At 63.9% G+C, this 56,855-nt stretch carries 53 protein-coding genes and 2 pseudogenes (2 of these 55 cut by a window edge); 31 read left to right on the top strand and 24 right to left on the bottom strand.

What is annotated here, in order from left to right:
* On the bottom strand, positions 1-2,197 hold the 5' portion of the coding sequence (smc, locus tag ABFA30_RS16900) for a chromosome segregation protein SMC (RefSeq protein ID WP_410045706.1). It extends 1,292 nt beyond the left edge of the window; only the first 2,197 of its 3,489 coding nucleotides appear in the window; it begins with the start codon at positions 2,195-2,197; the stop codon falls past the left edge of the window.
* Between the two features lie 3 nt (positions 2,198-2,200).
* Positions 2,201-2,860, bottom strand: coding sequence for a GntR family transcriptional regulator (locus ABFA30_RS16905; RefSeq protein ID WP_225789901.1), 660 nt, complete (start codon positions 2,858-2,860; stop codon positions 2,201-2,203).
* A 269-nt stretch (positions 2,861-3,129) separates the two neighbouring features.
* Between ABFA30_RS16905 and xdhA the strand changes: the two genes are divergently transcribed.
* The 4 genes from xdhA (at position 3,130) to guaD (ending at position 9,211) form a co-directional block, all read left to right on the top strand.
* Positions 3,130-4,584 carry a xanthine dehydrogenase small subunit gene (gene xdhA / locus ABFA30_RS16910; RefSeq protein WP_225789902.1) on the top strand — a complete coding sequence of 485 codons (1,455 nt, stop codon included), beginning with the start codon at positions 3,130-3,132 and terminating at the stop codon, positions 4,582-4,584.
* The gene (gene xdhB, locus ABFA30_RS16915) at positions 4,577-6,976 is read left to right on the top strand and encodes a xanthine dehydrogenase molybdopterin binding subunit (protein ID WP_225789903.1); all 2,400 of its coding nucleotides are present in this window, start codon (positions 4,577-4,579) and stop codon (positions 6,974-6,976) included. Before xdhA ends, xdhB begins: the two co-directional genes overlap by 8 nt.
* Before the next feature lie 74 nt (positions 6,977-7,050).
* Complete coding sequence (gene xdhC / locus ABFA30_RS16920; protein ID WP_225789904.1) at positions 7,051-7,896, top strand: xanthine dehydrogenase accessory protein XdhC; 846 nt, start codon at positions 7,051-7,053, stop codon at positions 7,894-7,896.
* Positions 7,897-7,906: 10 nt separating this feature from the next.
* The gene (gene guaD, locus ABFA30_RS16925) at positions 7,907-9,211 is read left to right on the top strand and encodes a guanine deaminase (RefSeq protein ID WP_225789905.1); all 1,305 of its coding nucleotides are present in this window, start codon (positions 7,907-7,909) and stop codon (positions 9,209-9,211) included.
* 51 nt (positions 9,212-9,262) lie between these two features.
* Here the strand turns inward: guaD and aqpZ are convergent, their stop codons facing one another.
* A complete protein-coding gene (gene aqpZ, locus ABFA30_RS16930; protein ID WP_225789906.1) occupies positions 9,263-9,967 on the bottom strand; it encodes an aquaporin Z in 705 nt (234 codons plus the stop codon).
* Between the two features lie 144 nt (positions 9,968-10,111).
* Positions 10,112-10,870, bottom strand: a complete 759-nt coding sequence (locus ABFA30_RS16935; protein WP_225789907.1) for a GntR family transcriptional regulator — start codon at positions 10,868-10,870, stop codon at positions 10,112-10,114.
* Between the two features lie 357 nt (positions 10,871-11,227).
* Between ABFA30_RS16935 and ABFA30_RS16940 the strand changes: the two genes are divergently transcribed.
* The gene (locus ABFA30_RS16940; RefSeq protein WP_410045707.1) at positions 11,228-12,577 is read left to right on the top strand and encodes an NCS2 family permease; all 1,350 of its coding nucleotides are present in this window, start codon (positions 11,228-11,230) and stop codon (positions 12,575-12,577) included.
* 470 nt (positions 12,578-13,047) lie between these two features.
* On the opposite strand, the gene uraH is transcribed toward ABFA30_RS16940, so the two are convergent.
* Complete coding sequence (uraH, locus tag ABFA30_RS16945; RefSeq protein WP_225789908.1) at positions 13,048-13,401, bottom strand: hydroxyisourate hydrolase; 354 nt, start codon at positions 13,399-13,401, stop codon at positions 13,048-13,050.
* Between the two features lie 391 nt (positions 13,402-13,792).
* On the opposite strand from uraH, the gene puuE reads away from it, so the two are divergent.
* The 7 genes from puuE (at position 13,793) to ABFA30_RS16980 (ending at position 20,778) form a co-directional block, all read left to right on the top strand.
* The gene (gene puuE, locus ABFA30_RS16950; RefSeq protein WP_225789909.1) at positions 13,793-14,719 is read left to right on the top strand and encodes an allantoinase PuuE; all 927 of its coding nucleotides are present in this window, start codon (positions 13,793-13,795) and stop codon (positions 14,717-14,719) included.
* The gene (gene uraD / locus ABFA30_RS16955; protein WP_225789910.1) at positions 14,719-15,234 is read left to right on the top strand and encodes a 2-oxo-4-hydroxy-4-carboxy-5-ureidoimidazoline decarboxylase; all 516 of its coding nucleotides are present in this window, start codon (positions 14,719-14,721) and stop codon (positions 15,232-15,234) included. The genes puuE and uraD overlap by 1 nt, the downstream gene beginning before the upstream one ends.
* Before the next feature lie 93 nt (positions 15,235-15,327).
* Entirely contained in the window at positions 15,328-15,831 is a 504-nt protein-coding gene (locus ABFA30_RS16960) for an ureidoglycolate lyase (RefSeq protein WP_133331566.1), read from the top strand.
* 45 nt (positions 15,832-15,876) lie between these two features.
* Entirely contained in the window at positions 15,877-17,193 is a 1,317-nt protein-coding gene (locus ABFA30_RS16965) for a urate hydroxylase PuuD (RefSeq protein ID WP_225789912.1), read from the top strand.
* Positions 17,194-17,358: 165 nt separating this feature from the next.
* Positions 17,359-18,714: a nucleobase:cation symporter-2 family protein gene (locus ABFA30_RS16970; protein ID WP_253081600.1), complete on the top strand. Its 1,356-nt coding sequence runs from the start codon at positions 17,359-17,361 to the stop codon at positions 18,712-18,714.
* Between the two features lie 142 nt (positions 18,715-18,856).
* Positions 18,857-19,642 carry an outer membrane protein OmpK gene (locus ABFA30_RS16975; RefSeq protein WP_253081601.1) on the top strand — a complete coding sequence of 262 codons (786 nt, stop codon included), beginning with the start codon at positions 18,857-18,859 and terminating at the stop codon, positions 19,640-19,642.
* Positions 19,643-19,995: 353 nt separating this feature from the next.
* Complete coding sequence (locus ABFA30_RS16980; RefSeq protein ID WP_225789915.1) at positions 19,996-20,778, top strand: outer membrane protein OmpK; 783 nt, start codon at positions 19,996-19,998, stop codon at positions 20,776-20,778.
* A gap of 210 nt (positions 20,779-20,988) precedes the next feature.
* On the opposite strand, the gene ABFA30_RS16985 is transcribed toward ABFA30_RS16980, so the two are convergent.
* Positions 20,989-21,903, bottom strand: a complete 915-nt coding sequence (locus ABFA30_RS16985; protein ID WP_410045708.1) for a DUF808 domain-containing protein — start codon at positions 21,901-21,903, stop codon at positions 20,989-20,991.
* 132 nt (positions 21,904-22,035) lie between these two features.
* Here ABFA30_RS16985 and ABFA30_RS16990 point away from each other — a divergent pair, with 132 nt between their 5' ends.
* Complete coding sequence (locus ABFA30_RS16990) at positions 22,036-22,647, top strand: TetR/AcrR family transcriptional regulator (RefSeq protein WP_225789917.1); 612 nt, start codon at positions 22,036-22,038, stop codon at positions 22,645-22,647.
* Positions 22,648-22,791: 144 nt separating this feature from the next.
* Here ABFA30_RS16990 and ABFA30_RS16995 read toward each other — a convergent pair whose 3' ends face one another.
* Positions 22,792-23,232, bottom strand: a complete 441-nt coding sequence (locus tag ABFA30_RS16995) for a GlcG/HbpS family heme-binding protein (RefSeq protein ID WP_410045709.1) — start codon at positions 23,230-23,232, stop codon at positions 22,792-22,794.
* Positions 23,233-23,488: 256 nt separating this feature from the next.
* Between ABFA30_RS16995 and ABFA30_RS17000 the strand changes: the two are divergent.
* Positions 23,489-23,746: pseudogene (locus ABFA30_RS17000) on the top strand (thiamine pyrophosphate-binding protein); the annotation flags it as partial.
* 2 nt (positions 23,747-23,748) lie between these two features.
* Here the strand turns inward: ABFA30_RS17000 and ABFA30_RS17005 are convergent.
* Both ABFA30_RS17005 and ABFA30_RS17010 read right to left on the bottom strand, forming a co-directional pair.
* Positions 23,749-24,357, bottom strand: a pseudogene (locus ABFA30_RS17005) (cache domain-containing protein); the annotation flags it as partial.
* Positions 24,358-24,417: 60 nt separating this feature from the next.
* Complete coding sequence (locus tag ABFA30_RS17010) at positions 24,418-24,555, bottom strand: hypothetical protein (RefSeq protein ID WP_225787454.1); 138 nt, start codon at positions 24,553-24,555, stop codon at positions 24,418-24,420.
* A 165-nt stretch (positions 24,556-24,720) separates the two neighbouring features.
* Between ABFA30_RS17010 and ABFA30_RS17015 the strand changes: the two genes are divergently transcribed.
* The 6 genes from ABFA30_RS17015 (at position 24,721) to ABFA30_RS17040 (ending at position 31,064) form a co-directional block, all read left to right on the top strand.
* Positions 24,721-26,082: an amino acid permease gene (locus tag ABFA30_RS17015; RefSeq protein ID WP_410045710.1), complete on the top strand. Its 1,362-nt coding sequence runs from the start codon at positions 24,721-24,723 to the stop codon at positions 26,080-26,082.
* 155 nt (positions 26,083-26,237) lie between these two features.
* Positions 26,238-26,774 carry a 2,4'-dihydroxyacetophenone dioxygenase family protein gene (locus ABFA30_RS17020; RefSeq protein ID WP_225787452.1) on the top strand — a complete coding sequence of 179 codons (537 nt, stop codon included), beginning with the start codon at positions 26,238-26,240 and terminating at the stop codon, positions 26,772-26,774.
* A 101-nt stretch (positions 26,775-26,875) separates the two neighbouring features.
* Complete coding sequence (locus tag ABFA30_RS17025) at positions 26,876-27,787, top strand: LysR family transcriptional regulator (RefSeq protein WP_225787451.1); 912 nt, start codon at positions 26,876-26,878, stop codon at positions 27,785-27,787.
* A 74-nt stretch (positions 27,788-27,861) separates the two neighbouring features.
* Entirely contained in the window at positions 27,862-29,112 is a 1,251-nt protein-coding gene (locus ABFA30_RS17030) for an aspartate aminotransferase family protein (protein WP_225787450.1), read from the top strand.
* Between the two features lie 382 nt (positions 29,113-29,494).
* Positions 29,495-30,397, top strand: a complete 903-nt coding sequence (locus ABFA30_RS17035; protein WP_225787449.1) for a DMT family transporter — start codon at positions 29,495-29,497, stop codon at positions 30,395-30,397.
* Between the two features lie 97 nt (positions 30,398-30,494).
* Positions 30,495-31,064: a GNAT family N-acetyltransferase gene (locus tag ABFA30_RS17040; RefSeq protein ID WP_253080934.1), complete on the top strand. Its 570-nt coding sequence runs from the start codon at positions 30,495-30,497 to the stop codon at positions 31,062-31,064.
* Between the two features lie 67 nt (positions 31,065-31,131).
* Here the strand turns inward: ABFA30_RS17040 and ABFA30_RS17045 are convergent, their stop codons facing one another.
* Entirely contained in the window at positions 31,132-32,505 is a 1,374-nt protein-coding gene (locus tag ABFA30_RS17045; protein WP_225787447.1) for an MBL fold metallo-hydrolase RNA specificity domain-containing protein, read from the bottom strand.
* 237 nt (positions 32,506-32,742) lie between these two features.
* Between ABFA30_RS17045 and ABFA30_RS17050 the strand changes: the two genes are divergently transcribed.
* Positions 32,743-33,291 (top strand): GNAT family N-acetyltransferase, encoded by a 549-nt coding sequence (locus ABFA30_RS17050; RefSeq protein WP_225787446.1) that lies wholly within the window; start codon positions 32,743-32,745, stop codon positions 33,289-33,291.
* Positions 33,292-33,468: 177 nt separating this feature from the next.
* Here the strand turns inward: ABFA30_RS17050 and ABFA30_RS17055 are convergent, their stop codons facing one another.
* Entirely contained in the window at positions 33,469-34,395 is a 927-nt protein-coding gene (locus tag ABFA30_RS17055) for a universal stress protein (protein WP_253080935.1), read from the bottom strand.
* Positions 34,396-34,617: 222 nt separating this feature from the next.
* Here ABFA30_RS17055 and ABFA30_RS17060 point away from each other — a divergent pair, with 222 nt between their 5' ends.
* The 3 genes from ABFA30_RS17060 (at position 34,618) to ABFA30_RS17070 (ending at position 36,845) form a co-directional block, all read left to right on the top strand.
* Entirely contained in the window at positions 34,618-35,691 is a 1,074-nt protein-coding gene (locus ABFA30_RS17060; RefSeq protein ID WP_410045711.1) for an NAD(P)-dependent alcohol dehydrogenase, read from the top strand.
* A gap of 112 nt (positions 35,692-35,803) precedes the next feature.
* Complete coding sequence (locus tag ABFA30_RS17065) at positions 35,804-36,025, top strand: hypothetical protein (protein ID WP_225787443.1); 222 nt, start codon at positions 35,804-35,806, stop codon at positions 36,023-36,025.
* Between the two features lies 1 nt (position 36,026).
* Positions 36,027-36,845: a helix-turn-helix domain-containing protein gene (locus ABFA30_RS17070; protein ID WP_225787442.1), complete on the top strand. Its 819-nt coding sequence runs from the start codon at positions 36,027-36,029 to the stop codon at positions 36,843-36,845.
* 72 nt (positions 36,846-36,917) lie between these two features.
* Here ABFA30_RS17070 and ABFA30_RS17075 read toward each other — a convergent pair whose 3' ends face one another.
* The 8 genes from ABFA30_RS17075 to ABFA30_RS17110 form a co-directional block, all read right to left on the bottom strand.
* Positions 36,918-38,045, bottom strand: a complete 1,128-nt coding sequence (locus ABFA30_RS17075) for a hypothetical protein (protein ID WP_225787441.1) — start codon at positions 38,043-38,045, stop codon at positions 36,918-36,920.
* A 624-nt stretch (positions 38,046-38,669) separates the two neighbouring features.
* Positions 38,670-38,978, bottom strand: coding sequence for an AzlD family protein (locus tag ABFA30_RS17080; protein ID WP_225787440.1), 309 nt, complete (start codon positions 38,976-38,978; stop codon positions 38,670-38,672).
* Complete coding sequence (locus ABFA30_RS17085; protein ID WP_368816502.1) at positions 38,975-39,682, bottom strand: AzlC family ABC transporter permease; 708 nt, start codon at positions 39,680-39,682, stop codon at positions 38,975-38,977. Before ABFA30_RS17085 ends, ABFA30_RS17080 begins: the two co-directional genes overlap by 4 nt.
* Before the next feature lie 146 nt (positions 39,683-39,828).
* Complete coding sequence (locus ABFA30_RS17090) at positions 39,829-41,244, bottom strand: aspartate ammonia-lyase (protein WP_410045712.1); 1,416 nt, start codon at positions 41,242-41,244, stop codon at positions 39,829-39,831.
* Positions 41,231-42,220 (bottom strand): LysR family transcriptional regulator, encoded by a 990-nt coding sequence (locus ABFA30_RS17095; protein ID WP_225787437.1) that lies wholly within the window; start codon positions 42,218-42,220, stop codon positions 41,231-41,233. The genes ABFA30_RS17090 and ABFA30_RS17095 overlap by 14 nt, the downstream gene beginning before the upstream one ends.
* Before the next feature lie 27 nt (positions 42,221-42,247).
* Positions 42,248-43,600 (bottom strand): MFS transporter, encoded by a 1,353-nt coding sequence (locus ABFA30_RS17100; RefSeq protein ID WP_225787436.1) that lies wholly within the window; start codon positions 43,598-43,600, stop codon positions 42,248-42,250.
* A gap of 248 nt (positions 43,601-43,848) precedes the next feature.
* The gene (locus ABFA30_RS17105) at positions 43,849-44,151 is read right to left on the bottom strand and encodes an antibiotic biosynthesis monooxygenase (RefSeq protein ID WP_225787435.1); all 303 of its coding nucleotides are present in this window, start codon (positions 44,149-44,151) and stop codon (positions 43,849-43,851) included.
* A gap of 19 nt (positions 44,152-44,170) precedes the next feature.
* Positions 44,171-44,557 (bottom strand): hypothetical protein, encoded by a 387-nt coding sequence (locus ABFA30_RS17110; RefSeq protein ID WP_225787434.1) that lies wholly within the window; start codon positions 44,555-44,557, stop codon positions 44,171-44,173.
* A gap of 152 nt (positions 44,558-44,709) precedes the next feature.
* On the opposite strand from ABFA30_RS17110, the gene ABFA30_RS17115 reads away from it, so the two are divergent.
* Together ABFA30_RS17115 and ABFA30_RS17120 are read left to right on the top strand one after the other, a co-directional pair.
* On the top strand, positions 44,710-45,576 hold the full coding sequence (locus ABFA30_RS17115; protein WP_410045713.1) for an AraC family transcriptional regulator: 867 nt from the start codon (positions 44,710-44,712) through the stop codon (positions 45,574-45,576).
* 79 nt (positions 45,577-45,655) lie between these two features.
* Positions 45,656-46,432 (top strand): response regulator transcription factor, encoded by a 777-nt coding sequence (locus tag ABFA30_RS17120; RefSeq protein WP_225787432.1) that lies wholly within the window; start codon positions 45,656-45,658, stop codon positions 46,430-46,432.
* Here ABFA30_RS17120 and ABFA30_RS17125 read toward each other — a convergent pair.
* On the bottom strand, positions 46,360-48,318 hold the full coding sequence (locus ABFA30_RS17125) for a hybrid sensor histidine kinase/response regulator (protein WP_253167793.1): 1,959 nt from the start codon (positions 48,316-48,318) through the stop codon (positions 46,360-46,362). The two genes, ABFA30_RS17120 and ABFA30_RS17125, sit on opposite strands and share 73 nt — an antisense overlap.
* 418 nt (positions 48,319-48,736) lie before the next feature.
* Between ABFA30_RS17125 and ABFA30_RS17130 the strand changes: the two genes are divergently transcribed.
* Positions 48,737-48,982 (top strand): hypothetical protein, encoded by a 246-nt coding sequence (locus tag ABFA30_RS17130; RefSeq protein ID WP_253080958.1) that lies wholly within the window; start codon positions 48,737-48,739, stop codon positions 48,980-48,982.
* 241 nt (positions 48,983-49,223) lie between these two features.
* Here ABFA30_RS17130 and ABFA30_RS17135 read toward each other — a convergent pair whose 3' ends face one another.
* The 4 genes from ABFA30_RS17135 to ABFA30_RS17150 all read right to left on the bottom strand — a co-directional run bounded on the left by ABFA30_RS17135 (position 49,224) and on the right by ABFA30_RS17150 (position 53,206).
* Positions 49,224-50,222, bottom strand: a complete 999-nt coding sequence (locus ABFA30_RS17135; protein WP_253102850.1) for a transketolase family protein — start codon at positions 50,220-50,222, stop codon at positions 49,224-49,226.
* Positions 50,219-51,067 carry a transketolase gene (locus tag ABFA30_RS17140; RefSeq protein ID WP_225787428.1) on the bottom strand — a complete coding sequence of 283 codons (849 nt, stop codon included), beginning with the start codon at positions 51,065-51,067 and terminating at the stop codon, positions 50,219-50,221. Before ABFA30_RS17140 ends, ABFA30_RS17135 begins: the two co-directional genes overlap by 4 nt.
* Positions 51,068-51,085: 18 nt before the next feature.
* On the bottom strand, positions 51,086-52,384 hold the full coding sequence (locus tag ABFA30_RS17145) for an MFS transporter (RefSeq protein WP_253102851.1): 1,299 nt from the start codon (positions 52,382-52,384) through the stop codon (positions 51,086-51,088).
* Between the two features lie 72 nt (positions 52,385-52,456).
* A complete protein-coding gene (locus ABFA30_RS17150; RefSeq protein ID WP_225787426.1) occupies positions 52,457-53,206 on the bottom strand; it encodes an SDR family NAD(P)-dependent oxidoreductase in 750 nt (249 codons plus the stop codon).
* 194 nt (positions 53,207-53,400) lie between these two features.
* Here ABFA30_RS17150 and ABFA30_RS17155 point away from each other — a divergent pair, with 194 nt between their 5' ends.
* The 4 genes from ABFA30_RS17155 to ABFA30_RS17170 form a co-directional block, all read left to right on the top strand.
* On the top strand, positions 53,401-54,321 hold the full coding sequence (locus ABFA30_RS17155) for a LysR substrate-binding domain-containing protein (RefSeq protein WP_253167796.1): 921 nt from the start codon (positions 53,401-53,403) through the stop codon (positions 54,319-54,321).
* A gap of 105 nt (positions 54,322-54,426) precedes the next feature.
* Positions 54,427-55,329 carry a LysR family transcriptional regulator gene (locus ABFA30_RS17160; RefSeq protein WP_225787424.1) on the top strand — a complete coding sequence of 301 codons (903 nt, stop codon included), beginning with the start codon at positions 54,427-54,429 and terminating at the stop codon, positions 55,327-55,329.
* 228 nt (positions 55,330-55,557) lie between these two features.
* Positions 55,558-56,451 carry a LysR family transcriptional regulator gene (locus tag ABFA30_RS17165; protein ID WP_225787423.1) on the top strand — a complete coding sequence of 298 codons (894 nt, stop codon included), beginning with the start codon at positions 55,558-55,560 and terminating at the stop codon, positions 56,449-56,451.
* A gap of 158 nt (positions 56,452-56,609) precedes the next feature.
* Positions 56,610-56,855, top strand: partial view of a (2Fe-2S)-binding protein gene (locus ABFA30_RS17170; protein ID WP_225787422.1) — the 5' portion only. Its footprint extends 210 nt past the window's final position; the window shows 246 of its 456 coding nt (coding positions 1-246); the start codon lies at positions 56,610-56,612; the stop codon falls past the right edge of the window.

Consider the following 56,855-nt stretch of genomic DNA (forward strand, 5'->3'; position numbering starts at 1 on the left):
ATTCTTCCTGGAGCCGACGACGGCGCAGTTCCAGTTGCTCGGCGCGGGCGCGGCCAGCCGACAGCCGTGCCTTGAGCTCACCCTGCCGGCGGTTTTCGTCCTGGCTGCGCTGGCGCAGTTGCTCACGCTGCGCCTCCAGGTCGCGCTGCTGCCCGCGCAGCGCCTGGAGTTGCTGCTCGTGCTGCTCCAACTGCGCGGCCAGTTCCAGTTGTTCCTGGCCCAGGCGCTCGATTTCCTGACCTCGGGCCAGGACGCCCCCCTCGGACTCGCCCCCCCGGCTCACCCGCAGGAAATGCCGGCCGACCCAGTAGCCGTCGCGGCTGACCAGGCTCTGGCCGTCGCTCAACTGCTCGCGCAGCGCCAAGGCCTGCTCCAGGCTGTCCACCGGCCTGACCTGGCCAAGCCAGGGCGCCAGGTCGGTGCGCCCCTCGACCTTGTCCAGCAGGCTGCCCGGCCACCGCGCGCCCTCTTCGCCCGCCAGCAGCAGGCGCAGCTCGCCTTGCTCCAGGGCGGTGAAATCGAGGCGGGAGAAATCCTCCACCAGCACCGCCTGCAGGTCGGCACCGAGCACGGTTTCCACCGCCAGTTCCCAACCCGGCTCGACCCGCAACCCCTCGGCCAGGCGTGGACGCTGCTCCAGGCCCTGCCCACGCAGCCAGTCGGCGGCGCCGGCAGCGGGCTCCAGGGCGGCCTGCTGCAGCGCCTCCAGGGAGGCCAGGCGCCCCCCCAGGCGTTGCAGCTCGCCCTGCTGTTGCTGGTGGGCCTCGCCGGCCTGCTGCAGCTGTTCGCGCACCGCTTCGAGACGCTCGAGCACCGCCTGTTCGGCAAGCTGCAGCTCCTCGAGCAGCAGGTCGCTGCTGGCCACCTGCTCCGCCAGCTCCAGCATGGCGGCATCCTGCGGGTCGGCGCCGAGCTGGTCACGCTCCTCGCCCAGCTTGCGCTGGCGCTCGGCCAGGCGCTCCAGGCTGGACTCGAGCTGCTGCAGGCGCGCCTGTTGCACCTCGGCCTGGCGCCGCGGCTCGGCCGAACGGGTGTTGAAGCCGTCCCACTGCTCCTGCCAGCCGTGCATGCCCAGCTCGGCTTCCTCCAGGGCCGCCGCGGCTTCCTCGGCGGCGGCCAGGGTCAGTTCCTGCTCGGGCTCGAGCATGGCCAGCTCCTCGCCCAGGGTGGCCAGCAAGGTTCGGTCATGGCCCAGATGCGACTCGGTCTCAAGACGCGTGCGCTCGGCTTCCTTGAGGTCGTCCTGCAACTGGCGCAGGCGCTGCTGACCATGCTGGATGCTCTGCTCGACCCGGGCGATGTCGCCAGCCACCGAGTAGAAGCGCCCTTGTACCTGGTTGAAGCGCTCGGACAGCTCATGGTGCCCGTCACGCAGGCGCTCGATTCTGGCATCGGCGTTGCGCTGTTCGGCCACCAGGGCCTCGAAGGCCACTTCCTGGTCGCCGATGATCGTCTCGCGCTGGCGCACGCGCTCGTCCAGGTCACGCCAGCGCAGGGCCGACAGGCGCGCCTTGAGCTGGCGCTCATGGGCCTTGTACTCGCGGTACTTCTCGGCCGCCTGGGCCTGGCGGTGCAGGCGCTCGAGCTGGCGCTCGAGTTCCTCGCGCAGGTCGGTCAGGCGCGCCAAGTTCTCCTGGGTACGGCGGATACGGTTCTCGGTCTCGCGGCGGCGCTCCTTGTACTTGGAGATGCCCGCCGCCTCCTCGATGAAGTTGCGCAGCTCCTCGGGCTTGGCCTCGATCAGCTTGGAGATCATGCCCTGCTCGATGATCGAGTAGCTGCGCGGGCCGAGGCCGGTACCGAGGAAGATGTCGGTGATGTCGCGGCGCCGGCACTTGGTGCCGTTGAGGTAATAGGTGTTCTGCCCGTCGCGGGTGACCTTGCGGCGGATGGAGATCTCGGCGTAGGCGGCGTATTCGCCGACCAGGGTGGTTTCGCTGTTGTCGAACACCAGTTCGATGCTGGCCTGGCTCACCGGCTTGCGGCTGGTGGAGCCGTTGAAGATGACATCGGTCATCGACTCGCCGCGCAGGTTCTTGGCCGAACTCTCGCCCATCACCCAGCGCACCGCGTCGATGATGTTGGACTTGCCGCAGCCGTTAGGCCCCACCACTGCGGCCATGTTGCTGGGGAAGTTGACCGTGGTCGGGTCGACGAACGACTTGAACCCGGCCAGGCGAATGCACTTCAGGCGCATCGGTCAGGTCCGCGCCAAGGCCGCCAGCACCAGTTCGCAACTGCGCTGGCAATAGGCGACGAGCACCTCGCGGATGCGCGGCAGGTCGCGGGCGACCACGGCTTCGAGCAGGCGGGCGAACAGTTCGAGGTAGTCGTCCATGTTGGCCTGGCGCTGGTCCAGGGCCAGGTAGTAGGCACGGCTCATGGCCGGTTGCAGGTTCTCCACGGTTTCCTGCAGGTAAGGGTTGTCGGCGAACGGATAGGCCGCGCGCATCACCGCGAAGCTGTCGGCGACGAAGGTCTTGATGTCCTGGTCGGCATGGGCCTGCTGCAGGCGTTGCTGGATCGCCAGGAAGGGCTGCAGGTCGGTTTCACTGCGCCAGTTCTGCGCCACCGCGTTGCCCAACAGGATGTAGAACTCGCCCATCAGGGTGCACAGGCTGCGCACGCTGCGCTCGTCCAGTTCGGTCACATGGGCGCCACGACGCGGCAGGATCGCGACCAGATGGCGACGTTCGAGGATCAGCAATGCCTCGCGCACCGAGCCGCGGCTGACGTTCAGTGCCTGGGTGACCTTCTGCTCCTGGATGCGCTCGCCCGGCGCGAGCTCACCGCGGATGATCCGTTCGGCCAGGTAGTGGGCAATCTGCTCGGAGAGGCTGTCCGGCGCCTTGAACGTCATGGTTTTCCTTCAAACTCTTTGAACTGGGCACAAGGGCGCGATTGTAGCGCACTTGCCCACCGCTCGCGCAGCGCAACGTGGCGCTTTATTCGACCTGCGCAGCGACCGGCAAGTCGGCGCGAACTATGCTTGCAAGAGAGGCAGTGTGTGCGGCCGGGCAAGGACACAGATAATTTCTTGACCTTTGAGTCAGAAAAATATTGACCAAGAGGTCAAGCGTTGCTTAGAGTCCGTCCGAACAACAATAAAACCATTGCGAGGCCTTCCCCGTGATCCAGTTTCTCGTCAACCAGGAGCTGCAGAGTGAGCACGCCCTGGACCCGAACATGACGGTGCTGCAGTACTTGCGTGAGCACCTGGGCAAACCCGGCACCAAGGAAGGCTGCGCCAGCGGCGACTGCGGCGCCTGTACCGTGGTGGTGGGCGAGCTGGCCCAGGACGACCAGGGCCGCGACACCCTGCGCTACCGCAGCCTCAACTCGTGCCTGACCTTCGTCTCGTCGCTGCACGGCAAGCAACTGATCAGCGTCGAAGGCCTCAAGCACAAGGGCGAGCTGCACAGCGTGCAGCAGGCCATGGCCGACTGCCATGGCTCCCAGTGCGGCTTCTGCACCCCCGGCTTCGTCATGTCGCTGTTCGCCCTGCAGAAGAACAGCGACGGCCACGACCTGCACCATGCCCAGGAAGCCCTGGCCGGCAACCTGTGCCGCTGCACCGGCTACCGGCCGATCCTCGCCGCCGCCGAACAGAGCTGCGCCCGCCCCTGCCGCGACCAGTTCGACGAACAGCAGGCCCAAACCATCGCCCGCCTCAAGGCCATCGCCCCAAGCGAGACCGGCGAGCTCAACAGCGGCGACAAGCGCTGCCTGGTGCCGCTGACCGTGGCCGACCTGGCCGAGCTGTACAGCTCCCATCCCGAGGCACGCCTGCTGGCTGGCGGTACCGACCTGGCCCTGGAGGTCACCCAGTTCCACAAGACCTTGCCGGTGATGATCTACGTCGGTGGCGTGGCCGAGCTCAAGCGTATCGACAAGACCGCGACCCACCTGGAAATCGGTGCCGCCACCCCGCTGACCGACTGCTACACCGCGCTCAACGAGGAATACCCCGACTTCGGTGCCCTGCTGCACCGCTTCGCCTCGCTGCAGATCCGCAACCAGGGCACCCTGGGCGGGAACATCGGCAACGCCTCGCCGATCGGCGACTCGCCACCCCTGCTGATCGCCCTGGATACGCAGATCGTCCTGCGCCAGGGCGAGAACCAGCGCGTGCTGGCGCTGGAGGACTACTTCATCGACTACCGCATCACCGCGCGCCAGGACAGCGAGTTCATCGAGAAGGTCATCGTGCCGCGCGCCAGCAGCGACTGGACGTTCCGCGCCTACAAAGTGTCCAAGCGCCTGGACGACGACATCTCGGCGGTGTGCGCGGCGTTCAACCTGCGCATCGAGGACGGCGTGGTCAGCGGTGCACGGATCGCCTTCGGCGGCATGGCGGCGATCCCCAAGCGCGCCCGTGCCTGCGAGGCCGCGCTGCTCGGCAAGCCGTGGAACCAGGCGAGCGTCGAGCGTGCCTGCCAGGCCCTGGCCGAAGACTTCACCCCGCTCACGGATTTTCGCGCCAGCAAGGAATACCGCCTGCTGACCGCGCAGAACCTGCTGCGCAAGTATTTCATCGAACTGCAAACGCCGTACATCGAGACCCGGGTGACCGCATATGTCTAACCATCACGCAGCCAAGAGCCAGGCCGAGATGGCCGAACTGTTCCGCCAGGGCCTGACCACCGGTGTCGGCCGTAGCGTCAAGCACGACAGCGCCGACAAGCATGTGTCCGGTGAAGCGGTGTACATCGATGACCGCCTGGAATTCCCCAACCAGTTGCACGTCTATGCGCGCACCTCCGACCGCGCCCATGCACGCATCCTGCGCATCGACACCACGCCCTGCTATGCCTTCGAGGGCGTGCGCATCGCCATCACCCACGAGGACATCCCGGGCCTGAAGGACATCGGCCCGGTGGTCGCCGGCGACCCGCTGCTGGCCATCGACAAGGTCGAGTTCTTCGGCCAACCGGTGCTCGCCGTGGCCGCCCGCGACCTCGACACCGCACGCCGCGCAGCGATGGCGGCGATCGTCGAGTACGAGGACCTGGAGCCTGTGCTGGACGTGGTCGAGGCGTTTCGCAAGCAGCACTTCGTGCTCGACAGCCACACCCACCGGCGCGGTGATTCGAGCACGGCGCTGGCCAGCGCCCCGCACCGCCTGCAAGGCACCCTGCACATCGGTGGCCAGGAGCACTTCTACCTGGAGACGCAGATCTCTTCGGTGATGCCCACCGAGGATGGCGGCATGATCGTCTACTGCTCGACCCAGAACCCCACCGAGGTGCAGAAGCTGGTCGCCGAGGTGCTGGACGTGCCGATGAACAAGATCGTCGTCGACATGCGCCGCATGGGCGGCGGCTTCGGTGGCAAGGAGACCCAAGCCGCCAGCCCCGCCTGCCTGTGCGCGGTGATCGCCCGCCTGACCGGCCAGCCGACCAAGATGCGCCTGCCGCGCATGGAAGACATGACCATGACCGGCAAGCGTCACCCGTTCTACGTCGAATACGACGTGGGCTTCGACGACCAGGGCCGCCTGCATGGCATCAACCTGGACCTGGCCGGCAACTGCGGTTATTCGCCGGACCTCTCCGGCTCGATCGTCGACCGCGCCATGTTCCATTCCGACAACGCCTACTACCTGGGCGACGCCACGGTGCACGGCCACCGCTGCAAGACCAACACCGCCTCCAACACCGCCTACCGCGGCTTCGGCGGCCCCCAGGGCATGGTCGCCATCGAGCAGGTGATGGACCACATCGCCCGCCACCTGGCCCTCGACCCGCTGGCAGTGCGCAAGGCCAACTACTACGGCAAGACCGAGCGCAACGTCACCCACTACTACCAGACCGTCGAACACAACATGCTCGAGGAAATGACCGCCGAACTCGAGGCCAGCGCCGACTATGCCGAGCGCCGCGAATCGATCCGGCGTTTCAACGAACACAGCCCGGTGCTCAAGAAGGGCCTGGCGCTGACCCCGGTCAAGTTCGGCATTTCGTTCACCGCTACCTTCCTCAACCAGGCCGGTGCGCTGATCCATATCTACACCGACGGCAGCATCCACCTGAACCACGGTGGCACCGAGATGGGCCAGGGCTTGAACACCAAGGTCGCCCAAGTGGTGGCGCAGGTGTTCCAGGTCGACTTCGGGCGCATCCAGATCACCGCCACCAACACCGACAAAGTGCCCAACACCTCGCCGACCGCGGCCTCCAGCGGCGCCGACCTCAACGGCAAGGCGGCGCAGAACGCCGCCGAGATTCTCAAGAAGCGCCTGACCGAATTCGCCGCCCGCCACTACAAGGTCACCGAGGAGGATGTGGAGTTCCGCAACGGCCATGTGCGCGTGCGCGACGAAATCATCAGCTTCGAGACCCTGGTGCAGCAGGCCTATTTCGCCCAGGTGTCGCTGTCGAGCACCGGCTTCTACCGCACGCCGAAGATCTACTATGACCGCGACCAGGCACGCGGCCGGCCGTTCTACTACTTCGCCTTCGGCGCCGCCTGCGTCGAGGTGATCGTCGACACCCTGACCGGCGAATACCGCATGCTGCGCGCCGACATCCTGCACGACGTCGGCGACTCGCTGAACCCGGCCATCGACATCGGCCAGGTGGAAGGTGGCTTCATCCAGGGCATGGGCTGGCTGACCACCGAGGAGCTGGTGTGGAACGCCAAGGGCAAGCTGATGACCAACGGCCCGGCCAGCTACAAGATCCCGGCCGTGGCCGACATGCCCCTGGACCTGCGGGTCAAGCTGGTGGAGAACCGCAAGAACCCCGAGGACACGGTGTTCCACTCCAAGGCCGTGGGCGAGCCGCCATTCATGCTCGGCATCGCCGCCTGGTGCGCGCTCAAGGATGCGGTGGCGAGCATCGCCGACTACCGCGTGCAACCGGACATCGATGCCCCGGCAACACCAGAGCGGGTGCTGTGGGGCTGCGAGCAGATGCGCAAGGCGGTGGCCCAGCGGCAATCTGTCGAACAGGAACTGGAAACCGTCACCCACTGACAGCGAAGAAACCCTGTGGGAGTGGGCAAGCCCGCTCCCACAGGGTCCGCGGCGCAACTTAGAGAGGTTGCATCATGCACCAATGGATCAACGCCCTCGCCGACCATCAAGCCCGCGGCGAACCCTGCGTCCTGGTGACCATCATCGAGGAGCGCGGCTCCACCCCGCGCAACGCCGGCTCGAAGATGGTGGTCAGTGCCACCGGCCTGTACGACACCATCGGCGGCGGCCACCTGGAGTACAAGGCCCTGCACATCGCCCGGCAGATGCTCCAGGAACAACGCGGCACGCCCCACCTGGAGCGCTTCAGCCTGGGCGCGAGCCTCGGCCAGTGCTGCGGCGGCGTCACCGTGCTGCTGTTCGAGCCCATGGCTGCGGTGCAGGCGCAGATCGCCGTGTTCGGCGCGGGCCATGTCGGCCGCGCTCTGGTACCCTTGCTCGCCGCGCTGCCCTGCCGGGTGCGCTGGATCGATTCGCGCGAGCAGGAATTCCCCGAGAGCATCCCCGCCGGGGTGACCAAGGTCGTCAGCGAGGAACCGGTCGACGAAGTCGCCGAGCTGCCCGCAGGCTGCTACTGCATCGTCATGACCCACAACCACCAGCTCGACCTGGAACTGACCGCGGCCATCCTCAAGCGCAACGACTTCACCTGGTTCGGCCTGATCGGCTCGAAGACCAAGCGGGTCAAGTTCGAGCACCGCCTGCGCGAGCGCGGCTACGACGACGCCGTGGTGGCGCGCATGCGCTGCCCGATGGGCCTGGCCGAGGTCAAGGGCAAGCTGCCGATCGAGATCGCCGTGTCCATCGCCGCGGAAATCATTGCCACCTACAACGCCTGCTTCGGCCAGCACGACGCTGCCGCCAATTCAGGCCCCATTGCCCAGTTGCTGCCGCCCTCCCGGCGCAGCCAAGCCATTTGACGAGACTGCCATGAGCGCAACCCGCAAAGCCTACCGAGCCGCCATCCTGCACAGCATCGACGACCCGGCCGAGGTGGGCCTCGACGCTTCCCACGAATATTTCGAAGACGGCCTGCTGGTGGTCGACGATGGCCGTATCAGTGCCATCGGCCATGCCAGCGAACTGCTGCCGACCCTGGAGGCCGGCATCGAGGTGGTGCACCACCGCGATGCCCTGATCACCCCGGGCTTCATCGACACCCACATCCACTTCCCGCAGACCGGCATGATCGGCTCCTACGGCGAGCAGTTGCTGGACTGGCTGAACACCTACACCTTCCCCTGCGAGAAGCAGTTCGCCGACAAGGATCACGCCGACAAGGTGGCGAAGATCTTCCTCAAGGAACTGCTGCGCAACGGCACCACCACCGCCCTGGTGTTCGGCAGCGTACACCCCGAGTCGGTCAATGCCTTGTTCGAGGAAGCCGAGCGCCTCGACCTGCGCATGATCGCCGGCAAGGTGATGATGGACCGCAATGCCCCCGACTACCTGACCGATACCGCCGAGTCGAGCTATACCCAGAGCAAGGCGCTGATCGAACGCTGGCACGGCAAGGGCCGCCTGCACTATGCGGTGACCCCGCGCTTCGCCCCGACCAGCACCCCGGAACAGTTGGCTCTGGCGGGCCAGTTGCTCAAGGAATACCCAGGCCTCTACCTGCACACCCACTTGTCCGAGAACCTCAAGGAGATCGACTGGGTCAAGGCGTTGTTCCCGGAGCAGAAGGGCTACCTGGACGTCTACGACCACTACCAACTGCTCGGCGAGCGCTCGGTGTTCGCCCATGGCGTGCACCTGTGCGACGAAGAGTGCCAGCGCCTGGCCGAGACCGGCTCGGCCGTGGCCTTCTGCCCGACCTCCAACCTGTTCCTCGGCAGCGGCCTGTTCAACCTGCCCCAGGCCGAGCGCTTCAAGGTCAACGTGGGCCTGGGCACCGACGTCGGCGCTGGCACCAGCTTCTCGTTGCTCAATACCCTGAACGAGGCGTACAAGGTCATGCAGCTGCAAGGCGCGCGCCTGCACCCGTACAAGTCCCTGTACCTGGCCACCCTCGGCGGCGCCCGCGCGCTGCGCCTGGACGATCGCATCGGCAGCCTGCGCCCGGGCCTGGATGCCGACTTCGTGGTGCTCGACTACAAGGCCACGCCGCTGCTGGACTACCGTATCCAGCAGTCCAGCAGCATCGAGGAAACCCTGTTCGTGCTCACCACCCTGGGCGACGACCGCACCGTGCGCCAGACCTACGCGGCAGGGCGCTGCGTGCACCAGCGCTAAGGGTCGCGTGCCCTTTGGGGGCGCTTCGCGCGCCCCTCTGCCGCTAGGCCCTCAACGATCAGGTGCTGGCGCAAGCCCTCGGTACAGGGCCCCACCGATCGCCGCGCCAATCAGCGGCGCCAGCCAGAACAACCACAGCTGCTGCAGCGCCCAGCCACCGACGAACAGCGCCGGCCCAGTGCTACGCGCCGGGTTCACCGAGGTATTGGTCACCGGGATGGAGATCAGGTGGATGAGGGTCAGGGCCAGGCCGATGGCAATCGGCGCGAAACCCGCCGGCGCCCGCGAATCGGTGGCCCCCATGATGATCACCAGGAACATCGCGGTCATCACCACCTCGCTGGTGAACCCCGCCGCCAGCGAGTAGCCGCCCGGCGAATGCTCGGCATAGCCATTGGAAGCAAGCCCCGACGACAGCTCGAAGCCGGCCTTGCCGCTGGCGATGAAATAGATCACCGCCGCCGCCAGGATCGCGCCGATCACCTGGGCGACGATGTATGGCAGCAGCTCCTTGGCCGGAAACCGCCCGCCCACCACCAGCCCCAGCGACACCGCGGGGTTGAGATGACAACCGGAGATATGGCCGATGGCGAAGGCCATGGTCAGGACCGTGAGGCCGAATGCCAAGGCGACACCGAGCACACCAATGCCGGTGGGAAAGCTGGCAGCCAGCACGGCACTGCCGCAGCCACCCAGGACCAGCCAGAAGGTGCCGACCAGCTCGGCACCCATGCGCTTACCCAGAGAAATAGTCATGGATCCTTCCTCAAGTAGTTGATGCGACACAGGCGCAAGCCCAACTGCTCGATGAAGGTTTGCAGAAATGAATCTAGCAGAGCCTTGGCCAAGGGCCAGTAGGTTGGCTATCAGCGGCCCCAATGCGCCAGCCCAGGCAAACGATCAACCCTTGGCCGACACCTTGGGCTTTTTCTGCAGCAGGTGCGAGAACACCGCATGCAGGTCGTCCGAGGCGCTCTCCTCGTCCAGGTTCAGCTTGCTGTCGATATGGTCCATGTGGTGCATCATCAGGCTCACCGCCTGGTCCAGGTCACGGGCCTCGATGGCGTCGATCAACTGCATGTGCTCGTCGTAGGAACAGTGCGAGCGGTTGCCGCTCTCGTACTGGGCGATGATCAGCGAGGTCTGCGACACCAGGCTGCGCTGGAAGCTGATCAGCGGCGCGTTGCCGGCCGCCTCGGCCAGCTTGAGGTGGAATTCGCCAGAGAGGCGAATCCCGGCACCCCGATCGCCACGGGAGAAACTGTCGCGCTCCTCGCGGACCATCTGGCGCAGTTCGTTCAATTGCTCGGCAGTGGCGTGCTGCACCGCCAGTTCGGTGATGGCGCGTTCGACCATGCGCCGGGAGAAGAACACCTGGCGCGCCTCCTCCACCGTCGGGCTGGCCACCACCGCGCCCCGGTTGGGTCGCAGCAGCACCACGCTTTCATGGGCCAGGCGCGACAAGGCGCGACGGATGATGGTGCGGCTGACGCCGAAGATCTCGCCCAACGCTTCCTCGCTCAACTTGGTGCCCGGCGCCAGACGCTGCTCGAGGATGGCATCGAAAACATGGGCGTAGACGATGTCGTCCTGGGTACCGCTGCGGCCGGCCTTGCCGTTGCGCGCAGGTTTCTTCAGAGGTTGCAGCTGTTCGTTCATGGGCACTCGAGCACGGGGATCCGCCAGTCGGACCTTGACTGTAATACCTGTCAGAGGGTGGCTGGCAAGTCCTGGAAAGAAAAATAAGAGATCAAGGTATCGGCCTATTGTACACAGGCATATCGATTTCTGCAGGTGGCCTTTGCCTATATAGCCACTGTGCGCCAGATCGTGCGAACAAAAGATAAAACATTATTTGCATTATTTGTACACAAAAGCATAATCCACCGAGCGACTTCTTGACCCGAGAGTCAACAAACCGGTCAGACGTCTGCCAATCCCCCTCGCGGAGCCGCCAAGTGCACGACGCAGGACCAAGGCTCCAGAACAACAAGAAAGACTTGAGGAGTACTCGCTGTGGAAAGCCGCAAATCCGACGCCCCTACGCTGGATCTCGCCCCACCGCTCGAAACGAGCTGGCTGGAGCGGATTTTCAAACTCAAGCAACATGGCAGCACCGTCAGGACCGAGCTGATCGCCGGGGTGACCACCTTCATCACCATGGCCTACATCATCTTCGTCAACCCCAACATCATGGCCGACGCCGGCATCGACCACGGTGCGGCATTCGTCGCCACCTGCATCTCCGCCGCCCTCGGTTGCCTGCTGATGGGCCTGTACGCCAACTGGCCGGTGGGCCTGGCACCGGGCATGGGGCTCAACGCCTTCTTCACCTATACCGTGGTCGCCACCATGGGCTACACCTGGGAGGCGGCGCTGGGTGCGGTATTCGTCTCCGGCGTGCTGTTCATGTTCCTGACCTTGTCGAGGGTGCGCGAGTGGCTGCTCAACAGCATCCCGGTGAGCCTGCGGCATGCGATGGGGGCCGGCGTCGGATTGTTTCTCGGACTGATCGGCCTCAAGACCGCGGGTATCATCGTCGACAGCCCGGCCACCCTGATCAAGCTCGGCTCGCTGCATGAGCCAGGCCCACTGCTGGCGGCGCTGTGCTTCCTGTCGATCGCCATCCTCAGCTACAAGCGCGTGTTCGGCGCGATCCTGATCAGCATCATCGGTGTCACCCTGGCCGGTTGGGGTCTGGGGCTGGTGAAGTTTGGCGGGGTCATGTCGATGCCGCCGAGCCTGGCGCCGACCTGGATGGCGATGGACGTGGCTGGCGTGTTCAACGTCAGCATGATCAGCGTGGTGCTGGCGTTCCTGTTCGTGCACATGTTCGATACCGCCGGCACCCTGATGGGCGTGGCGCAACGGGCAAACCTGGTGGCGCCGGACGGGCGTATCGAGAACCTGTCGCGGGCGTTGAAGGCAGACAGTTCCTCGAGCGTGTTCGGTGCCGTGGTAGGCGTACCGCCAGTGACCAGCTACGTCGAGAGTGCTGCGGGCGTCGCCGCCGGTGGTCGCACCGGCCTGACCGCCGTGGTGGTCGGCCTGCTGTTCGTCGCCGCCATGTTCTTCGCCCCGCTGGCCGGCATGATCCCGGCCTATGCCACCGCCGGTGCGCTGATCTACGTGGCCATGCTGATGATGGGCAGCATGGCGCACATCCACTGGGACGAAGCCACCGACAGCATTCCGGCGATCGTCACGGTAATCATGATGCCGCTGACCTTCTCGGTGGCCGACGGCATCGCCCTGGGCTTCATCAGCTACGTGGCGCTCAAGGCGGGGACCGGCAAGTACAAGGAAATCTCGGCCAGCCTGTGGGTGCTGTGCGCGATCTTCATTGCCAAGTTCGTGTTTCTTTGATTGCCAGGGGGTGGGCATTCGTTTACCCCTTTCTACCTGAAGTCGCCTGGGGCTGCATTTGCAGCCCTTTCGCGACACAAGGCCGCTCCCACAGGCATTGCGCTGAATGACCGAACAGCGCAATGCCTGTGGGAGCGGCCTTGCCGGGGCGCCGTACCGGTCGGAAAGGGGCGCGCAGCGGCCCCTGCATTCTTTGACCTATCCGCGGACAAGCTGCTCCCAGAAACCCTGCCAGCCGAACTGTTCATGGTGCGACAGTGCAGCCCAGGGGACCGAACAGGCTTGCAAGTCGATCGCAGGCGAGGTGGTTTGCAGGCTTATCAGCGCGCCGAATCGCCGCGAAGGCCAACCCTGGCAACACACGTGGAATGCCCCCGTCGAACAGGCTGCAAGCCCCAAATTCCAGACGAAAAAAAGCCCGCCAGTGTGAGAGCGGGCCAAGGACCTACGAAGATTCTTCTAGCGACCAACTAGCTTCCACGATAGGTCGAGTAACTGTAAGGCGAGATCAACAGCGGTACATGGTAGTGCTCCTGCTGCTCGTCGATGCCAAAGCGCAGCACCACGACATCCAGGAAGGCCGGCTCCGGCAGCTTCACACCGCGAGCACGGTAGTAATCGCCAGCGCTGAACTGCAGCTGGTACACGCCGGTACGGTAGTCGTCACCCTGCAACAGCGGCGCGTCGACGCGGCCATCGCTGTTGGTCAGGGCAGTGTTCACCAGCTCCAGTTGCTGGCCTTCGACACGGTACAGCTCGACCTTGATCGAGCTGCCCGGGCAGCCGTGAGCGGCATCCAGTACGTGTGTGGTCAAACGTCCCATTTGCTTGTCGCCTCTTGTTCAATCTGTGGGCAAAAAATACACGGCTAGCACCACGCCCAGGGGCCTGTGGTGTGCGGGAGTAACGCCATTAAGACATTTTCTCGATAAATTGTACACAATTTTCTATCACCCTCCTCCAGCGCGCGCCTTCCCTCCCCACAACAGAGCCCATCAGTCGCAAAGACAGGCTCTGTGCCGACGTCGGCGTCATTAGCTGACCGATCAGGCAGGTTTCTTGCAACGTATTTCCAACCGACAAATGGGAAGAAATGCGGAAAAACGGGCTTACAAAAGGATTCAGAAGTTGTATACAATCACCTCATCCGGTGAGTGCGACATCCCGACGCGGCCCGCCCACCACCCGCACTAACGTACAAGAAGGAAGACTGCAGTGAGCGCTGACTATCCTCGCGACCTGATCGGTTACGGCAACACTCCACCTCACCCGCGCTGGCCGGGGAATGCCCGCATCGCCCTGTCTTTCGTGCTCAACTATGAAGAAGGCGGCGAGCGCAACATCCTGCACGGCGACAAGGAATCCGAGGCCTTCCTTTCCGAGATGGTCGCCGCCCAGCCCCTGCAGGGCCAGCGCAACATGTGCATGGAGTCGCTCTACGAGTATGGCAGCCGTGCCGGCGTATGGCGCCTGCTCAAGCTGTTCAAGGACAGCGGCGTACCGCTCACCGTCTTCGCCGTGGCCATGGCCGCCCAGCGCCACCCCGACGTGATCCGCGCCATGGTCGAGGCCGGCCACGAGATCTGCAGCCACGGCTACCGCTGGATCGACTACCAGAACATGGACGAGGCCCAGGAGCGCGAGCACATGCTCGAAGCCATCCGTATCCTCACCGAACTGACCGGCGAGCGCCCGCTGGGCTGGTACACCGGCCGCACCGGCCCGAACACCCGTCGCCTGGTGATGGAGGAAGGCGGTTTTCTCTATGACAGCGACACCTACGACGACGACCTGCCCTACTGGGAGCCGAACAACCCGACTGGCAAGCCGCACCTGGTGATCCCCTACACCCTGGACACCAACGACATGCGTTTCACCCAGGTCCAGGGCTTCAACTGCGGCGAGCAGTTCTTCCAATACCTCAAGGACGCCTTCGACGTGCTCTACGAAGAAGGCGCCGAGGCGCCGAAGATGCTGTCGATCGGCCTGCATTGCCGCCTGGTCGGCCGCCCGGCACGCCTGGCCGCGCTCAAGCGCTTCATCGACTACGCCAAGAGCCACGACCAAGTCTGGTTCGCCCGTCGCGTGGACATCGCCCGCCACTGGCACGCCACCCACCCGTACAAGAAAGAGAACGCCTGATGACCGCCTTCAAGACCCTCAAGCCATCGACCCTGGAGCGTGACGCCTTCGTCAAGGCCTTCGCCGACATCTACGAGCACTCGCCGTGGGTCGCCGAAAAAGCCTACGACCTCGGCCAACTGGGCGAGCTGGACGAGATCGAGGCGCTGCACCAGCGCATGAGCGACATCCTGCTCAGTGCCAGCCACGACGAGCAACTGGCGCTGATCAATGCGCACCCGGACCTGGCAGGTAAAGCGGCCATCCAGGGCGAACTGACCGAATCGAGCACCAACGAACAGGCCGGCGCCGGCATCCACCAGTGCACGCCCGAGGAATTCGCCCGCTTCACCGAACTCAACGACGCCTACAAGGCCAAGTTCAAGTTCCCGTTCATCATGGCGGTCAAGGGCAGCAACCGGCACCAGATCCTCGCCGCCTTCGAGAAGCGTATCCACAACGACGTCGATACCGAGTTCAAGGAAGCGCTGGCGCAGATCAACCTGATCGCCCTGTTCCGCCTGCTGCAACTTTAAGAGACGGTGCCCGGCCGGCCCCGAGCGCGCGACGCGATCGCCCCGGGGCCGGCCTCTGACCCTGAATAGAACACAGAACAAAGAGATAACCGCATGCGCACACTCATGATCGAGCCCCTGACCAAAGAAGCCTTCGCCCCCTTCGGTGACGTGATCGAAACCGACGGCAGCGACCACTTCATGATCAACAACGGTTCGACCATGCGCTTCCACAAGCTCGCCACGGTCGAGACCGCCGAGCCCGAGGACAAGGCGATCATCAGCATCTTCCGCGCCGACGCCCTGGAGATGCCTTTGACCGTGCGCATGCTGGAACGCCATCCGCTGGGCAGCCAGGCTTTCATCCCGCTGCTCGGCAACCCCTTTCTGATCGTGGTCGCGCCCGTTGGCGATGCACCTGTATCAGGCTTGGTCCGAGCCTTCCGCAGTAATGGCAGGCAGGGCGTTAATTACCATCGCGGCGTCTGGCACCACCCGGTGCTGACGATCGAAAAGCGGGATGACTTCCTGGTGGTTGATCGCAGTGGTTCTGGCAACAACTGCGACGAGCATTACTTCACCGAGGAACAGATGCTGATCCTCAATCCCCACCAATAAGAAAAGGTCGGTCATCGCGTCGGTGACCGGCATGAGGTACATACTGTGGAAGCACACCTTCACGAATGGCTGAACCTGAGCATTCGCTGGGTTCACATGATCACCGGTATCGCCTGGATCGGTGCGTCGTTCTACTTCGTCTGGTTGGAGAACAACCTCAACCGCAGCAGCCCGCGCGAAGGGCTGTCGGGTGACCTCTGGGCCATCCACGGCGGCGGTATCTACCACCTGGAGAAGTACAAGCTCGCCCCGCCGAAGATGCCGGAGAACCTGCACTGGTTCAAATGGGAAGCCTACTTCACCTGGCTGTCCGGTATCGCCCTGCTGTGCGTGGTGTTCTACTGGAACCCGACCCTCTACCTGCTGGCACCCGGCAGCACCCTGAGCGGTGCCGAGGGCGTGGCCATCGGTATCGGCTCGCTGATCGCCGGCTGGTTCATCTACGACTTCCTCTGCGACTCGCCCCTGGGCAAGCGCCCCGCCCTGCTCGGCGGCGTGCTGTTCGTGCTGATCATCGCCGCCTGCTGGGGCTTCAGCCTGGTGTTCAGCGGCCGCGGTGCCTACCTGCACACCGGCGCGATCATCGGCACCATCATGGTCGGCAACGTGTTCCGCATCATCATGCCGGCCCAGCGCCAGCTGGTGGCGGCGATCGAGAAGAACGAAACCCCTGACCCGGTACTGCCGGCCAAGGGCCTGCTGCGTTCGCGCCACAACAACTACTTCACCCTGCCGGTGCTGTTCATCATGATCAGCAACCACTTCCCGAGCACTTACGGCAGCCAGTACAACTGGTTGATCCTGGCCGGGATCGCAGTGGCCGCGGTACTGATCCGTCACTACTTCAACACCCGCCACGACAGCAACAAGTACGCCTGGACCCTGCCCGTCGGCGCCCTGGCGATGATCTGCCTGGCCTATGTGACCGGTCCCAAGCCGATGTCGGTAGCCCCTGAGCAGGCCGCGATCGAGTACCAGCCGCTGCCAGCCACTGCCGTCGGTGGCAAGACCGCCGCCGAGCGGCGCGCCGAGGAAGCCGCCAAGGCCGCCGAGGCTCCAGCCGCTGCAGCCGAGGCCCCGGCCACCGCACAGGTCGCCCCGGGTGGTTTCGAGAAGATCCACACCGTCATCCAGGAACGCTGCACCGTGTGCCACTCGGCCAAGCCGACCAGCCCGCTGTTCAGCACCGCCCCTGGCGGCGTGGTGTTCGACACCCCGCAGCAGATCCAGGCCCAGGCCGCGCGCATCCAAGCGCAGGCTGTCGCCAGCCAGATCATGCCGCTGGGCAACATCACCCAGATGACCCAGGAAGAACGCAACCTGGTCGGTGCCTGGATCGCCAAAGGCGCTCCGGTCAACTGACCCAGGCAACAGCTGCGAGCCACAAGCTCCACGCTGCACGTAGTACGTAACAAGCAAGCATCGAGCGTCAGGCTTCAACGCGGGAACCCCAGGCTTTTTCTTGAAGCCTGCCGCCTGAAGCCTGGCGCTTGGATCCGAGAATAAAAACAAAACTCGAGGTGCTGCATGTCCGAGTCACGCAAGGCGTACATCCCCGTTGCGCCCCCACGACAACCCCTACCTCTGTTCCAACTGATTCTGGTGGGCCTGCAACATGTACTGCTGATGTATGGCGGCGCGATCGCCGTGCCCCTGATCATCGGCCAGGCCGCTGGGCTGTCTCGTGAAGAAGTCGCTTTCCTGATCAACGCCGACCTGCTGGTCGCCGGCGTCGCCACCATCGTCCAGTCGTTCGGCATCGGCCCGGTGGGTATCCGAATGCCAGTGATGATGGGTGCCAGCTTCGCCGCCGTCGGCAGCATGGTGGCCATGGCTGGCATGCCGGGCGTGGGCCTGCAGGGGATCTTCGGCGCGACCATCGCCGCCGGGTTCTTCGGCATGCTGATCGCGCCGTTCATGTCCAAGGTGGTGCGCTTCTTCCCACCGCTGGTCACCGGCACGGTGATCACCTCGATCGGCCTGTCGCTGTTCCCGGTCGCGGTCAACTGGGCCGGTGGTGGCCATGAGGCCGAGACCTTCGGCTCGCCCATCTACCTGCTGGTGGCCGGCCTGGTGCTGTCGGTGATCCTGCTGATCAACCGCTTCATGCGCGGCTTCTGGGTCAATGTCTCGGTGCTGGTAGGCATGGGCCTGGGCTACGTCCTGGCCGGCTCGATCGGCATGGTCGACCTCTCCGGCCTGTCCCAGGCGCCGTGGCTGCAGGTGGTCACCCCGCTGCACTTCGGCATGCCGACCTTCAGCCTGGCGCCGATCCTGTCCATGTGCCTGGTGGTGGTGATCATCTTCGTCGAGTCCACCGGCATGTTCCTCGCCCTGGGCAAGGTCACCGACCGCGAAGTCACCCCGGGCATGCTGCGTCGCGGCCTGATGTGCGACGCCGGCGCCTCGTTCGTCGCCGGTTTCTTCAACACCTTCACCCACTCCTCCTTCGCCCAGAACATCGGCCTGGTGCAGATGACCGGGGTGCGCTGCCGCTACGTCACCGTGGTCGCGGGCGCCTTGCTGATCCTGCTCAGCCTGCTGCCGAAGGCGGCCTTCCTGATCGCCTCGATCCCGCCCGCGGTCCTCGGTGGCGCGTCCATCGCCATGTTCGGCATGGTCACCGCCACGGGGATCAAGATCCTCCAGGAAGCGGACATCTCCGATCGGCGCAACCAGTTGCTGGTGGCGGTCAGCGTCGGCCTCGGCCTGATCCCCGTGGTCCGACCGGAGTTCTTCGCGCAGTTGCCCCAGTGGATGGAGCCCATCACCCACAGCGGCATCGCCATGGCCACGGTCAGTGCACTGGTGCTGAACCTGCTGTTCAACATCCTCGGTGGCGCTGACCGCGCGGCGCACAACGACGCCTGTCACCAGCACTGAGCCAGACGGGGTGGCGGTCTGCGCCGCCCCTTCGCTCCTCCCCGTCGTAACCGCTGGACCGTCGGCCCGCCGGAATGGGCCGTCCGGGGCGCCTGCGCGCCAAAAAAACGCCAACAAAAACAATAAGTCCGGGAATCACGACATGAAGCGCATCACCTCGTCCCTGCTGCTGGGCAGCAGCCTCTTGGTCACCCTCCCCGCGTTCGCGGGCGACCTGCTGGAGTGGCATGGCGAAAGCCTGACCTACCTATACGGCAAGGACTTCAAGATCAACCCCCGCATCCAGCAAACGCTGACGTTCGAGCACGCCAACCGCTGGAAGTATGGCGACACCTTCCTGTTCATCGACAAGATCTTCTACAACGGCCAGGCCGACCCGAACAAAGGCGTCACCACCTATTACGGCGAGTTCAGTCCGCGCCTGTCGTTCGGCAAGATCTTCGACCGCAAGCTCGAGTTCGGCCCGGTCAAGGACGTGCTGCTGGCCATGACCTACGAGAGCGGCGAAGGCGACAACGAGGCCTACCTGATCGGCCCCGGTTTCAGCCTGGCGATCCCCGGCTTCAACTACTTCAACCTGAACTTCTACTGGCGCAACACCGAAGGCAGCCGCCCGGGCGACAATGTCTGGCAGATCACCCCGAGCTGGTCCTACACCATCCCCGTGGGCAACTCCGACCTGCTCATCGACGGCTACATCGACTGGGTGGTGGACAACGACGAGACCCGCCGAGGCACCTACCACGCCAACCTGCAGTTCAACCCACAGGTCAAGTACGACCTGGGCAAGGCCCTGAACCTGGGCGCCAAGCAGCTCTACGTGGGTATCGAATACAGCTATTGGAAGGACAAGTACGGCATCGACAGCCGCGGCAACCTGGACAGCAACCAGAGCGTGACCAGTGCCTTGGTGAAGGTACACTTCTAAAAGTTGACTCATAAATCAGGTTTTATGCCATAGTGCGCCAGGACGGAGCACTTGAGGCAAGGCGCGCAAGTGAGTAATCTGCGCGCCCCCTCGATCGGGGCAGGACGGACCCTGCCCGCGTTTACTGACCGCTCAGTCAATGAATTCGGGCGGTTGGCCAACGTGTTGCCAGCCTGAAATACCCATTTTCATCCGTTCAGAACGAAGTCGAGCAGGATGGTTGTGACTAACCCGGAAAGGTTGGCGCAGCTCTTGCCAAACAGCTGTGGCCAATCGAAAAAAGCTGACCCAAAAGACAAAAATAGCGCCGCAGAGCGCTGACAACAGATCCAATCAAGGGAGCGACCCACGCAATGCGTACCCTCAACAGCCTGATCCTCGCCGGCGGCCTGCTGGCTTGCGGTACCAGTTTCGCCGGCGACCTGCTGCAATGGCAGAACAACAGCCTCACCTACCTGTGGGGCAAGAACTTCAAGGTGAACCCTGACATCCAGCAGACCTTCACCTTCGAGCACGCCGACGGCTGGAAGTACGGCGACAACTTCATCTTCATCGACAAGATCTTCTACCAAGGCAAGAAAGACGCCAACAACGGCCCGAACACCTACTACGGCGAGATCAGCCCGCGCCTGTCGTTCGGCAAGATCTTCGACCAGCAGCTGGCGTTCGGCCCGGTCAAGGACGTGCTCCTGGCGATGACCTACGAGTTCGGCGAAGGTGACACCGAGGCCTACCTGATCGGCCCCGGCTTCGACCTGGACATCCCAGGCTTCGACTACTTCCAGCTGAACTTCTACCAGCGCACCACCGATGGCAGCCGCCCGGGTGACAATGTCTGGCAGATCACCCCGGTGTGGTCGTACACCATTCCCGTGGGTTCGTCCGACCTGCTCATCGACGGCTTCATGGACTGGGTGGTGGACAACGACGAGAACCGCCGCGGCACCTACCAGGCCAACCTGCACTTCAACCCGCAGGTCAAGTACGACCTGGGCAAGGCGCTCAAGCTTGGCGAGAAGCAGTTGTACGTGGGTATCGAGTACGACTACTGGAAGAACAAGTACGGCATCAAGGACAGCGATGCGTTCACGACCGACCAGAACACCATGAGCTTCCTGCTCAAGGTGCACTTCTGACCTGAGCATGCGGGAGCGGGCTTGCCTGCGAATGCGCCTGTCCCGGTATCACCGGAGCATGGCAAGGGCGGCGCCCTTGTTCGCGGGCAAGCCCGCTCCCACAAGGCCCCTCCACACCGCGCCACTCGTGATCGGCTCGCAACCCTGGGAGCGAGCCTGCCAAGGCACCGAACCGCCGCGATCCGGGGCATCGCCCCAGCCATCCTCCGCTCAAGCCGCTGGCCGCAGCGCCCGCCACAGCTTGCCCACCACACTGACCACCGCCAGCACCGCGGCCCCGGCCACGACTCCAGCCACACCATTGAGCAACGCGCCGGTCAATGCCCCACCCCGCCCGTCGCTGAACGCCTCGATGGCATGGTGCAGCGGCGCGATGCCATGCACCAGGATCCCACCACCGACCAGGAACATCGCCGCAGTGCCGATCACCGACAGGCTCTTCATCATGTACGGCGCCGCGCGCAGGATGCCATTGCCCACCGCGCGGGCAATCGTCGAGGCTTTCTGGGTCATCCACAGCCCCAGGTCGTCGAGCTTGACGATCCCACCCACCAAGCCATAGACGCCGATGGTCATGACGATGGCGATACCCGACAGCACGATGATCTGCTGGCTCAGCGGCGCATCGGCCACGGTGCCCAGGGTGATGGCGATGATTTCCGCCGAGAGGATGAAGTCGGTGCGCACCGCTCCCTTGATCTTGGTTTTCTCGTAGGCCACCAGGTCGATCTCGGGGTCGGCCACCGCCTCCTTGCGCGCACTGTGCTCGGCCTCATCCTCGGCCTTGCTGTGCAGGAACCGGTGCGCCAGCTTCTCGAAGCCCTCGAAGCACAGGTAGGCACCGCCGAGCATCAACAGCGGCGTCACCGCCCAGGGGATGAAGGCACTGATCAGCAGCGCCGCCGGCACCAGGATCGCCTTGTTCACCAACGAGCCCTTGGCCACCGCCCAGACCACCGGGATCTCCCGCTCGGCCCGTACACCCGTGACCTGCTGGGCATTGAGTGCCAGGTCGTCGCCCAGCACGCCTGCGGTCTTCTTCGCCGCGACCTTGGTCATCACCGAGACATCGTCCAGTACCGTGGCGATGTCGTCGATCAACACCAGTAGACTGCTTCCTGCCATGTTCACCTGCTTCCGAGGGGTTGTGAGAAGCTCGAATTCTAGCCCAGGGATGCTGCCTTGAGCGCCCGGCGAAGCGGGTGCTACCATGCCGGACCCTCCTAGAGGTGGCCAGACAAAGGAAGATTCCCGACAATGAGCACCATTCGCGAGCGCAACAAGGAACTGATCCTGCGCGCAGCCAGCGAGGAATTCGCCGACAAGGGCTTCGCCGCCACCAAGACCAGCGACATCGCCGCCAAGGCCGGGCTGCCCAAGCCGAACGTCTACTACTACTTCAAGTCCAAGGAAAACCTCTACCGCGAAGTGCTGGAAAGCATCATCGCGCCGATCATGCAGGCCTCCACGCCGTTCAATGCCGACGGCGACCCCAGGGAAGTGCTGAGCGCGTATATCCGCTCGAAGATCCGCATTTCCCGCGACCTGCCCCATGCCTCCAAGGTGTTCGCCAGCGAAATCATGCATGGCGCCCCGCACCTGTCACCGAAGCAGGTGGAGCAGCTCAACGAACAGGCACGGCACAACATCGAGTGCATCCAGCGCTGGATCGAGCGCAAGCAGATCGCCCCGGTCGACCCTCACCACCTGATGTTCAGCATCTGGGCGGCGACCCAGACCTATGCCGACTTCGACTGGCAGATCGCGGTGGTGACCGGCAAGGCCAAGCTCGCCGACAGTGACTACGACGCGGCGGCGCAGACCATCATTCGCTTGGTGCTCAAGGGCTGCGAGCCCGAGGCCGCCTGAACCTCACTGGGGCCGCTTCGCGCCCCTCGCGGCACGAGGCCGCTCCCACGGGCCATGCGCTCTTCTCAAGCACAGCGCCGAACCTGTGGGAGCGGCCTCGTGCCGCGAATGGGCTGCCAAGCAGCCCCTTGCACCGTCAACGGATCACGCCACTACACCGGCATCCGCCGTCAACCCCACCTCCTCGATCGCACTGATCGCGCACTGCTCGTCAATATCCGAGGTATCGCCGCTGATCCCCACCGCTCCCAGCACCTTGCCGTCCTGATCGCGCATCAGCACACCACCCGGCGCCGGCACCACCGGGCGCTCGCCCAGGCCATTGAGCGCGGCGAAGAACGCCGGGCGCTGCTGGGCATCCAGCGCCAGCAGGCGCGACCCCTTGCCCACGGCGACAGCTCCCCAGGCCTTGCCTATCGCCACCTGCGGACGCAGCAGGCTGGCGCCATCCTCGCGTTGCAGCGCCAATAGATGCCCGCCGGCATCCAGCACCGCCACCGTCAACGGTGCGGCGTCGATCTTGCGGCCAGCGGCCAGCGCGGCGTTCACTAGGCTGACAGCGACTTTCAGGGTCAATGCGTTCATGGAAAGGTCCTCTTCTTGTTGTGAGAAGCCCTGAGGGCAGTTGAAAACCGATAGCTCAATAGAACACAACGCTCATACTTTTTGTATACAATATTTTTAAAATATCGTGCACGACACGGCGAAACCCAGTTTTCAAGGGCATTCCGACGAACGCCACTTCCCGGGATGAAAATGGATTGACCTAAGCCGCTGAGCGTGAATACACTCTACCGCAAAGCAAGTTGTATACAATTACAAAATCGATGAGGCACAAACCATGAGCAAAATGAGAGCAATCGATGCAGCCGTTCTGGTCATGCGCCGTGAAGGTGTAGATACCGCGTTCGGCATCCCGGGGGCTGCCATCAACCCGCTGTACTCGGCCCTGAAGAAAGTCGGTGGCATCGATCACGTCCTCGCTCGTCACGTCGAAGGCGCCTCGCACATGGCCGAGGGCTACACCCGCGCCAACCCCGGCAACATCGGCGTGTGCATCGGCACCTCCGGCCCTGCCGGCACCGACATGGTCACCGGCCCGATCACCTGGCCGTCGCGGTCGGCCAGGAAGGCATGGCCGATGCCGCCGAAGTCCACGGCGTTGATGATGTCCACCAGGGTGTCCAGGCTCAGGTCGCCGCCAGCCACGCCCAGCAGCTCGCCGCTGGCCTTGCTGCGCACCGGCGTCACGATGCTCATCATCAGGCCACCGACCGTGCCTTGGTAAGGTGGCGTCAGCACCGTGTGCCCCGCGCTCGCGGCGGCGCCGTACCAAGGGCGCTGGCGCGGGTCGAAGCCATCGGGCAGCTCGACGAACGGTCGCTGGGTGAACACCCCATCGGCCTGGCCGAGATAGGTGAACAGGAAGTTACGGGTATAGGAAGGCTGGTCGACCAACCCCGCCACATTGGCGTCGGTGCCCTGCAGGGCGATGTCCTGGGCCAGGTTCTCCAGCACCAGGATGCGCCCGCTCATCCAGTTCTCCACGCTGCTGGCGGTCAAGGCGCCAGCCTGTTGCACGGACGCCTCGATGTTCTGGCCGATGGTGTTGCGCTGCAGGTAGTCGTTGTAGAGGGTGAACAAGGCGAATGCCAGGACCACGACGGCGCAAGCGCTGAGCAGGATCTTGTGGCGGAATTTCAGGTTCATGTTTCAAGACCTTGGATTATTTTTTTGAATATCGCACGCGCATGATTCGATGGCGGCCTGTCACCCCTTGCTATCGGCCGTTGCCTGAACAATTTGATGGCGTTCGGTATTTTCCCAGGTCGTGAACGGAAACATCAGCGCGGTGAACAGCAGGCCGCGATCCTGTGACGACTCGTCACACCTGCTGTGAAATGCCATGGCCTAATCCACGCCTCGCCCAGCCCTTAAGGTAGTGCGCCAAGGCCGCCTCGCCGGTGGCCACTGACAACAATAAGCGTCCAACCGAGGTGCAAGCCGATGCGTGATGGTCAAGATAAGGTCAATGACAAGCTGGGGAACGGCTTGAAAGGCAGGCAGGTCACGATGATCTCGATTGGCGGCGTGATAGGCGCAGGCCTTTTCGTGGGGTCGAGCAACGCCATCGCGGCCGCCGGACCTGCGGTATTGGTGTCCTATGTGATCGCCGCGATGATCGTGGTGCTGGTGATGCAGATGCTCGGAGAGATGGCCACGGCCAGGCCGGACACCGGCTCGTTCTCCTCCTATGCCGACCAGGCCATCGGGCGCTGGGCCGGTTTTTCCATTGGCTGGCTGTACTGGTGGTTCTACGTGCTGGTCATCGCCATCGAAGCCATCGTGGCCGGCAACATCCTCGGCGACTGGCTGGGCCTTCCCCACTGGATCACGGCCTTTGCCATCACCTTCGTGCTGATCGTCTGCAACAGCCTCAGCGTGGGCTCGTTCGGCACGCTCGAGTACTGGTTGTCGCTGTTCAAGGTGGTGTCGATCGTCAGCTTCATCGTTCTGGGCGTACTGGCCATCTTCGACCTGGTGCCAGGTTCGTCCACCCATGGCATCGCCAACCTGTATGCCAACGGCGGCTTCGCCCCCAATGGCAACGTGGCGATAGTCGCTGCGCTGCTGACCGCCATGTTCAGCTTCCAGGGCAGCGAGGTGGTCACCATCGCCGCAGCCGAATCGAAGGACCCCAAGGCCAACATCAAGAAGGCGATTCGCGCAGTGGTGTGGCGCCTGGGCCTGTTCTACCTCGGCTCCATGTTCGTGGTCGTGTGCCTGGTCCCCTGGAATGCGCCAGGCCTGGCGCAGGGCTCCTACCAGGCGGTGCTCACTGCCATGAACATCCCTTGGGCACCTGCCATCATGAGCATCGTCGTCCTGGTGGCGGTGACCAGTTGCCTGAATTCGGCGATCTACACCGCCTCGCGCATGGCCTATTCGCTGGCCAAGCGGGGCGATGCGCCAAGGGCGGTGTCGCGTACCACGCCCAAGGGTGTGCCCCTGTTGGCGGTCGCGCTGACATCGCTGGCCGCGCTGGTCGCCCTGGCGGCCAACTACCTGTTGCCCAAGCAAGTGTTCCAGTTCCTGCTGGCCACCAGCGGAGCCCTGGCCCTGCTGATGTACCTGGTGATCGCCGTGACCCAGTTGTACATGCGTCGCAAGCTCGTGGCCCTGGGCAAGCGCCTGGAAGTGCGGATGTGGCTGTTCCCCTACCTGACCGTGCTGACCATCGCCTTCATCCTCGGGGTCTTCGCGATCATGGCAGCCTTCCCGGGGCAGCGCGCGGAGCTGTTTTCCACGCTCGGCCTGACCGCCGTGCTGGTGGGCATCGGCGCCTACCTGCAGAAGTCCCAGCCAGAGCTTTCGGCCCAGCGCAGTGCCATGGCACCGCTCGACGAGCACGCGCAGCGGCGGGCCCTGGCCTGAGTCTCCGCGCGGCGACTGCCAGCCCGCTGTGACCGAGCGTCATGGCGGGTGTGCCGACGAGGTCCTTTTTCCCCCTCTATCGCAACCTTAACCTGCATGAAGCCCCGGCCGACCGTATGGCCGGGGCCCCAGAGAACCAACCGTGGAAGCCTTTCATGAACGTAGCCCGCAAACCCGACGAACTGGCGATTCCCTATCAACTGCCCCAGGTGCCTTTCATGTCGCCCGACATGGTGCACCCCGGCGTGCTTGGCAAATGGCTCGACGACGACCAACTGTGGGTCCCGGTGACCGCGTCGGTGTCCTTCAAGCCCCTGCTGCTGAGCGTCTCTGGCGGCTACTACATCAACCTGCTGCGCGTGCGCCAGAGCGGTGTTCTGTCCCGCCACCGCCATACCGGTGGGGTCCATGCGCTGGTGCTCAAGGGGCGCTGGTACTACTTGGAGCATGACTGGATCGCCGAAGAAGGCTCGTTCGCCTTCGAGCCGCCGGGAGAGACCCACACCCTCTTCGTGCCGGAAGATGTGGAGGAGATGATCACCTGGTTCCATGTGCAAGGGGGCTACACCTACGTCGATCCCCAAGGTGTGGCAGTGGGGTACGAGGACGTCTTCACCAAACTGGAAGCCGCTCGTGCACACTACACGTCGTTGGGCCTGCCCGACGACTACATCGAACAGTTCATCCGCTGAGCAGGCTGCTGTCGGGGCTGCCGTGCAGCCCCGACGACATCACGCCCAGCTCGACCACCGCAGCACTGCCCGTCTGCTGATCGGCCACGGGAGACAGGAACATGGACAACTACTCACAATTGCTGGCATTCCTCTGGGCCACCGAGCACGGTAACTTCTCCGCGGCGGCACGGGCCCACGGGATGACCCCTTCGGCCATCAGCAAGCTGATCACCCGCCTGGAGAACCGCCTGCAGGTGCGCCTGTTCCAGCGTGGCACGCGCAGCCTGACGCTGACCGAGGAAGGCGCCGCCTACCTGGTCAGCGCCCGAGCGGTGAGCAATGCCATGGCCGAGGCGGACTCACTGGCCGAGGCGTTCCCGACCCGTGTCAGTGGCACGCTGCGCATCCATACCATGACCACCTTCGCCAAGCACCAGATTATCCCCTGGTTGCCGGAATTCCTCGCGGCCTACCCTGGCCTGGCCGTCGATATCCAGGTGGGTGCGCAGTTTCATGACCAGTTCGATCAAGGGCTGGACGTGGCCATCCACAGTGGCATCCTGCCCGATTCGACGCGCATCGCTCGCAAGATCGGCCAGAGCCGCTGGATCGTCTGCGCCTCGCCGGACTACCTGGCCCGCCATGGCGTACCCGAGCATCCACGGCAATTGCTCGATCACACCTGCTTCAACTTCGGCTTCGACAGCGTCTGGAACAACTGGAGTTTCCTCATCGATGGCGAGCCCACCACGGTGCCGGTGGTCCCCAAGGCCACGTTCGCCCAGGGCGACCTGCTGCGCGACCTGGCGCTCGGTGGCGCGGGCATCGTGCGCCTGGCGCAGTTCCATATCGGCCAGGACCTCCACGACGGGCGCCTGGTCCCGCTGCTGGAGCCCTACAGTAGCGACAGCAGCGAGCCGATCTACATGATCTACACCAACCGCAAGCACCTGAGCCCGAGGATCCGCGTGTTCCGCGACTTCCTCGAGCACAAGCTCGCCCACAACCCCTGGGACACACGCCGACAGTGAGCGTGGCCGAACCACACAGGCTTCGAGCCGATCCCGCCATCGGCTCTTCATCGAACGACAGAACAGAGGTCCCCATGCGTAACCTGGTTGGCGATGTTTCCAGCGCCGCTCGCATCCTGCCCGAACTCAACGGGCAAACCCTCTTCATCCGCAAGGGCAAGGGCGCCTACCTGTGGGATGACCAAGGCCGTCGCTACATCGACACCGCGCTCGGCTTCGGCGCCGTGTTGCTCGGGCATGCCAACGACCAGGTCACTGCCCAGGTCGCGGCGGCCCTGGCCGACTCGCCCTCGCCGTCGTGGGCGCATGTCCGCGAGCATGCCGCCGCCACTGCGCTCGCTGCGCACACCGGCGCGCTGAGCAAGGTCATCTTCACCAACTCCGGCAGCGAGGCGGTGCACCTGGCCTGCCGCGCCGCCCGCGCCTTCACCGGCCGCGGCAGGATCGCCAAGATGGCGGCCGGCTTCGATGGCTGGTTCGACGACGTCAGCTTCGGTAACGTCAGTTCGCGCGAAGCCGGCTTCGCCAACGGCCAGCGCCCCGCCACGGCACGTACCACGCTGCTGCGCTTCAACGACTTCGACGACGTGGAACGCCTGTTCGCCGAAGACCCCGACATCGCCGCGGTGATCCTCGAACCCATGCTCGCCAACGCCGGCTGCATCATGCCTGCCCCTGGCTACCTGGCGCACGTACAGGACGTGGCCCACCGCCACGGCGCCCTGGTCATCAGCGACGAAGTCCTGATGGGGTTTCGCCTGCACGCGGGGCTGGCGGCCTTGCACGCAGGCCTGGACCCGGACATCGCCAGCGTCGGCAAGGCCATCGGCAACGGCGTACCGGTCTCTGCCATCGTCGGCAAGCCACATATCCTGGCGGGCTTCGAGGAGGGGCGCGTGCTGCGTGGCGGCACCTTCAGCGGCAACCCGATGGCGTGCGCGGCGGTGATGAGCACACTGGCGCAACTGGACGATGCCGACTATCCGCACCTGCTCGAGCGTGGCGAAGGGCTGCGCCTTGCCGTGGAAGAGATCTTCGCCGCCCAGGGCATGGCCGTGAGCACCAGTGGCTACGGCAACGTGTTCGGTATCTGGCCTTCGCGTCAGGCGCCGGCAACCTACGCGCAGGCACTGGAGGTCGGCGACGCCGGGTTCAGCAAGGCTTTGCACCTGGCCCTGCGGGAAGCGGGCCTGCTGATGATGCCGTCGCAATATGGGCGGATCTACCTGTCATTCGATCACAGCGACGAGGTGGTGGACGACATGAAGGCTTGCTTCGAGGCCGCCGCCGCCAGCCTTGCCCCACGCTTCGCCCACGCAGGGTGAGACTTTGAGCTGTCGTTTGGGGCGCTTCGCGCCCCTTTCCGACCGGTCCGGCGCCCCGGACAGTCATTGGGCCACCACCCACGTCGCCATGACGCGCAACGACACAAGCAACGTCGCGATCTGACAAGTACATGTCGCAGGCGACCGTCTCGCCAAAGCCCCCTGATCGAATAATTCTCCCATCGGCTGAACCTTGCGCCAGAGGCCAGCCCCGCGACACCCGCGAGTATGCAGCCTCGCTTCACAATTCCAACGCTGCGGCGCCCCTTTGCACCGGACAACCGGTAGCACCCCATAACGATAAATTCTCCAAACCCGAAAACCCCGCGCGCATCGCCCTTGGGAAGTGCCTGCGCGCGCTTGTGAAGACCATTCGACTGCCATGATCGCAACCTCCGTTTCCACCGCCGGGACCTCGACCGGCCATCGCAACGCCCTGCTCGCCGCGCACATCGCCGCTGTGCTGTTCGGCCTGACCGGTATCCTCGGCGCACTGATCCAGGCCGATGCCAGCCTCATCACCTTCGGCCGGGCGACCTTCGCCTTCATCGCCCTGGGCTTCGTCGCCGGGCTCAAGGGCACGCGTCTGCTCGATGCGCTGAGCTGGCGCAACCTGCCGGTCATCGGCCTGACCGGCACCCTGCTCGCCGCCCACTGGGTGACTTTCTTCATCGCCATCAAGGTCGGCGGCGTGGCGGTGGCGACCCTGGGCTTCGCCAGCTTCCCGGCGTTCATCGCGCTGATCGACCTGCTGGTGTTCCGCGAGCGGACCGGCGCCACCGAGAGCCTGCTGCTGTTGCTGGTGACGGCGGGGCTGGTGCTGGTGGTGCCGTCCTTCGACCTGCTCGACCAAGGCACCATGGGCCTGCTCTGGGGGCTGGCCTCGGGCCTGGCGTTCGCCCTGCTGGCGGTCGCCAACCGCCGCCGCCCCAGCGGCATGGACGCGATGCAGGTGGCGTTCTGGCAGAACGTGGTGGTGGCGGCGCTGGTGGCACCGTTCGCCTTCAGCCACCTGGCCGGCACCAGCCTGCACGGCAACGACTGGGTCAATCTGGCGCTGCTGGGCGTGTTCTGCACCGGGCTGTCGCAGTTCCTCTTCGTCAAGAGCCTGGACGGCCTGCAGGCCCGCACCGCCGGCATGGTCATTGCGCTGGAGCCGGTGTATGCGATCGCCTGCGCCTGGTGGCTGTTCGGCGAACAGCCGTCGCTGCGGATGGCCGCCGGGGCGGCCCTGATCGTGCTGGCCACCCTCATGACGGCGTGGCGCAAGGCCGCAGCCCACTGAGGCGGCGACCACACTTGACAAAGATCAAGCGGCGCCCTGGGCAGGGCGCTAAAACAGCAGGGTGCATTCTCCTTTCCCGAACCTGCTGGAGGCTCCCATGGACCCTGCCCATCCCCATGCTGCACCCGCTGACCTGGCATTTCCCGAGACCGCTGGCGAACACTGGGTCCAAGCCCTGAACAACGGCAGCCATGTGCTCATCCGGCCGCTGCGCGCCGCGGATCGGGAGCGCGAGAAAGCGTTCATCCAGCGGCTGTCGCCGCAGTCGCGGCACTTTCGCTTCCTGTGCCAGATCAAGGAGCCCGGCGAGGCCATGCTTGACCAACTGATGAGCATCGACCACGACCGGCAGATGGCCTACGTGGCCTTGGCCCATGTCGACGGCGAGCTGCAGGAAGTGGGCATCAGCCGCTACGCGGCTGCGGCCGAGACCGGGCAGTGCGAATGCGCGGTAACGGTGCTCGATGCCTGGCAGAACCTTGGATTGGGATCGCTGCTGCTCGGCCACCTGATCGATGCCGCCCAGGCCCATGGCTTCACGCAGATGTACTCGATCGACGCGGCCGCGAACGTGGCGATGCGCGACCTGGCACAGGCCCATGGCTTCACCACCTCGCGGGACCCGGACGACCCCAGCCAGGTCGTTCACCGTCTGGCCTTGGTCTGAGCTGCCTGCAGGTGGGTCATCTGGGGCTGCGAAGCGGCCCCAGCATTTGCCAAGCCCAACGGTGTAATTAGTGCTCCTCCCCCTGCCCCACCGGCACCGTCTGCAAGTGCTCCGGCACACACACCGACCAACCGAGCTCGAGACTGATGCGCCGGCGCAAGGTATCGGCGGCGTGGGGCTCGCCATGCACCACGTAGGTCTGCCGGGGCGCGGTACGCAAACCCCGCAGCCACTGGATGATTTCGTCGGCATCGGCATGGGCGGAAAGATTCTCCATGGCGAACACCTGTGCGTTGATGGGGACGTCCATGCCATGCATGCGCACGCTCCTCGCCCCGGCGACGATGTCCGCCCCACGCGTGCCACCGGCCTGGAAGCCTGAGAACAGCAGGCTGTTGCGAGGGTTGGGCGCCAACGCCTTGAGGTGGTGCAGCACCCGCCCACCGGTCGCCATGCCACTGGCGGCGATGATCACCGCAGGCCCGCGCAACTGGTCCAGTTGGCGGGACTCGTCGACCGAGCGAACGATGCGCGTGCTCCGGTACATCGCCGCACACTCCTCGGCCGACAAACGGTGCTCGCTGTGAAAGCGCAGGTACAGCGCCGTGGCGTCGGTGGCCATGGGGCTATTGAGATAGACCGGGATATCGGGGATCAGCCCGTCCTTCTTCAGCTTGTAGAGGTAGTACATCAACAACTGGGCGCGCCCGACGGCGAACGAAGGCACCAGGGTGATGCCCTGGCGCAGCGAGGTCTGGTTGATGACATCCGCGATGTACTGCTCGGTCGAGCCGGCGGGGTGCTGGCGATCGCCATAGGTGGACTCCACCAGCAGGATGTCGGCCGCCTCGATGGGCTCGGGCGCATACATGACCGGGTCTTCCGGCCGCCCCAGGTCGCCGGAGAACACCAGCGTCTGGCCATCGACACTGAGCTCCACGCTGGCAGCGCCCAGGATGTGCCCGGCCGAACGCAGGTAGACGTGCACGCCAGGGGCGATCTGCACCCGCTGGTGCAACTCCAGCGGCCGTAACAGTTTCAAGGCACGCTGGGCGTCCTCTTCGGTATAGAGGGCACGGGCGGGATGATGCTTGGAATAGCCCCGCCGGTTGGCATAGTCGGCTTCCTCCTCCTGCAGCCGTCCGCTGTCGAGCAGCAGTATCCTGGCCAGCTCGCAGGTGGCGGGGGTGGCGTAGACCGGCCCGCGATAGCCTTCCCGGGCCAGCACGGGCAGGTAGCCGCTGTGGTCCAGGTGGGCATGGGTCAGCAGCACCGCGTCGAGTGAATGCAGCGGCATCGGCAAGGGTTGCCAGTTGCGCAGCCGCAGCTGCTTGTAGCCCTGGAACAGGCCGCAGTCGACGAGGATACGGGTGGCACCGCGTTCGAGCAGGAACTTGCTGCCGGTCACCGTGCCGGTGGCACCGAGGAAGGTAAGCTGCATGGCATCGACCTCTGGGATCAGTCAGGCGTGGGTTGACCGCCAGGGCGCTACAGGCCATCGGACATGCCCGCCAAAGCGGCTCGTCCACGGATTATCGAAGCGCCGCCGCCTGCCGGCTTGATCCAGGTCAGAAAGGCTCGCGCCACACCGGAAACTTGATGCAGGTCAGGTCGCCCGGAGTCAGGCGTTCTACAACAACCTTGTTGCCGGCTGGGATCGAGCGCTTGGGAGCAGGGTATGAACAGCAAGCATGACGATGACGACCTGGCCTGCCCACATTGGGTCGAGGCCCTGGATGACGGAACACCGGTGTTGATCCGCCCCCTGCGCGAGGAGGACCGGGAGCGGGGGCGGCGTTTCCTCGGGGCGATGGCCCACGACGTGCGCCACTTCCGCCGCCTGGCAGGGTTCGATGGCCGCGCGCCGTCGATGATCGACCGGCTGATGGACGTGGACCCTCACGGGTGCAGGGTGTTCGTCGCCCTGGTGCATGACACAGGCCAATTGTGCCAGATCGGCTTGAGCCGCTACGCGGCGATCCCCGGCAGCCAGGACTGCACCTGCGCGGTGGCGGTGAGCGAGCCCTGGCGGCGCAAGGGGCTGGGCAGGCTGCTGATGCGGCACCTGATCGATGCCGCCCGGAGCGATGGCTTGCACGGCATGGTGTCGCGCGACCTGGCGGGCAACTACGGGATGCACCGGCTTGCCAAGGCGCTTGGCTTTTCTGCCCGTTACCTGGACGGGGATGTCTCTGAGATCATCCATGAACTCGCACTGCGCGAGTGAGTGTCGATGCGGGACGGGCGTCAATGCCGGTCAGTCACGCGGCATGGGGCTGCCTTGCAGCCCATCGCCGGCAAGCCGGCTCCCACAAGGTACGAGTCGTACCCTAGATGGTGCGGTTTGTAGGGACTCTGTGGGAGCCGGCTTGCCGGCGATGGGGCGCGAAGCGGCCCCTGTCGCTCACACCACCGCCTGCTCCGGCGTGATCACCAGCACGCTGGTCGGCAACTTGTACAGCATCCGTTCGACCGTGCTGCCGATATACCTGGCGACGCCGCGATGGTGGGTCCGCCCCATCACCACCACATCGATATCGTGATGCCCGACGAACAACGTCAGTACCTTGGCCGGGTCGCCCATGATCATGTGGCAGCGCTCGGGAGGAATGCCATTGCGTTCGGCCAACTGATTGAACTCGTCACCCTGCGCCGCGTGCAAGGTCTCGGCGGCGTTGGCGTCGAACAGGAACGAACGCCGGGCAAGGGTCTCGGCCTCCTGGTACATGGTGCCCAGATCGTAGACGTAGAGAAGCTCCATCTGCGCATTGCATTGCAAGGCCAGCTTCAAGGCTTCGCTGATGATGCGGTCATTGAACCCTTCGTACTGGTCTTGCGGCCGCGACAGGTCCACAGCCGCCAGCACCCTGCGCGGGAGGGCATGCCGGGTGGCACAGACGAAGTGCAGCGGCACCCGGCACTCGCGCAGCAGCCGGACATCGAGCGTGGTGAACAGCGCCCGCTGCAGGCGCGACGCCTGCTCGATATCCTTGATGAGCATGGCGAACGGATACTCGCGCAGGTGGGCGAGGATTTCATCGAGCACATCCTGCACCCAGACGACCTCGGTGGTCACCGTGAGCCCGTTGCGGCGCAGCGGCACGGCCTGGGTCTCGAGCCATTGGCGGTGTCGCTCCAGGTAGCCCTGGCGCATCGCCGCCAGGGCCTGCTCATCCACCAGCCCGGCCGTGGCCAGCCCTTCGAGGTAGTCGAACGCCACGATGTGCAGGGCCATGCCCTTGGCCTTGGCCAGGGCCGCGGCCCGTTCGTGGGCGGGGGTATGCTGCATCAGCGGGGAGGCGATGAGCAGCAGTCGTTGTTGGTCGGCCATGGCGCACCTCATGCTCGGGAGTCGTGCTTCGATGCTGCGCCTCCGCCCTGCTGCCCGCTTGACCTGTATCAAGATCGCATCGGCACCTAGCGGGCCGACATACGGTCGCGCGCGACCGGCCAATCCCGAGCGAAACATTGACACCGGTCAATGGATGCCCAGGGTTTTGGCGCACGCTAGGTGAACATTTCGAATGCCGATCACGGATCAGGAGGCGTTGCCATGGCTCGCATGAAAGCTGCGATCTTCGTCGACAAGAACAGAATCGTGCTGGACGAGAAACCCATTCCCGACGTGGGCCCCCTCGATGCGCTGGTGCGGATCACCACCACCACGATCTGCGGCACCGACGTGCATATCCTGCGTGGCGAGTACCCCGTGGCCAAGGGCTTGACCGTCGGCCACGAACCGGTCGGGGTCATCGAGAAACTGGGCGCCCAGGTCCAGGGCTTCAGCGAAGGCCAGCGGGTCATCGCCGGGGCGATCACCCCCAGCGGCCACAGCAACGCCTGCCTGTGCGGCTGCGCCTCCCAGGATGGGCCGGGCACCCGGCATGGCTTCAAGGCCACCGGGGGCTGGAAGTTCGGCAACATCATCGACGGTTGCCAGGCCGAGTACGTGCTGGTGCCCGACGCCATGGTCAACCTCTCGCCCATTCCCGACGGGCTTTCCGACAAGCAGGTGCTGATGTGTCCGGACATCATGTCCACAGGCTTTTCCGGCGCCGAACGCGGTGGCGTGAAGATCGGTGACGCGGTCGTCGTGTTCGCCCTCGGCCCCATCGGCCTGTGCGCGGTCGCCGGGGCACGCCTGATGGGCGCCACGACCATCATCGGCATCGACTCGATCGCGCCACGCATGGCCGTGGCACGCCAGCTCGGCGCGACCCATGTGGTCGACTTCAAGCAGGGCGACGTGGTGGAACAGATCATGGCCCTCACCGACGGCCGTGGGGTCGACGTGGCGATCGAGGCCCTGGGCACCCAGGCGACCTTCGAGTCGGCCCTGCGCGTACTACGTCCAGGGGGCACGCTGTCGAGCCTCGGGGTCTACGCCAGCGACCTGCGCATTCCGCTGGACGGTTTCGCCGCCGGGCTCGGCGACTACAGCATCGTCACCACCCTCTGCCCGGGCGGCAAGGAGCGCATGCGCCGCCTGATGCAAGTGGTCGCCAGCGGCCACGTCGACCTGTCGCCGCTGGTGACGCACCGCTTCAAACTCGACGATATCGAGGCGGCCTATGAACTGTTCGCCCATCAGCGCGATGGGGTCATGAAGGTGGCGATCACGCCCTGAATCCTCCTGCCACGCTGGGCATGGACGCTGTCACGCTTCATCGAATGTGCATGTACAGGTACGTCTGAACCTCACAGGCCTTGGCCTGGCGCAACCACGCGGAGGATGGCCGATGAACGTCTATATCGAGAAGCACCCACGACAGGGCCGTTGGTGGGTGCACATGGACCTGTGGCGCGTGGCCTTCAACAGCCACGAGGAGGCTCGCCAGTTCGTGGAACGCTTGAACAGCCGCCTCAACGCCCCGCATTCCCTGGCGATGATCGCTCCTTGCCCGGTCCCCCCGGATCACCTGCCCCGCCCAAGTGCCCGCGCGCACCCGACGGAGGCCTGACATGTACGAGCGGATCAACGCCAGGCTCATCGAACAACCGCCCCAGGATGCCGCGGCCCCGCCGATCCACCTGCACCCGCTCGCCTCTGTCTGCAAGGGCTGCAGGGTCGGCTCGCTGTGCCTGCCCACCGGCCTGCCCGAGCAGGACAATGGCCGCTTCAGCGCGCTGATCGGCCAGCGCATCAGGGTCAGGAAAGGTTGCGGCCTGTACCACGCCAACGACCCGTTGCAGTACCTCTACGCGATACGCTTCGGCAGCTTCAAGACCAGCCTCACCAATGCCGAGGGGCAGGGTCTGGTCATCAACTTCTGGATGCCGGGCGATGTGATGGGGCTGGATGCGATCAGCACCAACCGCCATGTCTGCGATGCCATCGCCCTGGAAGACAGCGAGGTCTGCCCCATCCCCTACCAGCGCCTGGAAGCGTTGGCCCGTGAGTTCCCCTTCCTGCAACAAAGCCTGAACCGCCTGCTCAGCCGGGAAATCGTCCGCGAGCACGAGCGCGTGCTGATGATCTGCAACCTCACCGCCGAGGAACGCTTGGCGAGCTTTTTGGTGGGGCTGTCCAGGCGCTTCGTCAACCGGGGCTATTCGGCCCACGGTTTCGTCCTGCGCATGTCGCGGGAAGACATCGCCTCCTACCTGGGGCTGCGCCTGGAAACCGTCTGCCGGGGCATCGCGCACCTGCGGCAACTGGAAATCGTGCGCCTGCGTGGGCGCGTCGTGGAGATCCTCGACCTGCCGGCGCTGATGGCGTTGGAACATGGCTACGGCAAGTCACGGTCACGCTCGGCGTGCGCCCGGCCCGCTGAGGACTGAGTGAAAAAAAGACGACAGGTTCGCCCCCATGCCAGTCAGTAACGCTTAACTGACTGGCATGGGGGCGAACGTTCAGTTTTGCCCGATCACCTGGGGCGAACGCTTCAACACGCGCCGCTTGAAGTCGGTCACCAGCATCAGGAACAACAGGCAGAAGCCGATATAGCCATTGAGCACGTACACCACGTTGATCAACGCATCGAAGGGTACGTTCAAGCCCACGGCGGTGCCGACCACGCAGAGCACGCACAGCAGCCCACGGTGCCGGGCACTGAATTCATCCGGCGCGAAACGCTTCACCGGCGCCCACAGCAGCGAAGCCGCTGTGGTGTAGATGGCCGCGAAGATGACCAGCGTCACCAGGCCAGACAGACTGGGGCTCAGCTTTTCCACCAGGATCAGCGAAGGAATTTGCGCACTGGCCACATCCTCCAGGTGCGCCGCCAGGCCGAGCATCATGGCCAGGACCGCCAGGGAGAACAGCACCATGCCCAGGACGGCGCCGCCACCGGCCTCGGCGCGATTGTTGCTGGTGCTGCCCAGGTTGGTCATGAAGGCCGCCAGCCACATCATGCAGAAGCCGACATAGGACAGGCACGCCGTGAACCAGCTGCTGCCGGCCTGCAGGACGGTCTTGTCCTCCACCAGGGGCTTGAGCGTGGCCGGGTACTGCTCCAGGCCTTCAGGTGCCATGAGCACACCCGCCACGCCGATGACGATCGCCAGCACCGAGAGCAGCGGGCCGATGGAGCCCACCACGCTGATCAGGCGGTTGAAGCCGAAGAACAGCGTCACCAGGGTCAGCCCGCCCATGAGGACGCCGCCATACCAGTTGGGCCAGCCGAACTGCTGGTTCAGGGCCGCCCCCGCGCCAGCGATCATGACCCAGAACGACATGTACAGGAACAACACCGAGAAGTAGTCGAAGAACGTCCCGATAGGCTTGCCGCAGTAATACCTGAAGATGTCTTTGGGTGCGGAAAACTGTTGCTCGTAACCCGCCATGACAAAACTCAGTGCCACGTAGGTGAATAGCAGGAACATGAGCGCGATACTGGCCAGGCCGGCATATTCGTAGGCCACGAAGTACTGCATGATTTCCTGGCCTGTGGCGAAGCCGGAGCCGATCAGCAGGGCGATACAGGCGCCACCGATGACGAACATTCGGGAAATGCGGGCGGGGGAATGTTGCTTATCCATTTTGACTACGTCCTCGTGCTTCTTTTTCTTATTGCTAGAAGTCGCTGTATTCCAGGCGCAGCAGGGCAGCGCGCAGCGCCCGAAGAACACTGGGTATGAAAGGCTTTTTTCGACAGTTGTAACGTGATCGAGCGGGTGGAAGGGCTGGGAGTGGTGGTTCTTCTCTTTGTTATCCAGCGTGGATTCGACAAGCAATGTACGTGCTGGTTTTGCCCACCGAACCTTCCGCTAACGCCGTTTGCGTGTCTGTTCGCGACACTTGGGAAGCGTGTACCAGAACAGGGGTGGCCAGTGGACGAGCAAGGTCGAGAATACCCTACCGTGCTCGGCCTACCGGCTCTGCCACGACAACCAAGTGCATACCCGCAATATCACACGCGTGCCGTTGATCTGCCCTCGGCGAACTGGTGGATACCGGTCACTGGGCCGCTGCGCGCCCCTTTCGCGCCACAAGGCCGCTCCCCCTTCTGTCATTCATCACTGTGCTTATGAGGGATCACCCTGCCCTTCGGACTGAGCTGTCGCGCAGAGAACATACGGTTGAGGCAGGCCCCTGTAGGAGCGAGCTTGCTCGCGAACAAGGGCGCAGCCCTTGCCGTACACCGGTGGAGTCAGGGCCGTCCTTCAGAACTGCCTGGCGATTGCCGCCACGATGATGCCTGCGGCAATCGCCGGCAGCGGTTTTCTCAGCGACAGCATGACGACCGCGGTCGCCAGCAAGGCCAGACGCGCGCCCATGTCGCCCGTCACCGCCAGCGGGGCGATGACCGCCACCAGTACCGAACCCGACATGGCATTGATGAACTGCTGCACGCGGTAGTTGATCGGCACGAACGACATCACGAAAACGCCACCCCAGCGCGTGGCCAGGGTCACCACCGCCATGACCAGGATAATGACGAACGTGCCGAGGCCTGTGCTTTCGATACTCATTGCTTCTTCTCCATCCAGAGTGCTCCCAGCACACCACCGGCCAATGCCCCGACCACCACATGACTGTTTTCAGGCAGGTACGCGTACGCCAGGAGCGATGAGCACGCCGCAAGGCTCCAGATAACCAGCATGCGCAGGTTCTTTTGCCCACCGATCACCATTGCCAGCAGGAAGCATCCCATCACCATGTCGAGCCCCAGGCTGACCGGGTCCTGGATCGCGCTACCGAAGTACAGGCCCAGCCAACTGCCCAGCGCCCAGGCCGACCACAACGCGATGCCCCCACCCAACAAGAGCCCCAGGCCAGGCTTGCCGCGGTTGAAGGCCTGCATCGACATCGCCCAGTTGGCATCGGACACCACCAGCATCACCCCGTAGCGCCTGGCCCGGGGCAGGTCCTTCAACCAGGGATACAGGGTCGCGCCCATCAGCAGGTGCCGGGCGTTGATCGCGAACACCGTGATGACCAGCGGGACGATCGGTACATGCGTTCCCCACATATCGAGAACAGCGAACTGCGCCGCGCCGGCAAACACCAACGCACTCATCAGTAGCGTCGATACATCGTCCAGCCCAGTCTGGGCCGCAGCCAGGCCGAAGGCGACACCGAAGACAACGACGAACAGGGAAATGGGCAGAAGCTGCTTGAAGCCACCCCATACCTCGCCCGCGTCCAACCGCACGGGTCTATTTTCCACACTCAACGCAAACCTCTCCTCTTTTCTGTATGGGTGCTCAGGCATTGGGGCATATTTTGCTGGGCAGCCTTGATTCAGAAAAGCGAATAAGTGTTCGGCAGGCCAGGGGACACCCCCACTGGCCTGCTGTGATAGCGCTAATGCGCTATCGATCACCGCCCCTCGAACACCGGGCACGACGCCTTCTCGATGGCCGCTATCGCGTCGGCCTCAGTCATCACTCCCGACTCGGCCATGATCGCCAGCAGCGAGCGACCTTCGTTCACCGACTGGCGCGCCAGCTTGCTGACCTGGGCATAACCCAGGCGCGGCACCAGGGCAGTGGCCACGGCCATGGAGTCGGTGAGATGCGCCAGATTGCGTGCCTCATCCGCCTGGATACCAGCCACGCACTTGTCGCGGAAACGTTCGATGCCTTGAGTCAGCAAGGTGATGCTGTCGAACACCCGCGAGGCCACCACAGGCTCGAAGTGATTGATCTCAAGCTCGCCATACTGCACGGCCTGGGCCACGGCGACGTCGTTGCCGATCACTGCGAAACTCAGCTGGATCATCGCCATCGGCAGCACTGGGTTGACCTTGCCGGGCATGATCGACGAACCGGCCTGGGCTTCCGGCAGCTTCAGCTCGCCCAGGCCACCTACCGGGCCGGAAGACAATTTGGTCAGGTCAGCGGCGATCTTCGCCAGCGACGCCGAGCAGGTGCGCAACTCGCCGGAGACACGGGCGAACACGTCCATGTTCTGCATGGCATCGAACGGGTTGGCCGGGGCCAGGTACTCCACCTGGGTGATGCGTGCCAGGTGCTGGTACACCGCCGCACGGTAGTCGGCCGGGGCACCGAAGCCGGTACCGATGGCAGTGCCGCCCAGCGGCAGGGTACGCAGCTTGCCGCGCACGGCCACCAGCTCATCGGCCAGGCGGCGGGTCAGCGAGGCGTAGCCGGAGAACAGCTGGCCCAGGCGCATGGGCTGGGCATCCTGCAAGCAGGTGCGGCCCAGATGGAGGATGTCGGCGAACTGCACGGCCTTGGCCTCGAATACGGCCGCCAGCAATTGCACCTGCTCGATCAACCCACCGAGCATGGCATGGGTGGCGATCTTCAGTGCCGCCGGATACACATCGTTGGTCGACTGGGAGATGTTGACGTGGTCGTTGGGGTGCACCACGTCATAGCTGCCGGCGGCATGGCCGAGCAACTGCTGGGCGCGATTGGCGATGACCTCGTTGAAATTCATATTGGTCGAGGTTCCGCCCGAGCCCTCCATCAGGTCGACGATCAGCGAGTCGTCGCACTCACCAGCGATCAGCGACTGGCAGGCCTGCGCAATGGCCTCAGCCTGGGTGCCGCCGATCACACCGCAGTCGAGGTTAGCCAGGGCCGCGGCCCACTTGCACTGGGCGAAGGCATCGCGCAACGCCGGATAATGGGCGACGGTCAGCGGCGAGACGGTCAGGTTGTCGAACCCGCGTACGGAGTTCACGCCGTAGAGCTTGCTTGCCGGAATCTGCACATCGCCCACATAGTCCTGTTCGACGCGCACGTCGACACGGTCAAAAGTACTCACAGGTAGTTCCCTCATCGAATTTCACTAAAGCCTCGACCCCCTTGCCCAGCGCCTCGAGGCGCGGCAGGAAGGAGTCGAAGATGACGGTACGCGCCGACTCGCAGGCATCTGCGAAGAAGGCGCCGTATTCATTGCGTCTGGCCACCAGGTACAGCGAGCGCTCCAGGTTCAGCTCGGGTGCAAGGTGGGCGGTGACGTTATCCACCCAGGGCAAGGCCTGGAGAAAGCACATGGGGCTGGTCACCGCCCAACCGATACCCTCGGCGACCATGGCGGTCAGGGCGTCGGCGTTGTCCAGCTCCAGGCGGTTGGGTACGCGCACGTTGAGGCTGCGCAGGTGCCGCTCGATCTGCCGGCCCACCTGCGAGGTGCGGTTGAAACGCACCACCGGCAGCACATTGGCCAGCGCACGGACGTCATCGATGCTGTGCAGCTGTTTGCCCTGGGCCTTGGGCGTGATCACGAAGTAGCGTTCGGTGAACAGGCGGTAGCGGATCACGTCGTTGGCATCCATCAGTGGGTCGCTGGTGACGATCAGGTCCAGGTCACGGCGCAGCAGCGACTCGCCCTGCTGCGGGCTCAAGCCTGTGCGCACCGACAACTGCGTCACCTGGCCGAGCATCTGCCGGGTGAACATCGAGCCGCAGGTGGCGGCGAAGGAGTCGACCAGGCCGATGCGCAGGTCGGGCTTTACCCCGCGCCCGGCATCCAGCACCTGGGCCTTGAGGTTGGACAGCTCCTCGCTGAGCAGCGCACCACGGTTGCGCAGGGCCAGGCCGAAGGGGGTCAGGGTCAATGGCCGCGTGGTGCGATCGACCAGCACGACCCCCAACTCGTCCTCCAACTGGCGGACCATTTGCGACACCCCGGACTGGGAGATCCCCATGCGGCTGGCCGCGCCCGACATGCTGCCCTCCTCGGCCACGGCGATGAACACCTGTACTGCGTGCATGTCGATCAGTCGATTGGCTGGCATGGGATCTTCCTTTTTAGCGTTAGCGGATCAGTGCGCGTTGGCCGGCCGCTCATCGGCCGTGGCCGCAGCCTGGGCCTCGGGACTGACCGCTGCAAGCTGCTCCTGGCTGGTCTCGGGGGCGAACAGGTGACAGAACACCCCGCCGAACACCAGCACACCGACGCACACTCCCAGCGCCGTATGCACCCCCAGGTGCTGCACGGCGATCGGCAGCAAGAAGGTGGCGAAAGCCGAACCGAAGCGGCTGGCGGCCACCGCCATGCCGATACCCGAGGCCCGCAGGTGGGTGGGGAACAGCTCGCCGGGGTAGACGAACTCCAGGTTGACTGCTGCCGCCAGCACGCAGGCGAAGAAGCCGAAGGCGATGATGGTGCCCAGCGGCCCGAGGCCGGCCCAGGCCAGCGCGGCCAGGCCCACGGCACTGAGGTAGAAGGTGCCGACCAGGAATGCCCGGCGCGAGATGCGGTCGATGATCAGCAAACCGAGCAGCGCACCGATCATCAGCAGCACGTTGTACACCAGGCCGCCGACGAACTTGTCCTGTACGTTGAGCGCTTCCAGCACCCGGGGCGAGAACGTACCCAGGGCGAAGAACGGGATCACCTGGCAGGTGTAGAACACGCAGCCGACCAGGGTGTTCTTGCGCCAGCGCTTGCTCATCAGTTCGTTGAAACCGCCGCGCTTGCTTGGCGTGACGGGTGCTGTCGGCAGGCTCACGTTCGGGCCGAACTTGGCGCGCACGATGGCCAGCGCCTCCTCCCTACGGCCACGGGCCACCAGCCAGATCGGCGACTCTGGCACGCCCAGGCGCAGCGGCAGGATCAGCAACGCCGGCACACCGCTCAACGCCAGCATCACCCGCCAGGCGTCCGGGCCGATATCACGGATGGCGAAGCCCACCAGGTAGGCCGCCACGTACCCCGCCGCCCAGGCTGCCGCGAGCACGCTGAGCAGGCGACCACGGTAACGACGCGGGGCGAACTCGGTGACCAGCGACTTGCTCACCACATAGTCGAAGCCCAGCACCAGGCCCAGCAGCAGACGCAGCACCAGCAACTGCTCCGGTGAGGTGACGAAGAACTGCGAGGCCGAGATACCTGCGAACAACAGCATGTCCCAGGCAAAGATGGTGCGACGGCCGAACTTGTCGGCCAATGGCCCGGCAAACAGGCTGCCGAGGAACAGGCCCGCCAATGACGCCGCGCCGAGCAGCCCCATCCATAGCGCATTCAATTGCAACGGCCCCGCCGCCATGCTGACCGCGATGCCGATGATCCCTAGCACGAATCCGTCACTGAATTGACCGCCTGTGCCACTGAACACCGTCCGCAGGTGGAAGCGGCTCAGGGGGAGGTCTTCGAACGAAACTGGACTACTCATTCGTGTCTCCACTTGCTTCTTGTAGTAGTTGTGGGCCGGCCCGGGTGGCCGGTTGCGAATGAGTCTACGGCTGCACAATCAGCAAAACAGCAGGTGTGTTCGGAGTATCAGGATCCTTGATACTAGCGGCCACGAACACTGATGGAGGTGCCTTTTATCGGGCTCGCGGCGTTGCTCGGTAGCGTCAGGAGCTTCGTGGAGCGAGGCTATCTACACCTGGCCAGTGACAGGCGCAGGATGGCGTTCGCTCACGGAGAGGGGGCAAGCAGAAATGTTGTAAAGCACAACCTCGACAAACGCCGCTGCGCTGCCAGTTCGAACAGCGTGGCCAGGCAGGGCAGGTGGAAGTGCTCGGTCATGCGCTCGACCGAGTCCCAATGTCCGGTGATGATCCAGGCCTCGCTCGAGGACTCCCGGCGAGCCAAGGTATAAGCCACGCAGCCGGACGTGCGATTCAGCGCTTGCAGCAGTGTTTCCAGCCTCCCCCGAAGGTTCGCTGCCGCCCCATTGGCCGAGTCGATTTCCACTGTGTTGATTGCAACCAGGCCCATGGCGCTATCGCTCCGCCGTTCATTTCGCCAGTAGTTGATCCGCGACCTTGAAGGCTTCTTCCTCGGTGTTCACTACCAACAGCGGATAGCCCCAGAAGGCTTCGAACGTGCTGGCGAACGACCTGGCGGCTTTCTGTTTTTCAGCATCGGGCTCGACGAGCACCTGCCCTCTGACGAAAGCGCGCAAGGCGGCCTTGTGACGCTTCATCCAGAGCGACAATCGCTTGCGTTCTTCGTGGGAATGCTCATGCGCCTGCCGGTCTGCGTTTTCCGCATCCAGTAACACGAAAGGCTCCTCGCGGGCCAACAGCGCTTCGAACGCGGCAAAGCCCTCGTCGCCGGTATCGATGCCGGCACCGCCAATCTTCATCCAGACCAACGGGAAATAGGTGGAATTCAAAAGCATCGGGCTCGTCCTCTGGGTTGGCTCCTGAAAAAACAAGGCGTCGACGACGCCGTTGCACAATAACGACGCTCCCCGTGGACGTCATTGCATAATCTTGTCATTCTGTTTTTCATTTCGGCCAAAGGCATCCGCCTTCCACAGGAACAAGCATCGTGCAGCCGACTGCCACAGAGGACAGCCCGCATTCGTGGGACATCGATGGCATTGCCCGTCAGGTCATCGCCTTGAATGCCTCCTGGGTGGGCAGGGACTGGGAGCACGCACCTCACCGCCATCGCAAGGCGCAGTTGATCTACTCGGTGCGAGGCATCCTCAATTGCGAGGTAGAGACCGGGCTGTGGATCGTGCCACCGCAGTGCGCACTGTGGATCCCGGGCGACATGCTGCATTCGGTCCGGGGGTCGGGAGAAACCGAGTGCTATTGCCTGTTCGTCGAACCGCAGGCCATCGAAGGTTTACCTAGTGCCTGTTGCACCCTGGCCGTGTCGCCCTTGCTCCGCGAATTGCTGCTCAAGGCGACGGGGTTCGAAACGCTGTACGCCGAGCAGGGTCCGCAGGCGCGGTTGATCGCGACCTTGCTGGACGAGTTGTGCGAAGCTCCCGTCGAAGACCTGCATCTACCGACGCCGAGCGACCGCAGGCTGCGCCAGTTGACGCGAATGCTGCTGGCCGATCCGGCCAGCAAAACACCGAGTGGTGAATGGGCCAAGCGCATCGGCATGAGCGAACGCAGCATGAGCCGGCTGTTGCTGCAGCAAGTCGGCATGAGTTTCGGCCGCTGGCGGCGGCAGTTGCACGTGATCCTTTCGTTGCAACGCCTGGCCAGGGGCGAGAGCGTGCAGACGGTTGCGCTGGCGCTGGGCTATGAAAGCGCCAGTGGCTTCGTCACCATGTTCCGCAAGGCGATGGGCAAGCCGCCGGCACGCTATCTGCTCGAACGCGGCACCAGCGGTGAGGCAGGTGCTGCGCGCAGCATCGTGCTTGTGCCAGCGTGTTCACCCACGCCCAGCACGCCCTGACCCACTACAGCCGTAGTAGATACGGATCCCTCCGTCTCAGCGATACTGCATGCAAACCCGCCCCGCCCGGAGACGGCCGATGCGCATTCTGCTGATAGATGACCACGGCATCCTCAGGGCCGGGGTCAAAAGCCTTATCCAGGCCGTTCACCATGACGCCCAGGTCCTGGAAGCTTCATGCACGTCGCAAGCCTTGGCGCTGGTGCGCAGCCAAGCCTTCGACGTGATCTTCCTGGACCTCTGCATCCCCACCTCCCCCACCAGCAACGACCTCACGCCAGACAATGGCCTGAGCCTGTTGTCCCTGTTCAAATCCGGCCGGGAGGAGCCGTCTGACCCCGACCCCGCAAGGTGTGTGGTGGCCCCGGTGATCGTCATGTCGGCCGAATCCGAGCGGCGCTTCGTCGATGAGGTCATGCGTCGGGGAGCGTCGTCCTACGTGCCCAAGTCCAGTGCTCATGAGGCGATGCTGGAAGCCATCAACCGTGCGCTGAGCGGCGGGGTGTACCTGCCCAGCGAAGCGATCGGCAAAGGTGGCCAGGCACCGGCTCCTTCCCTTCCCCTCCAGGAGCGGCCCGTCACCCCGCTAGGCCCCAAGGACCTGGGGGTAACGCCTCGCGAATTCGACATTCTGCGCCTGGCGTTGCAAGGCAATGCGCCCTGGAAGATCGCGGCGATCCTGGAGATCAACCCGGTCAACGTGCGCCAGTACCTGAGCAAGCTCTACAGCAAGTTCGGGGTGATCGACCTCTACGGCTTGCAAGGCTTGTTCGCCAAGACCGGTCAGGTGCTGGGGGTGCTGTCTTCCCCCGCCTCGCCAGCGTTGGCCTGCCGGCCGCGGAACAAGAGCTGCTGAACGGCGGCCATCAATGTTGCCGCGCTTTCACCCTTGCTGACCGACCGGGAGAGGAAATCGTCATCCAGCGGCCGTGGCAACAGCTCCGCCGAGTAAAGGATCGCCGGCACCTGGGCCCAGTCGTAGAACGCCCTGACGTGCTCGATCAGCGCCACGCCAACCAGGCCGTCGTGCAATGTGTAATCGCAGATGAGCAGGTCCGGGTAGCGGTCAGGCGCCCGCTCCAGCGCCGCCTGCAGCGAGGCCCGATCCTCGGCCGTGACGACGATGGCGCCCTGCAAGGTCAGGGATTTCGACAGGCTGTCGAGGATGCGCTTGTCATCGTCGACCAGCAGCACATAGGCACCGGTGATATCCAGGTCTTTCCCGTTGACCTGCACAGCGGACGCACTGGCGCCCAACGGCGGCTCATCGCCCTGGTACAGCGGGCAATCGATTGAGAAACGGCTGCCGTGTCCGGGCCGGCTTGCGAAGGTCAGCCGATGCCCCGGGAGCCGGTCGATGAAGTTTTTCACGATCGAAAGTCCAAGCCCCAGGCCACGCTGGCTGTCATGGTTAGGATTATCGACTTGGAAGAACTCCTCGAAGATCTTGCGTTTGAAGGCGTCGGGGATGCCTATGCCAGTATCGACCACATCGATGCGCAAGGTCGTTCTGCCCGCCACACTGCCCACCAGGACGCCGCCACGCTCCGTGTACTTGATGGCATTCGAGATCAGGTTCCCCAAGATCCGCTTGAAGATCGCCCGATCAGAATTGAGAACGGCATCCCGCCGGCGCTGGGGCAATCGAAGACGCAGGCCCTTGGCCTGCGCCGAAGGCATGTACAGGCACCCGAGTTCCGTCATCAGTTCGTTCAAGGAAAAAGGCTCGATGGCCGGTTGCGACTCACCACTGGTGAACACTTCACGCAGGCCTGTGAACAGGGCGCTGATTTCCCGGCCAGAGGCCTCTATATCCCGGAAGACCTCACGCAGGCGATCATGCTGGCCCTGCTCGACAATGCGCTCCCCTGCGAACGCCAAGGAGGCGATCGAGGCCAAGGGCTGCATGGTGTCATGGTAGGCCGCGCGCACGAAGCGCGTGCTGGCTTCGGCCTTTTCGCGGATCTGCGCGGCTTTCCTCGCCTCCTGGTCGAACAAGGCCTTCAACGCATCGTCCGCTTTCTGCTTCTCGCGGCGGATCCGGCTATTGGCCTGCTCGAGGCTTTCATTCTTCCTGTTCAGGGCCAGGGTTTTGAGATACCCCTCCCGGGCAACCTTCTCGGCGCGCACACTGATCGTCCACCCCACCAAGGTAAATGCCAGCAAATAGAACATGGCGGGAAAGAAGTTGATCTGCAAAGCCCCGGTGGCGATTTCCTGCAGCAGGAACAACAGCACGCAATAACCCGTACTGAACAAAGAATAACGAGCCAGCAGTGCCAAGGTGCCATGCTGAAAGAAGATAACCAGTACGATGCCGACAAAATAATAGTTGTAGTTCAACGGCGCCGGCACGATTTGCACCATGGCCACCAGGCAGGTCTGGGTGAAACATACCGTGACCACCACACTTCTGTTCACCCAGCGCTCATCCTCGAAACGTGCGGTGAACGACACCACGGTCACTGCGGCTATCGCCAGCGTGCCGACCACCCGCCATACCAGGATCCCGTGAAAGTCCGTCCGGGACAGGACGTGTTCGTGGCTGATGTAGTGGTAATAATCCCAATAACCAAAACCTGCCCAAACAGCAATGGCGACGAACATGAACAAGCGTCGCCTTCTGAGGTTTTCAATGGCCTGGGTGTCGAGGAAGCCTTGCTCGTCCCGCGCGGAAGAAAAACGCTGTGGTAAACCGAAAAGTTCAACGGCAGCCATCTGGAGTTCACGCAGTCTTGTCATGTTGGCCACTCACGCTGCGGCTACTACAACTGTTGCACCACCGCCGTTGTATTTTTAAAACACGCCTTCGGTGAGAAGCTGAATCCGTCGAAAAACTCCAATTTCGAAACAGCCGGAGCAGGCTTCATGAACATCAATCAGATTAAAGCACTTGTCCGAAAACTCGCCATCGCGCCGCTGGCGAGCGGTCAAGGCCGCCCCTTGCCCACACAGAGCGAGCGGGGAGAGGTTGCGAAGACCAGGGTGGGCCTGGGGGGAACACAGACGGCGAACACCACGCCAAGGGTCAGTCGTTGTGCATCGGTCGAAATGACGCAATTGCAACTGTCGGCTCACCTTGTCGTCAGCTTCGCCTTTTCAAACTACCCGTTAGCGAAGGCCGCCATCCCGGCGAGCCTGGTAACGATGGAGAACAATCATGAAACTTGTAAAAACCCTCGCGGTTGGCAGCATGCTGCTTGGTCTTATGGGCACGGCTTATGCTGAAGACGGCTTTGAGCGAGCCAGGCAATTCAAGCAGAACTTTCTAGCGGAGCAAGCGCGCCTATGGGGTGATGGCGGTGTGGAGCAGAAGCAACAGCAGATCGCTCAGCGACAACAAGAACAACGGGACGTCAAGGACGACCCCAACAAACCATCAGCGGTAACGAAGGACTTTAAATGACGGTAGCAATTAACAAGAGAGCCAGGATAACGCCTGGCTCTCTTGCATCGCCCATGTATCGATCTTCACTGATTGCTCAGCTCGATCCCACACCTCGGGTTCGGTCATGCACCGGACCATCCCGAGTCTAGTATTACCTTAAATAGTATTCGTGTATAAAACCTGAGTCCTTAACAGACGTTCACAACCCGCTGCAATCGACAGCAGACAGGCCCAAAGGGAACAGCCCCTGCATTATTCGTTACAGCCAAGCCCTGATCTGTCGCGCTACCGCCTCCGTGGAAATACCATAGCGATCATGCAAAGTCGGCAACGCCCCCGCATCCAGGAATGCATCCGGCAGTGCGATCTGGCGGAAAGTCGGCGTGACGCCGTTGCGAAGCAGTACACCTGCAACCGCCTCGCCAAGGCCACCGATGATCGAATGGTTTTCTGCAGTCACGACCAAGCGGCCCGGCTTGCGTGCCTCGGCGAGCAGCGTCTCCTCGTCCAGCGGCTTGATGGTCGGGACGTGCAGCACCGAGACGTCCACCCCCTCTTTGTGCAACTGCTCCGCCGCCTCCAGCGCGCGCATGGTCATAAGCCCGCTGGCAATCAACAGGACATCTCGCCCACCACGCAAGACCTGCGCCTTGCCCAACTGGAACCTGTAGTCGTAGCGATCCAGCACCACGGGTACGTTACCGCGCAGCAGGCGCATGTACACCGGTCCCTTATGCGCGGCGATGGCAGGCACCGCCTGCTCGATTTCAAGCGCGTCGCAAGGGTCGACGATCATCAGGTTGGGCATCGCACGGAAGATCGCCAAATCATCGGTTGCCTGGTGGCTTGGGCCGTAGCCCGTGGTCAGGCCAGGCAAGCCGCAAACGATCTTGACGTTGAGGTTCTCCTCGGCAATGGCCATGCAAATGAAGTCGTAGGCCCGCCGTGAGGCAAATACCGCATAGGTGGTGGCGAAAGGTGTCAGGCCTTCGCGAGCCATGCCGGCAGCAGCGCTCATCAGCAGTTGCTCGGCCATACCCATTTGGTAGAAGCGGTCGGGGTGGGCCTTGGCGAAGATGTGCAGGTCGGTGTACTTGGACAGGTCGGCGCTCAGGCCGACAATGTCCTGGCGCTGTTCAGCCAGGGCCGCCAAGGCATGGCCGAACGGCGCCGACCGGGTAGGCTGGCCCTCGGCAGCGATGGAGGCGATCATCGCCGACGTGGTCAGGCGTTTCTTCGATACATTCGCAGTGTTCATGCTTGGCTCCCAGCGTCCAGCGCTTTCAAGGCAAGGTCCCATTCGTGTTCGTCGACGCGGATGAAGTGGGTTTTGTCGCGGTTTTCGAGGAAGGGCACGCCCTTGCCCATGCGGGTGTCGCAGATGATCACCCGCGGTTGCGCATCCGGGTGGGCACGGGCCTGATCGAAGGCCCGGACCAAGGCGTCGAGGTCGTTGCCATCTACCCGTTGTGCGTACCAGCCGAAAGCCTGCCAGCGGTCGACGATCGGCTCGAACGCCAGGATTTCGCTGGAATGGCCGTCGGCCTGCTGGTTGTTGACGTCGACGATGGCGATCAGGTTATCCAGCCGCCAATGGCTGGCTGACATCACCGCCTCCCAGGTGGAGCCCTCGTTCAGCTCACCGTCCGACAGCAGGTTGTAGACCCAGCTCGCCGAGCCCTTGCGCTTGAGCCCCAGACAGGCGCCGACGGCGATGCCCAGGCCATGGCCAAGCGAGCCGCCGGTGATCTCCATGCCGGGGGTGTAGGCAGCCATGCCGGACATGGGCAGGCGACTGTCATCGCTACCGTAGGTTTCCAGCTCCTGCTCCGGAATGACCCCGGCTTCGATCAGGGCAGCGTACAAGGCGATCGCGTAATGGCCGATGGACAGGTAGAAACGGTCGCGCGCCTCCCATCCAGGATTGCCTGGGTCCATGCGCAGGGCATGGAAATAGGACACGGCAAGCAGGTCCGCAGCACCCAGTGCCTGGCCGATATAGCCTTGGCCCTGGACCTGGCCCATACGCAGGGCATGACGTCGGATATTATGAGCGCGCACAGCCAGGGGCAGCGCCTCGTTGTGGGTAGGCACAGCAGTCATGAGTGACTCCTTGTTGAATCAACGATTGACCAGGTTTGCCGGTACGCGGAACACCAGGAGGGCACCACACATCAGCACGCCGGTGATCAGGTACATGCCGATGGCATTGCTACCCAGGGCCGTAGTGACCCACCCGATCAGGTAGGGGGAGCAAAAGCCGGCAAGGTTGGCGAAGCTGTTGATCGCAGCGATACCCGCCGCAGCCGATACACCGCCCAGCAATGTGGTAGGCAGCATCCAGAACAGCGACGACGCGGACAGGACCCCAGCCGCAGCGAGACAGAGGCCAAGGATCGACAGGGTGAGGTTGCTGCCCAGGGCTGCGGCAAGGCTCAGGCCCAGCGCGCCAAGCAACATGGGGATCGCGAGATGCCAACGCCGTTCGCGGTGGCGATCGCCGCTGCGTCCGGCCAGCAGCATCGCAACGATGGCGCACAGGTAGGGGATGCTGGTCAGCAAACCGATGTGCAAGGGTTCGCTCACCCCCGCATTGCGCACCAGTGTCGGCAGCCAGAAGGTGATCGCATACTGGCCCATCACGACGCAGAAGTAGATACCGGCCAGCAGCCACAGCCGACGGTCGCGGATGAAGTCGGCCACCGATCCATGCTCTACCTTGCACCGCTCGTCTTCAGCCAGCTCCTTGCGCACCAGGGCCTTTTCGTCGTCACTGAGCCAATGGGCCTGCTCGACGCCATCCTTCAAGTAGCTCAGTACCAGGATACCCACCAGGACGGTAGGGATGGCTTCCAGCACGAACATCCACTGCCAGCCGGCCCAGCCCTGCACGCCGGCGAAGCGTTCCATGATCCAGCCCGACAGAGGCCCGCCGACCATGCCCGAAAGCGGGATGGCGATGAACCACAGGGCGGTCATCTTCGCCCGTCGGTAAGAGGGGAACCAGTAGGTCAGGTACAACAGCAGGCCGGGGGCAAGCCCCGCCTCGGCGACGCCGAGCAAAAAGCGCAGGAGGTAGAACTGCCAGGCCGTTTCGACGAAAGCGAACATCGCCGAAATGATGCCCCAGGTGATCATGATACGGGCGATCCAACGTCGCGCGCCGACCTTGTGCAGAATGATGTTGCTCGGTACCTCGCACAGGAAATAGCCGATGAAGAACATCCCGGCACCCAACCCGTATACCGCCTCGGAAAGCGCCAGGTCATCCATCATCTGGAGCTTGGCGAAACCGACATTCACCCGGTCCAGGTAGGCACACAGGTAGCAGAGCATGAGAAAAGGCATCAATCGCCAGGCCGTCTTGCGGTAGGCACTGCTGCGCGCGGCCGAGGCCGCGTCGAGCGTCAATATGGTCATGTCGATCTGATCTCTTGTTGTTATTGATGGCCCGGAACAGGCCGGGCTCAGATACAGAACACGGCGGGACGGCTAGTGGATCAGCATCCCACCATTGACGTCCAAGGTGATGCCCGTCAGATAGCTCGACAAATCGCTGGCCAAGAACAATGCTGCATTGGCGACATCGCGCGCCTCACCGAGCCGGCCAAGCGCAATCCCCTCGATGATGGCGTGACGGCGTTCGTCTTGCATCAGTCCGCCGGTGATATCGGTATGGATCAGGCCAGGGGTGATCGAATTGACCCGTACGTTGTCCGGGCCAAGCTCGCGGGCCATCGCTTTGCCCAGGCCAAGCACGCCGGCTTTGGCTGCACTGTAGTGAGGACCACCGAAGATGCCGCCCCCGCGCTGGGCAGAGACGGAAGACATGCAAATGATGCTGCCGGAACCTTGGGCACGCATCGACGGGATGACCGCCTGTGACATCAACAACGTACCTCGCAGGTTCACATCGAGGATACGGTCATAGTCAGGACCGGTGATTTCCAGTGTCTTCACCGGCTGAGTGATGCCGGCATTGTTGACCAGTACATCGATCCGGCCGAAATGGGCCAGCACTTGCGCCACGGCGTCGCGTACCTGTGCTTCATCGGCGACGTTCACGGCAATTCCAATGTGGCCTTCCCCGAGTGTCGCGGCGGCGTCGGATGCCGCTTGCGCATCGATGTCCAGTATTGCGACCTTGGCACCTTGGTCCACAAACGCTTGGGCGGTCGCGCGGCCGATCCCGCGGGCAGAGGCGGCACCGGTGACGATTGCGAATTTTCCTTCGAGTAGCATGGGCAGTGCTCCGGATGATTATTGTCGTGAGCGGCGGTTCACACAGAACCGATGGCCACAGCTTCATGCAGGCGCGAGGGAGCAGCAACGCAGTGCACCTCATCCGATGCTGAAAAAAATTCAGCCCTGTCTTGTAGGCAGTTATCCGTGCAGAGTAAAAACCTCTGTCACAGCCGTTGCTTTCAGGAAAGATCATGAACCAGGATTCACTCAGAAAGCCGCCCCAGATCCCTGCGCTGAAAGCAATTCAGTCCTTCGAGCAAGTGGCACGCTTTGGAAACGTTGCCCGAGCGGCCGAGCAGTTGAACATCACCCCATCAGCCGTCAGTCACCAGATCGCGAACCTGGAAGCGCTGATCGGGCGCCCCTTGTTCATCCGAGAGGCCCGCGGCGTCTCCTTGACACCTGCCGGGAAACAATACCTGCGTGACGTTTCAGGCATTCTGCAGAGCTTGGCGAGCGCCACCGAGCGTGCCGGCAGCTCGGTCGGCTTCGATTGTCTGCGCCTTCACTCCGCGCCTAGCTTCGGCCTGCTCTGGCTCCTACCGCGCCTCGAACATTTTCGCACCTGCCATCCAGACATCCAGATCAACCTGTCCTGCTCGTACGAGTCGCTGCACTTCGGTCGCCACCAGCTTGACCTCGATATCCGCCATGGCTATCCCAATTGGCCCAGCCTGGAAGTGCGCACCATTCGACACGAGCGCGCGACGGTACTGGCCGCGCCGACACTGCTCGCGCGCACGCCAATCACGCAGCCCAGTGACCTGTTGGGGCAAAACCTGATCCTCTCGGAGGCGGCATTGGTCCAGTGGCCTCAATGGTTCGCCCAGCAAGGCGTAACGCTTCCCCAGGCGCCGTTTGCACTCAGCTTCGACCGTTCCTACATGAGCCTGGAGGCGGCGAGCCATGGCTACGGTTTCGCGTTGGAGAGTTCGCTTCTTGCCCAGGATTACATCGCTCGTGGCGAGTTGCTGCCCGTATTCGCAGAAGAGCTGGCGACCCCGGTTAGCGCGCATCATCTTGTCTTTCCGCGCGGGCATGCCGAGTCGTCGACGGTTCGACAGTTCCTCGATTGGGTACAGGGGCAGTTGGGCCATGACTTCAATTATTGATCCCGTGGGTTGGCGGGATAGCCGACACTGCCTCTGCCAGGGCTACAAAACTTCCCACCAATCACGTACGTTGCCCCCTGCCCCACGCCACTGAGGTCATCACTCATGGAGCACAAGTCTCTGCGCGACGCCTTCACCGGCTTGCCGATCTTTTTCGAAGTGGCCCGCGAGCGCAGCTTCACCAAGGCCGCAGCCCGCCTGGGCATGTCGCAGACTGCCGTCAGCCACGCGGTGCGCACCCTCGAAACGCGGCTGGGGGCCCGCCTGCTGGTGCGCAACTCACGGACCGTCACGCCCACCGAGGCTGGCGAACAACTGCTGCGCACGGTGGCGCCGGAGATGGCAATGATCGACGGCGAGCTCGAGGCCATGAACGACCTGCGCGACAGCCCCACCGGAACGATCCGCATCACCGCCTCGGACCATGCGGTGCGCACGGTACTGATGAGCAAGCTCAAGCAGTTCCTGCCCCAGTACCCCGGCATCAAGGTCGAGCTGTTCACCGACAACGGGTTCGTCGATATCGTCGCCGAGCGCTTCGATGCTGGCGTGCGCCTGGGTGAATCGTTGGCACAGGACATGATCGCGGTACGCATCGCCCCCGATGCACGATTCGCCGTGGTGGCCAGCAAGGCGTACCTGGCGCGCCATGGCGCACCGCAAGTGCCCGAGGACCTGCTGCAGCACAACTGCATCAATATCCGCCTGCCCACCCATGGCAACCTGTGGCCCTGGGAATTCAGCAAAGAAGGACGCTCGCTGAACCTCAAGGTCGAAGGCCAGCTGGTGTTCAACACCACCTTCGATATTCTCGACGCCGCCCTGGCCGGGTTGGGGGTCGCCTACCTGCCCGAGGAGCTGCTGGCCGCCCACCTGCAGGCCGGCGACCTGATCAGCCTGCTCGACGACTGGTGCCCGGTGTGGCCGGGCCTGCACCTGTACTACCCCAGCCGTCGACAGCCTTCCGGTGCCATGGCGTTGCTGATTGGCGCCTTGCGTCTCGACTGACTTATCAATCTGATACATAGCTACATGCGCTTTATGCGGGTTTTTATTGACCCCGCTGATACCTAGACTCTACGGCCTGTCGTATTTCCAGGCCGCGAAGCCAATGAACATCACCCAGCCCTCCCCCTGCGCTCCCCAGGGGCACCGACCGACGCCGCCAGCCCGCCCCTGAGGCAGGCCACGTCAGCGCCCATTACACTGGAACAGCCAACCCGAGGAGACCGGCCAATGGCCAAGGAGCCCTACAGCCAATTGCTGGCCCTGGTCGCCGTGGCGCGTGAACGCAGCTTCACCCGTGCCGCCGCGCAACTGGGCATGTCGCAGTCGATGCTCAGCCACACCATCCGCACCCTGGAGGCGCAGATGGGCGTGCGCCTGCTGACGCGCACCACCCGCAGCGTGTCGGTGACCGAGGCGGGCGAGCGTCTGCTCGCCTCGGTGGCGCCCAGGCTCGAAGCCATCGAAGCGCAGTTGCACGCCGTGGCCGAGTTCGGCGACACGGTCAGCGGCACCTTGCGTATCACGGCCAGCGACCATGCCATCGACACACTGCTATGGCCCAAGCTGGCACCAGTCCTGGCCCAGCATCCGCGGCTGCACCTGGAACTGCACGCCGACTATGCCTTCACCGATATCGTCCAGGGCCGCTTCGACTTTGGCGTACGGCTCGGCGACGGCTTGGCCAAGAACATCTGCGCGGTGCCCATCGGCCCGCCCTTCGGCATGGCCATCATCGGCACGCCCGCTTACTTCGCCACCCGCGAGCGCCCCCGAACCCCTGCTGACCTGATGACGCACGCGTGCATCAACCTACGCCTGCCCACCCACGGTAACCTCTATGCCTGGGAACTCAAGCACGGCGAGCAGGAGATGAACGTGCGCGTGCCGGGCCGCCTGGTGTTCAATGGCATCTACCAGGTGCTCAATGCGGCGCTCGATGGCCATGGCCTGGCCTATGTGCCCGAGGACCTGGCCCGACCGCACCTGGAGTCCGGGCGCGCCCTGCCGGTGCTGGAGCAGTGGTGGCGCAGCTTTCCGGGCTTTCACCTCTATTACGCCGCGCACCGGGAAACCTCGCGGGCCATGCAGGTGGTGATCGACGCCTTGCGGCTGGCGGATTGAAGCTGCGCAGGCGATTTATCAATCCCATCGCTAGGTCCTAGCGATGGCGGCTAGGCCTTGGCCCAGCGACGCTGTGCTAGCGTTTCGGGATTGGGCGTGCTTGGCCCTCCTCCCTAGAAGAAAAATCGACACATCAACCGACTGATTACGGGTGAGCCATGGAGCTGAAAATCAACCAACGGACCTATCAGGTCGATGCCGAGGCCGACACGCCCTTGTTGTGGGTGATTCGCGACGACCTGGGGCTGACCGGCACCAAGTATGGCTGTGGCCTCGCCCAGTGCGGCGCCTGCTCGGTGCTGGTCGATGGCAACGTCGTGCGTGCCTGTGTCACCCCGGCGGCCGCTGTGGTCGGGCGTGAGGTGACCACCATCGAAGCGATCGAAGCCGACGAGGTGGGCAAA

It is taken from the genome of Pseudomonas sp. HLMP, from assembly GCF_046365545.1.
Classification (GTDB): Bacteria; Pseudomonadota; Gammaproteobacteria; order Pseudomonadales; family Pseudomonadaceae; genus Aquipseudomonas; species Aquipseudomonas guariconensis_B.

Coding starts and splice junctions, on each gene's coding strand:
- ABFA30_RS17155 (WP_253167796.1), top strand. CDS start 53,401: ATGAACCAGGATTCACTCAGAAAGCCGCCCCAGATCCCTGCGCTGAAA.
- aqpZ (WP_225789906.1), bottom strand. CDS start 9,967: ATGACTATTTCTCTGGGTAAGCGCATGGGTGCCGAGCTGGTCGGCACC.
- ABFA30_RS16905 (WP_225789901.1), bottom strand. CDS start 2,860: ATGACGTTCAAGGCGCCGGACAGCCTCTCCGAGCAGATTGCCCACTAC.
- ABFA30_RS17030 (WP_225787450.1), top strand. CDS start 27,862: ATGCGTAACCTGGTTGGCGATGTTTCCAGCGCCGCTCGCATCCTGCCC.
- ABFA30_RS17020 (WP_225787452.1), top strand. CDS start 26,238: ATGAACGTAGCCCGCAAACCCGACGAACTGGCGATTCCCTATCAACTG.
- ABFA30_RS17105 (WP_225787435.1), bottom strand. CDS start 44,151: ATGGGCCTGGTTGCAATCAACACAGTGGAAATCGACTCGGCCAATGGG.
- ABFA30_RS17025 (WP_225787451.1), top strand. CDS start 26,876: ATGGACAACTACTCACAATTGCTGGCATTCCTCTGGGCCACCGAGCAC.
- ABFA30_RS16985 (WP_410045708.1), bottom strand. CDS start 21,903: ATGGCAGGAAGCAGTCTACTGGTGTTGATCGACGACATCGCCACGGTA.
- ABFA30_RS17110 (WP_225787434.1), bottom strand. CDS start 44,557: ATGCTTTTGAATTCCACCTATTTCCCGTTGGTCTGGATGAAGATTGGC.
- ABFA30_RS16995 (WP_410045709.1), bottom strand. CDS start 23,232: ATGAACGCATTGACCCTGAAAGTCGCTGTCAGCCTAGTGAACGCCGCG.
- ABFA30_RS16960 (WP_133331566.1), top strand. CDS start 15,328: ATGCGCACACTCATGATCGAGCCCCTGACCAAAGAAGCCTTCGCCCCC.
- ABFA30_RS16935 (WP_225789907.1), bottom strand. CDS start 10,870: ATGAACGAACAGCTGCAACCTCTGAAGAAACCTGCGCGCAACGGCAAG.
- xdhB (WP_225789903.1), top strand. CDS start 4,577: ATGTCTAACCATCACGCAGCCAAGAGCCAGGCCGAGATGGCCGAACTG.
- xdhC (WP_225789904.1), top strand. CDS start 7,051: ATGCACCAATGGATCAACGCCCTCGCCGACCATCAAGCCCGCGGCGAA.
- ABFA30_RS17145 (WP_253102851.1), bottom strand. CDS start 52,384: ATGACCATATTGACGCTCGACGCGGCCTCGGCCGCGCGCAGCAGTGCC.
- ABFA30_RS16975 (WP_253081601.1), top strand. CDS start 18,857: ATGAAGCGCATCACCTCGTCCCTGCTGCTGGGCAGCAGCCTCTTGGTC.
- ABFA30_RS17100 (WP_225787436.1), bottom strand. CDS start 43,600: ATGAGTAGTCCAGTTTCGTTCGAAGACCTCCCCCTGAGCCGCTTCCAC.
- uraH (WP_225789908.1), bottom strand. CDS start 13,401: ATGGGACGTTTGACCACACACGTACTGGATGCCGCTCACGGCTGCCCG.
- ABFA30_RS17135 (WP_253102850.1), bottom strand. CDS start 50,222: ATGAACACTGCGAATGTATCGAAGAAACGCCTGACCACGTCGGCGATG.
- ABFA30_RS17045 (WP_225787447.1), bottom strand. CDS start 32,505: ATGCAGCTTACCTTCCTCGGTGCCACCGGCACGGTGACCGGCAGCAAG.
- ABFA30_RS17010 (WP_225787454.1), bottom strand. CDS start 24,555: ATGGCATTTCACAGCAGGTGTGACGAGTCGTCACAGGATCGCGGCCTG.
- ABFA30_RS16990 (WP_225789917.1), top strand. CDS start 22,036: ATGAGCACCATTCGCGAGCGCAACAAGGAACTGATCCTGCGCGCAGCC.
- ABFA30_RS17120 (WP_225787432.1), top strand. CDS start 45,656: ATGCGCATTCTGCTGATAGATGACCACGGCATCCTCAGGGCCGGGGTC.
- ABFA30_RS16980 (WP_225789915.1), top strand. CDS start 19,996: ATGCGTACCCTCAACAGCCTGATCCTCGCCGGCGGCCTGCTGGCTTGC.
- ABFA30_RS17080 (WP_225787440.1), bottom strand. CDS start 38,978: ATGAGTATCGAAAGCACAGGCCTCGGCACGTTCGTCATTATCCTGGTC.
- ABFA30_RS17015 (WP_410045710.1), top strand. CDS start 24,721: ATGATCTCGATTGGCGGCGTGATAGGCGCAGGCCTTTTCGTGGGGTCG.
- ABFA30_RS17130 (WP_253080958.1), top strand. CDS start 48,737: ATGAAACTTGTAAAAACCCTCGCGGTTGGCAGCATGCTGCTTGGTCTT.
- ABFA30_RS17140 (WP_225787428.1), bottom strand. CDS start 51,067: ATGACTGCTGTGCCTACCCACAACGAGGCGCTGCCCCTGGCTGTGCGC.
- ABFA30_RS17060 (WP_410045711.1), top strand. CDS start 34,618: ATGGCTCGCATGAAAGCTGCGATCTTCGTCGACAAGAACAGAATCGTG.
- ABFA30_RS17055 (WP_253080935.1), bottom strand. CDS start 34,395: ATGGCCGACCAACAACGACTGCTGCTCATCGCCTCCCCGCTGATGCAG.
- uraD (WP_225789910.1), top strand. CDS start 14,719: ATGACCGCCTTCAAGACCCTCAAGCCATCGACCCTGGAGCGTGACGCC.
- ABFA30_RS17065 (WP_225787443.1), top strand. CDS start 35,804: ATGAACGTCTATATCGAGAAGCACCCACGACAGGGCCGTTGGTGGGTG.
- ABFA30_RS17125 (WP_253167793.1), bottom strand. CDS start 48,318: ATGACAAGACTGCGTGAACTCCAGATGGCTGCCGTTGAACTTTTCGGT.
- guaD (WP_225789905.1), top strand. CDS start 7,907: ATGAGCGCAACCCGCAAAGCCTACCGAGCCGCCATCCTGCACAGCATC.
- ABFA30_RS17160 (WP_225787424.1), top strand. CDS start 54,427: ATGGAGCACAAGTCTCTGCGCGACGCCTTCACCGGCTTGCCGATCTTT.
- ABFA30_RS17150 (WP_225787426.1), bottom strand. CDS start 53,206: ATGCTACTCGAAGGAAAATTCGCAATCGTCACCGGTGCCGCCTCTGCC.
- ABFA30_RS17070 (WP_225787442.1), top strand. CDS start 36,027: ATGTACGAGCGGATCAACGCCAGGCTCATCGAACAACCGCCCCAGGAT.
- ABFA30_RS17035 (WP_225787449.1), top strand. CDS start 29,495: ATGATCGCAACCTCCGTTTCCACCGCCGGGACCTCGACCGGCCATCGC.
- ABFA30_RS17075 (WP_225787441.1), bottom strand. CDS start 38,045: ATGGATAAGCAACATTCCCCCGCCCGCATTTCCCGAATGTTCGTCATC.
- ABFA30_RS17095 (WP_225787437.1), bottom strand. CDS start 42,220: ATGCCAGCCAATCGACTGATCGACATGCACGCAGTACAGGTGTTCATC.
- ABFA30_RS17040 (WP_253080934.1), top strand. CDS start 30,495: ATGGACCCTGCCCATCCCCATGCTGCACCCGCTGACCTGGCATTTCCC.
- ABFA30_RS17165 (WP_225787423.1), top strand. CDS start 55,558: ATGGCCAAGGAGCCCTACAGCCAATTGCTGGCCCTGGTCGCCGTGGCG.
- ABFA30_RS16970 (WP_253081600.1), top strand. CDS start 17,359: ATGTCCGAGTCACGCAAGGCGTACATCCCCGTTGCGCCCCCACGACAA.
- ABFA30_RS17050 (WP_225787446.1), top strand. CDS start 32,743: ATGAACAGCAAGCATGACGATGACGACCTGGCCTGCCCACATTGGGTC.